General features: G+C 70.8%; 51 protein-coding genes and 1 pseudogene (2 of these 52 running past the window's edge). 29 read left to right on the forward strand and 23 right to left on the reverse strand.

The features are described 5' to 3' along the window. A protein-coding gene (locus tag BZB76_RS09385) for a sensor histidine kinase (protein WP_121433901.1) crosses the window boundary here: on the reverse strand, positions 1-862 show its 5' portion. The gene continues 5 nt to the left of window position 1, outside the view; the window shows 862 of its 867 coding nt (coding positions 1-862); the start codon lies at positions 860-862; its stop codon lies off the left edge, out of view. A gap of 259 nt (positions 863-1,121) precedes the next feature. On the opposite strand from BZB76_RS09385, the gene BZB76_RS09390 reads away from it, so the two are divergent. Together BZB76_RS09390 and BZB76_RS34670 are read left to right on the forward strand one after the other, a co-directional pair. Then, positions 1,122-2,687, forward strand: coding sequence for a Rieske 2Fe-2S domain-containing protein (locus BZB76_RS09390; protein ID WP_121433902.1), 1,566 nt, complete (start codon positions 1,122-1,124; stop codon positions 2,685-2,687). A gap of 132 nt (positions 2,688-2,819) precedes the next feature. After that, entirely contained in the window at positions 2,820-2,978 is a 159-nt protein-coding gene (locus BZB76_RS34670) for a hypothetical protein (protein WP_170180557.1), read from the forward strand. Positions 2,979-2,987: 9 nt separating this feature from the next. Here BZB76_RS34670 and BZB76_RS09395 read toward each other — a convergent pair whose 3' ends face one another. The 8 genes from BZB76_RS09395 to BZB76_RS09430 all read right to left on the reverse strand — a co-directional run bounded on the left by BZB76_RS09395 (position 2,988) and on the right by BZB76_RS09430 (position 13,308). Next, positions 2,988-3,908, reverse strand: coding sequence for a hypothetical protein (locus BZB76_RS09395; RefSeq protein WP_147449391.1), 921 nt, complete (start codon positions 3,906-3,908; stop codon positions 2,988-2,990). 23 nt (positions 3,909-3,931) lie between these two features. After that, positions 3,932-4,675: a sugar transferase gene (locus tag BZB76_RS09400; RefSeq protein ID WP_121433904.1), complete on the reverse strand. Its 744-nt coding sequence runs from the start codon at positions 4,673-4,675 to the stop codon at positions 3,932-3,934. Between the two features lie 2 nt (positions 4,676-4,677). Then, a complete protein-coding gene (locus BZB76_RS09405; protein WP_170180558.1) occupies positions 4,678-7,458 on the reverse strand; it encodes an O-antigen ligase family protein in 2,781 nt (926 codons plus the stop codon). Next, the gene (locus BZB76_RS09410; RefSeq protein WP_170180559.1) at positions 7,455-8,654 is read right to left on the reverse strand and encodes a glycosyltransferase family 4 protein; all 1,200 of its coding nucleotides are present in this window, start codon (positions 8,652-8,654) and stop codon (positions 7,455-7,457) included. The genes BZB76_RS09405 and BZB76_RS09410 overlap by 4 nt, the downstream gene beginning before the upstream one ends. Positions 8,655-8,673: 19 nt before the next feature. Continuing rightward, the gene (locus BZB76_RS09415) at positions 8,674-9,825 is read right to left on the reverse strand and encodes an SDR family NAD(P)-dependent oxidoreductase (RefSeq protein ID WP_170180560.1); all 1,152 of its coding nucleotides are present in this window, start codon (positions 9,823-9,825) and stop codon (positions 8,674-8,676) included. 2 nt (positions 9,826-9,827) lie between these two features. Beyond that, entirely contained in the window at positions 9,828-10,976 is a 1,149-nt protein-coding gene (locus BZB76_RS09420; RefSeq protein ID WP_121433908.1) for a DegT/DnrJ/EryC1/StrS family aminotransferase, read from the reverse strand. Positions 10,977-10,995: 19 nt separating this feature from the next. Further along, complete coding sequence (locus tag BZB76_RS09425; protein ID WP_147449392.1) at positions 10,996-12,504, reverse strand: YveK family protein; 1,509 nt, start codon at positions 12,502-12,504, stop codon at positions 10,996-10,998. A gap of 141 nt (positions 12,505-12,645) precedes the next feature. Next, positions 12,646-13,308: a response regulator gene (locus BZB76_RS09430; protein ID WP_121433910.1), complete on the reverse strand. Its 663-nt coding sequence runs from the start codon at positions 13,306-13,308 to the stop codon at positions 12,646-12,648. 244 nt (positions 13,309-13,552) lie between these two features. On the opposite strand from BZB76_RS09430, the gene galE reads away from it, so the two are divergent. Beyond that, positions 13,553-14,557 carry a UDP-glucose 4-epimerase GalE gene (galE, locus tag BZB76_RS09435; RefSeq protein WP_121433911.1) on the forward strand — a complete coding sequence of 335 codons (1,005 nt, stop codon included), beginning with the start codon at positions 13,553-13,555 and terminating at the stop codon, positions 14,555-14,557. Between the two features lie 91 nt (positions 14,558-14,648). On the opposite strand, the gene BZB76_RS09440 is transcribed toward galE, so the two are convergent. Continuing rightward, positions 14,649-15,521: a LysR family transcriptional regulator gene (locus BZB76_RS09440; RefSeq protein WP_121433912.1), complete on the reverse strand. Its 873-nt coding sequence runs from the start codon at positions 15,519-15,521 to the stop codon at positions 14,649-14,651. Between the two features lie 71 nt (positions 15,522-15,592). On the opposite strand from BZB76_RS09440, the gene BZB76_RS09445 reads away from it, so the two are divergent. The 8 genes from BZB76_RS09445 (at position 15,593) to BZB76_RS09480 (ending at position 22,898) form a co-directional block, all read left to right on the forward strand. Further along, entirely contained in the window at positions 15,593-16,339 is a 747-nt protein-coding gene (locus tag BZB76_RS09445) for an SDR family oxidoreductase (protein WP_121434590.1), read from the forward strand. A gap of 39 nt (positions 16,340-16,378) precedes the next feature. After that, the gene (locus tag BZB76_RS09450) at positions 16,379-19,054 is read left to right on the forward strand and encodes a helix-turn-helix transcriptional regulator (protein WP_121433913.1); all 2,676 of its coding nucleotides are present in this window, start codon (positions 16,379-16,381) and stop codon (positions 19,052-19,054) included. Between the two features lie 161 nt (positions 19,055-19,215). Then, the gene (locus BZB76_RS09455) at positions 19,216-19,968 is read left to right on the forward strand and encodes an SDR family NAD(P)-dependent oxidoreductase (protein WP_246006845.1); all 753 of its coding nucleotides are present in this window, start codon (positions 19,216-19,218) and stop codon (positions 19,966-19,968) included. A gap of 82 nt (positions 19,969-20,050) precedes the next feature. Further along, positions 20,051-20,410, forward strand: coding sequence for a VOC family protein (locus tag BZB76_RS09460; protein ID WP_121433914.1), 360 nt, complete (start codon positions 20,051-20,053; stop codon positions 20,408-20,410). Position 20,411: 1 nt separating this feature from the next. Beyond that, entirely contained in the window at positions 20,412-20,741 is a 330-nt protein-coding gene (locus tag BZB76_RS09465; protein ID WP_121433915.1) for an ArsR/SmtB family transcription factor, read from the forward strand. After that, the gene (locus BZB76_RS09470) at positions 20,738-21,685 is read left to right on the forward strand and encodes an ATP-binding cassette domain-containing protein (RefSeq protein WP_121433916.1); all 948 of its coding nucleotides are present in this window, start codon (positions 20,738-20,740) and stop codon (positions 21,683-21,685) included. The genes BZB76_RS09465 and BZB76_RS09470 overlap by 4 nt, the downstream gene beginning before the upstream one ends. Continuing rightward, positions 21,682-22,443 carry an ABC transporter permease gene (locus tag BZB76_RS09475; protein ID WP_246006846.1) on the forward strand — a complete coding sequence of 254 codons (762 nt, stop codon included), beginning with the start codon at positions 21,682-21,684 and terminating at the stop codon, positions 22,441-22,443. The genes BZB76_RS09470 and BZB76_RS09475 overlap by 4 nt, the downstream gene beginning before the upstream one ends. A gap of 20 nt (positions 22,444-22,463) precedes the next feature. Further along, on the forward strand, positions 22,464-22,898 hold the full coding sequence (locus BZB76_RS09480; RefSeq protein WP_121433917.1) for an SRPBCC family protein: 435 nt from the start codon (positions 22,464-22,466) through the stop codon (positions 22,896-22,898). 144 nt (positions 22,899-23,042) lie between these two features. Here the strand turns inward: BZB76_RS09480 and BZB76_RS09485 are convergent, their stop codons facing one another. Beyond that, positions 23,043-24,923, reverse strand: a complete 1,881-nt coding sequence (locus tag BZB76_RS09485; protein WP_121433918.1) for an ABC transporter ATP-binding protein — start codon at positions 24,921-24,923, stop codon at positions 23,043-23,045. A gap of 152 nt (positions 24,924-25,075) precedes the next feature. Between BZB76_RS09485 and BZB76_RS09490 the strand changes: the two genes are divergently transcribed. From BZB76_RS09490 to BZB76_RS36660, 3 genes and pseudogenes are all read left to right on the forward strand, one after another. Further along, entirely contained in the window at positions 25,076-26,239 is a 1,164-nt protein-coding gene (locus tag BZB76_RS09490) for an aminotransferase class V-fold PLP-dependent enzyme (protein ID WP_121433919.1), read from the forward strand. Between the two features lie 66 nt (positions 26,240-26,305). Then, the gene (locus BZB76_RS09495; RefSeq protein WP_170180561.1) at positions 26,306-26,824 is read left to right on the forward strand and encodes a TetR/AcrR family transcriptional regulator; all 519 of its coding nucleotides are present in this window, start codon (positions 26,306-26,308) and stop codon (positions 26,822-26,824) included. Further along, positions 26,821-28,029, forward strand: a pseudogene (locus tag BZB76_RS36660) (NAD(P)/FAD-dependent oxidoreductase); the annotation flags it as partial. The gene BZB76_RS09495 and the pseudogene BZB76_RS36660, both read left to right, overlap by 4 nt. 258 nt (positions 28,030-28,287) lie before the next feature. Here the strand turns inward: BZB76_RS36660 and BZB76_RS09505 are convergent. The 3 genes from BZB76_RS09505 to BZB76_RS09515 all read right to left on the reverse strand — a co-directional run bounded on the left by BZB76_RS09505 (position 28,288) and on the right by BZB76_RS09515 (position 30,404). Beyond that, positions 28,288-28,707 carry a CBS domain-containing protein gene (locus BZB76_RS09505; protein WP_121433921.1) on the reverse strand — a complete coding sequence of 140 codons (420 nt, stop codon included), beginning with the start codon at positions 28,705-28,707 and terminating at the stop codon, positions 28,288-28,290. Positions 28,708-28,806: 99 nt separating this feature from the next. Further along, complete coding sequence (locus BZB76_RS09510) at positions 28,807-29,823, reverse strand: LCP family protein (RefSeq protein WP_121433922.1); 1,017 nt, start codon at positions 29,821-29,823, stop codon at positions 28,807-28,809. A 2-nt stretch (positions 29,824-29,825) separates the two neighbouring features. Continuing rightward, positions 29,826-30,404, reverse strand: coding sequence for an RNA polymerase sigma factor (locus tag BZB76_RS09515; RefSeq protein WP_121433923.1), 579 nt, complete (start codon positions 30,402-30,404; stop codon positions 29,826-29,828). Positions 30,405-31,369: 965 nt separating this feature from the next. Here BZB76_RS09515 and BZB76_RS09520 point away from each other — a divergent pair. Continuing rightward, positions 31,370-32,536 (forward strand): D-alanyl-D-alanine carboxypeptidase family protein, encoded by a 1,167-nt coding sequence (locus BZB76_RS09520; RefSeq protein WP_246006920.1) that lies wholly within the window; start codon positions 31,370-31,372, stop codon positions 32,534-32,536. Positions 32,537-32,779: 243 nt separating this feature from the next. After that, complete coding sequence (locus tag BZB76_RS09530) at positions 32,780-33,340, forward strand: TetR/AcrR family transcriptional regulator (protein WP_121433925.1); 561 nt, start codon at positions 32,780-32,782, stop codon at positions 33,338-33,340. Between the two features lie 8 nt (positions 33,341-33,348). Here the strand turns inward: BZB76_RS09530 and BZB76_RS09535 are convergent, their stop codons facing one another. After that, on the reverse strand, positions 33,349-33,978 hold the full coding sequence (locus tag BZB76_RS09535; RefSeq protein ID WP_121433926.1) for a LysE family translocator: 630 nt from the start codon (positions 33,976-33,978) through the stop codon (positions 33,349-33,351). A gap of 201 nt (positions 33,979-34,179) precedes the next feature. Then, positions 34,180-35,055: an ROK family protein gene (locus tag BZB76_RS09540; RefSeq protein ID WP_121433927.1), complete on the reverse strand. Its 876-nt coding sequence runs from the start codon at positions 35,053-35,055 to the stop codon at positions 34,180-34,182. A gap of 435 nt (positions 35,056-35,490) precedes the next feature. On the opposite strand from BZB76_RS09540, the gene BZB76_RS09545 reads away from it, so the two are divergent. The 12 genes from BZB76_RS09545 to BZB76_RS35795 all read left to right on the forward strand — a co-directional run bounded on the left by BZB76_RS09545 (position 35,491) and on the right by BZB76_RS35795 (position 48,737). After that, on the forward strand, positions 35,491-36,231 hold the full coding sequence (locus BZB76_RS09545) for an SRPBCC family protein (protein ID WP_121433928.1): 741 nt from the start codon (positions 35,491-35,493) through the stop codon (positions 36,229-36,231). 11 nt (positions 36,232-36,242) lie between these two features. Next, complete coding sequence (locus BZB76_RS09550; protein WP_121433929.1) at positions 36,243-37,214, forward strand: SRPBCC family protein; 972 nt, start codon at positions 36,243-36,245, stop codon at positions 37,212-37,214. A gap of 850 nt (positions 37,215-38,064) precedes the next feature. Beyond that, positions 38,065-38,874 carry an SAM-dependent methyltransferase gene (locus tag BZB76_RS09555; protein WP_121433930.1) on the forward strand — a complete coding sequence of 270 codons (810 nt, stop codon included), beginning with the start codon at positions 38,065-38,067 and terminating at the stop codon, positions 38,872-38,874. A gap of 173 nt (positions 38,875-39,047) precedes the next feature. Beyond that, entirely contained in the window at positions 39,048-39,932 is an 885-nt protein-coding gene (locus tag BZB76_RS09560; protein WP_211342918.1) for a helix-turn-helix domain-containing protein, read from the forward strand. A gap of 284 nt (positions 39,933-40,216) precedes the next feature. Then, the gene (hpnC, locus tag BZB76_RS09565) at positions 40,217-41,149 is read left to right on the forward strand and encodes a squalene synthase HpnC (protein WP_121433931.1); all 933 of its coding nucleotides are present in this window, start codon (positions 40,217-40,219) and stop codon (positions 41,147-41,149) included. A gap of 9 nt (positions 41,150-41,158) precedes the next feature. Next, positions 41,159-42,031, forward strand: coding sequence for a presqualene diphosphate synthase HpnD (gene hpnD / locus BZB76_RS09570; RefSeq protein WP_121433932.1), 873 nt, complete (start codon positions 41,159-41,161; stop codon positions 42,029-42,031). Further along, positions 42,028-43,443, forward strand: a complete 1,416-nt coding sequence (gene hpnE, locus BZB76_RS09575) for a hydroxysqualene dehydroxylase HpnE (protein ID WP_246006847.1) — start codon at positions 42,028-42,030, stop codon at positions 43,441-43,443. The genes hpnD and hpnE overlap by 4 nt, the downstream gene beginning before the upstream one ends. Beyond that, positions 43,440-44,450 (forward strand): polyprenyl synthetase family protein, encoded by a 1,011-nt coding sequence (locus BZB76_RS09580; protein WP_121433934.1) that lies wholly within the window; start codon positions 43,440-43,442, stop codon positions 44,448-44,450. Before hpnE ends, BZB76_RS09580 begins: the two co-directional genes overlap by 4 nt. Before the next feature lie 15 nt (positions 44,451-44,465). Continuing rightward, positions 44,466-46,391, forward strand: coding sequence for a squalene--hopene cyclase (gene shc / locus BZB76_RS09585; protein WP_121433935.1), 1,926 nt, complete (start codon positions 44,466-44,468; stop codon positions 46,389-46,391). Next, the gene (gene hpnH, locus BZB76_RS09590; protein ID WP_121433936.1) at positions 46,388-47,392 is read left to right on the forward strand and encodes an adenosyl-hopene transferase HpnH; all 1,005 of its coding nucleotides are present in this window, start codon (positions 46,388-46,390) and stop codon (positions 47,390-47,392) included. The genes shc and hpnH overlap by 4 nt, the downstream gene beginning before the upstream one ends. A gap of 158 nt (positions 47,393-47,550) precedes the next feature. Continuing rightward, positions 47,551-48,036, forward strand: a complete 486-nt coding sequence (locus BZB76_RS35790; protein WP_246006848.1) for a cytochrome P450 — start codon at positions 47,551-47,553, stop codon at positions 48,034-48,036. A gap of 29 nt (positions 48,037-48,065) precedes the next feature. Continuing rightward, positions 48,066-48,737 carry a cytochrome P450 gene (locus BZB76_RS35795; RefSeq protein ID WP_246006849.1) on the forward strand — a complete coding sequence of 224 codons (672 nt, stop codon included), beginning with the start codon at positions 48,066-48,068 and terminating at the stop codon, positions 48,735-48,737. Here the strand turns inward: BZB76_RS35795 and BZB76_RS09600 are convergent. Further along, complete coding sequence (locus tag BZB76_RS09600; RefSeq protein WP_121433937.1) at positions 48,691-50,631, reverse strand: sensor histidine kinase; 1,941 nt, start codon at positions 50,629-50,631, stop codon at positions 48,691-48,693. The two genes, BZB76_RS35795 and BZB76_RS09600, sit on opposite strands and share 47 nt — an antisense overlap. A 494-nt stretch (positions 50,632-51,125) precedes the next feature. Continuing rightward, positions 51,126-52,490, reverse strand: coding sequence for an LVIVD repeat-containing protein (locus tag BZB76_RS09605; RefSeq protein WP_211342919.1), 1,365 nt, complete (start codon positions 52,488-52,490; stop codon positions 51,126-51,128). A 244-nt stretch (positions 52,491-52,734) separates the two neighbouring features. Here BZB76_RS09605 and BZB76_RS09610 point away from each other — a divergent pair, with 244 nt between their 5' ends. Further along, on the forward strand, positions 52,735-53,382 hold the full coding sequence (locus BZB76_RS09610; RefSeq protein WP_211342920.1) for a DUF305 domain-containing protein: 648 nt from the start codon (positions 52,735-52,737) through the stop codon (positions 53,380-53,382). A 6-nt stretch (positions 53,383-53,388) separates the two neighbouring features. Here BZB76_RS09610 and BZB76_RS09615 read toward each other — a convergent pair whose 3' ends face one another. The 5 genes in view from BZB76_RS09615 to BZB76_RS09635 are tightly spaced (at most 7 nt apart) and all read right to left on the reverse strand, a layout consistent with a single transcriptional unit that may run on beyond the window. Continuing rightward, on the reverse strand, positions 53,389-54,423 hold the full coding sequence (locus tag BZB76_RS09615; RefSeq protein WP_121433940.1) for a zinc-binding dehydrogenase: 1,035 nt from the start codon (positions 54,421-54,423) through the stop codon (positions 53,389-53,391). Between the two features lie 7 nt (positions 54,424-54,430). Next, positions 54,431-55,783: an MmgE/PrpD family protein gene (locus BZB76_RS09620; protein WP_121433941.1), complete on the reverse strand. Its 1,353-nt coding sequence runs from the start codon at positions 55,781-55,783 to the stop codon at positions 54,431-54,433. Next, the gene (locus BZB76_RS09625) at positions 55,780-56,034 is read right to left on the reverse strand and encodes a biotin/lipoyl-containing protein (RefSeq protein WP_117398860.1); all 255 of its coding nucleotides are present in this window, start codon (positions 56,032-56,034) and stop codon (positions 55,780-55,782) included. Before BZB76_RS09625 ends, BZB76_RS09620 begins: the two co-directional genes overlap by 4 nt. Then, entirely contained in the window at positions 56,031-57,020 is a 990-nt protein-coding gene (locus BZB76_RS09630; RefSeq protein ID WP_121433942.1) for an alpha-ketoacid dehydrogenase subunit beta, read from the reverse strand. Before BZB76_RS09630 ends, BZB76_RS09625 begins: the two co-directional genes overlap by 4 nt. Next, a protein-coding gene (locus BZB76_RS09635; protein ID WP_121433943.1) for a thiamine pyrophosphate-dependent dehydrogenase E1 component subunit alpha crosses the window boundary here: on the reverse strand, positions 57,017-57,356 show its 3' end. It continues 641 nt past the right edge of the window; the window shows 340 of its 981 coding nt (coding positions 642-981); its start codon lies off the right edge, out of view — the gene reads right to left on this strand; the stop codon is at positions 57,017-57,019. The genes BZB76_RS09630 and BZB76_RS09635 overlap by 4 nt, the downstream gene beginning before the upstream one ends.

Consider the following 57,356-nt stretch of genomic DNA (forward strand, 5'->3'; position numbering starts at 1 on the left):
GGTGTCGCCGCCAGTCGTCGGCGTGGGCGTCCTGCGACGGGCCGGACGGGTGCGCGGACCCTCCGCCGGTGTGCCCCCGGCCCGGGTGCCGTCTGTCGGGGGGCGGCGCCGCGGGCAGCAGGATCCGGACGCGGGCCCCGCCCATCTCGCAGGTGCGGATCTCCAGGCTGCCGCCGTATCCGGAGACGAGGTCGTGGACGATGCCGAGCCCCAGGGACGCGAGCCCGCGCCGGGCCGGCCCGTCCGGACGTGTCTCCGTGCCGCCGAAGCCGGGACCGTCGTCGTCGACCTGGACGGCGACCCAGCCCTGGTCGGACTCGACCCGGACGTCGACGTGCCCGTCCGCGACCCGGCACGCGTTGTCGAGGACGTTGCGGACCGCGCGCCACAGCGCGACCGGGTCGATGTGCGCCCACGCCTCGTCGCCGGCGAAGCAGACCTCGTGCGAGGTGGCGAGCCGCATGCCGGTGACGACCTCGGCGGTGAGGTCGTCCACCCGGATCCGGTCCGGGTTCGGCGGCGGCCGGTTCGCGTCCTCGCCCTCGGGGTCGTCCTCGTCGAGCCGCCGCAGCAGATGGTCGAGCCACCGGGTCTCGCCGAGAAGCTGTTCGATGCGGGCCCTGCTGGTGTCGCCGACGTCCTCGGCGACGGCGACGGCGGAGGCCAGCATGATGATCGTGCCGAGTTCGTGGCGGATGTCGTGTCTGAGCCGTCGCCGCCAGAGGGTGTGCGCCCCCGACTGTGCGACGCGGTTCGTCGGGAACTCGCCGTGGTGCGCGGGCTCGGGCGGACCGAGGTCCGCGAGCGTCCCCGCCCGTGCGGGTGCGTCCGCCGGAGTCGACCGGGACTCCGCTTCGTCCATGAGAATTCCCCGCTCCGCTATTTCGGCACCGTATAGACGTTCGCTCCGCTATACGTAGGTGTCCAGTCAATGGCCACAACCGTCCGCCCGCTGACCAGAAGTGGACATGCACATCGGGTGGTGAACCTTTTTGATTGACGGTGCGTCCCTGTCGGGATTGTCAGTTCTTGCTGCCGTCCATTCTTTCATGCTTACGGCGTAGCCACATTGCGCATTCCAGCGGGTGCGTTGCCCGGCCGTAGACGAGACAGTCGAGAGCATGGCGACGGTCACATTTCTGGGACATGCGGGGGTGGCGGTGGACGCTGGCGCGTTCCACCTGCTCGCCGACCCGTGGCTTGCTCCGACAGGGGCCTTTCTCGGAGCCTGGCACCAGTATCCGCGGAACGACCACCTCGACCTCGCCGCGTTGCTCGACGCGGACTGGGTCGCGGTCTCTCACGAACATCTCGATCACTTCGACCCATGGGTGCTGGAGCGACTTCCGGCTCGTACTAGAATCCTCATTCCGTGCTATCCGGGACCCGCCTTCCGGGAGCGCATGCTGGCCGCGGCGGGCGGCCGGCAGGTAATCGAGTTGACGGCGTGGGAGAAATTCCCGCTCGACAATCGGGGGTCGTGGATCACCGCGATTCCGGAACTGTCGCCGATGTGCCATGACGCCGCCTTTCTCATCGTCGCGGACGGTCATGGGATCCTGCACGCCAACGACGCCCGGCTCACCGCCGCGCAGGCCCGCCGCGCCAAGCATCTGGCGGGCGGCCGGCTGGACCTGATGGCCGTGCAGACGTCCGGCGCGTCCTGGCATCCGATCTGCTACGAGTACCCGCCCGAGGAGATGGCCAAGGTCGCCATGGACAAGCGGGTGTCGAAGCTGCGCGCCGTGCAGCGGCTCGTCCGGCAGACCGCGCCGGAGCTCGCGGTGCCGTTCGCCGGGCCGCCCTGTTTCCTGGACCCCGAGGTCGACCACCTCAACCAGATCCTCGACCAGGAGGACGGCGCGTTCTGCGACCCGGACGTCTCCACGCAATGGCTGCGCGAGCATCTGCCGAACCAGCGCTGGGACTACTTCAAGCCCGGCGACGTCCTCGACCTCGACACCGGTGCCATCATCCGCGACCCCGTCTCCGCCGACTTCTCCTTCGCCGACGCCTACCGGCCCGCGTACCTTGAGCGGTACGCCGCCGACCGCGCGTCCGCCATCGCCGAGGTGATGGCCCGTCATCCCGAGCCGGGTCCCGATCTGTTCGACCGGTTCGTCGCCCATTTCGACTATCTCGGCGGCCTCAGCGACTACTTCCTCCGCCAGATCGCCATGGTCGTCCAGTTCGAGGTCACCGGCCCGAACGGCGGGGTCTGGAACGTCGACTTCTCCCCGGACGGTGTCACGGTCAGCGAGGCGTCCTCCGACGTCCGCCCCCATTACCGCATCACCGCGGCGGGACGCTGGATCGACGGCATCCTCGCGGGCCGGATGGCGTGGGAGGACTTGCTGATCTCGTTCCGGGTGAGCCTCTACCGCGACCCCGACGTCTACAACGACTACCTCGTCGGCCTGCTCAAGCACGCCAACGCGCCCGCCCTGGAGGCCGTCGAGGCCTACGAGACCGGACGCGACGAGACCGAGCGCATCACGGTCGCCTGTGACGGCGTCCGCTACGACATCCCCCGCTACTGCCCGCACGCGGGCGAGGACCTGTCGGTCGGCGCCGTCGTCCGCGACGGCCGGATCCACTGCCTGGCCCACAACTTCGCCTTCGACCTCGCCAGCGGCGAGTGCGTCAACGCCCGCGCCGCGAACCTCACCAGCCGGAAACTGTCCTGACCCGAGGCCGGGCGTCCGGGCGCCCGGTCGTCCGAGAATCTCTGCTAAGTGGGACGAGTCCGGCGTGTCTGACATCAGTCCTCAGTCGTTACGTGTTAGGTTTTTCCCCTGTTTGTCTGGGGGGTTTGAAGAGTGCGCGGTCTGAACCGCAAGAAGATCGGCCTGTTGGCTGTCGCGTTCGTTCTCGTCATCGGTGTCATGGAGGTCCTGGCGCTCAAGATCGGGTCCATGGACCTGCCCTTGCCGTCGGAGCCGGGCCATCCGGCCGTGGCCGAAAGACCGGGTGGCTGACCCGGTCTCTCAACGTCCGGCGTAGCGGGACCGGATGATGCTCTGCAGGTCGGGATGGTCGCCGCCGGTGGCGTCCGCCAGGGTGGGACAGGCCCATTCGTCTTGGTGGCCCCACGAGTAGGTGACCTCCAGCCGCGGGGTGGGGACGAGCCGGTCCCAGCGGGCGAGGATCTCGCGGAACTGGCCCTCCGTGGGCAGCCAGTACTGCTTGTCGCCCGTGGAGCAGTCCTGCCCGAACGTCTGCAGGACGGGCGCGACCTTGCCGCGGGGGATGCCCGCGTCGTCGACCATTCGCACCATCCGGTCGACCGCGCGGATGTCGCAGTCGTCGAGCGGCGTCGGCGAACCCTTGCAGGGGTAGGGATCCAGCCCGACCAGGTCGACGCTGACGCGTTGCGGCGTGAGCGACCTCATCGGCCAGTCGGTCAGCGCGATGTAGGAGACCTGGCCGGGCGCGTGCCGCCGGATGTACTCGGCGCGGTTGCGGATCTCGTCCACGACCTCGGGGCATTCGCCGGTGTTCGGCTCGTCCGAGAGGTACCAGCCGTACACCTTCTCGTTCCGTCCGAACCGGTCGACGGCCCGTCTGAACGCCTCCATGTCGAGGTGGAAGGCACCGCAGTGGAAGTTGCCGACCCACAGCATCGCCTGCATGCCCTGCGGGACCCCGGCGATGAGCGACGCGTCCGCCTCGACGTCCACGACGTCGTAACCGAGCTCCTTCAGCCGCGTGTAGTCGGCGGGTTCGGAGTTCAGGGCGACGCGGCGGGTCCTGCCGGGGTCGGGCGCCGGCACGCCGGGAGACGCGGGCGGCACCCAGTCGCGGACGTGGTCGGACGGATCCGCCCGGGTGACGACCAGGAACCCCGTGACCAGCACGATCGCCGCGCCGACCGCGGAGAACCTGAAACGCATATCCCGTAAGTCCATGCGGTACCTTCCTTGGCGCGCCGTCAGGCGGCGGACCCCGGCTCCTTGGCGCGGTGCGCGGCGTCGGACGGTGACGTCAACTCTGACACGTTGCCGCTCCCGGACACCGGCAACTGTGGCACTTTGAACCCCAGAATGTAGCGGACCGTCCGCAACAGGACGCGAAGCGTCACCCGCATCGACGGATTGCTCAGGTACACCGCGTCGGCCGCCGACTGCGCCGGGGCGAGATGCTCCACGTAGAAGGCGAGGTCGACCTCCTGACCCGGCGGCAGGATCTCGGCGTACCGGAAGCTCACCTGGGACAGGCCCGTGATCCCCGGCCGATGGTCGAAGATCCAGCGCCAGCGCGTGTCGTAGTAGACGGCGAGGTCGTAGGTCTCCGGACGCGCGCCGACGAGCGTCATGTCGCCGCGGAGCACGTTCACGAGCTGCGGCAGCTCGTCCAGGTAGTAGCGGCGCAGGAACCGGCCGAGGGGGGTGACCCGCGGGTCGGAGGTCGCGGTGACCTTCATCCCGCCGACGCCCTGCCGCATCGTGCGGAACTTGTACATGGTGAACGGCCGGCCGCCCTGCCCGACACGGGTCTGTTTGAAGATCCCCCGACCCCGGCTCGTCAGCCGGACCAGCACGTAGATGAGCATCATCGGGACGGACAGCAGCAGTAGCCCGGTCAACGCGGCGATGATGTCCAGCGCGCGCCGGCCGCGCGAGGGCGGGATTCCGTCGGACGGGTCGATGGGTCGCGCGGTGAAGTCCTTGGACATGGTCACCCCTTGTTCCTGACGGCCTGGAACCAGGCCAGCAAAGCCGCGGTGGTGGTGAGGAAAGAGACCGAGGTGGCGACGGCGGCGCCCGCCGCGCCGTGCGCCGGGATCAGCAGCGTCCCGAGCACGACGACGACGAGCAGGCCGATGCCCTGCCCGGTGGACGCGGCGCCCGGTCGTCCGACCCCGTAGAGGTACGCCATGACGAGCCCGGTCACACCGAAGGTCACGACACCCGCGAGACGGATGTAGGTCGGTACGACGGCATCGTCGAACACGTCGCCGAACACCCACGGCAGCGCCGTTCCGGCGATGAGCGCGAGTGGCAGCGCGGCGAGCACGGAGACGCCGAGCGCCGGGAGGATGAGGGCGGCGGTCCGGCGGGCGGCGCTCCTCTTGTCCTCCCTGGCGAAGTCGGGATACAGGACGTAGTTCACGGCGAGCCCCGGAAGCTGCACGAGTTCCGCGAACTTGCTCGCGACCGTGTAGACGCCCAGCGTCTTCGGCCCGGCGAGCGCGCCCAGCAGCGCCATGTCGAAGCGGAGTTGCAGGAGGTCGATGAGCTGGCCGACATAGCCGCGGATCCCGTAACCGGCGATCGACCGGCCGAGGCGCGCGTCCGGACGTCCCCAGCCGCGGAAGAAGCCGCGCCGTGCCAGCCGCCGCGCGATCCACGCCGCGGCGGCGAGGTCGGCGAGGACGAGCCCGGCGACGAGCGCGCCCGTGCCGTGCCAGCCGACCAGGATCGCGATGTAGATCGGCAGGAACACGAACTCCTCGACGGCGATGGCGAGGCTCGCGCCGTTCGGGTCGTCCGTCCCCTGGAGAAGCCCCTTGCCGACGGACACGAACCCCTGCGTGAACGCGGGGACGGCCGCGGCGAGCGTCAGCCAGATGCCGAACGACTTGAAGAACACGATGAGGAGCAGCGGGCTCAACGCGAGCCAGCCGACGCCCGCGAGGACCGCTCCGATCACCGTCAGCCAGGCCAGGGTGGGCCGCACCCGGCTCTGGTCGCGGTCGGACTGGGCCAGGAAGTAGGGCGCGGCGGCCGGCAGCCCCGCGTTCGACAGATGGCAGAGCAGCCCCGGCAGGATGCGGACGAGGGTGAACGCCCCCACCAGCGTCGGCCCGCCGACCCGCGCGACGAGGATCGTCGCGACCCCCAGCGACGCCAGCGCGCCCACCCGCGCGGCCATGTTCCCCGCGACGAGCTGCACGAGCCGCCCGCGGAGACCGCTCCGCCCGGCGTCATGCCCGGGTTCCTTGCCGGTTTCGGGTTCCTTGGTCGCGATGCCGGTCTTGACACCGTTCACCCGGCGACGTCCCGGCACGGGCGCGACCTCCCTGGCACCGCCGTACCGGACGGCGATCCGGCGAGGAGCCGGCGGGGCGGGCGGCGCGGGAGGGTCGCCCGCTAAGCGGGCCGCGGGGGCGGGTCGGAGGGACGCGCCGGACGTGCGGCGGCCGAACAGGTCCAGGGCGGCGATCAGACCGAAGATCGCGAAGCCGTGCCGGTAGTGCAGCACCTCATAGAACAGGCCGCAGATGACGAACACCACCAGCAGCGCCCCGAACAGTTCGGGATGCGGGACGAGCCGCGCGTACTCGGGTTTCAGCGCGCCGCGCCGCGCGATCCGCACACACCTCACCACCAGGACCGACAGCAGCAGGACCAGCGCGAGCCCGCCGAGGAACCCCCGTTCGAGGACGGAGGCGATGTAGTCGTTGTGCGCCTCGCGGACGTACGTCTCCTGCTGGACGAGCATCTGGCGTTCGGTCTCCGCGGCGCCGATGCCCCACGGATGGGGCTGGGCCTGGATCATGTCCCAGGTGGTGGAGAAGACGGTGCTGCGGGACTCGGTGCTCTCCCCGGTCGTCCTGCCGATCGAGTCGCGCAGGAGCGGGGACGCCTCGCTGGCGCGGTCCAGGAACGGTTGGACGTCGACCTGGGTCACCAGGGTGATCCCGGCGCCGCCGACGAACACGGCGGCGGCGCCGACCACGATCGCGTGGTGGGCCTTGCCCTCGCGGAACAGCCGGAACAGGTAGCCGAGCAGCAGCGCGCAGCTGAGCGCGAGCATCCCGCCGTTCGAGCCGGTCAGCAGCTCGGCGGTGATGAGGATGCCGCACACGGTCCAGCGCCGCCATCTCGTCTCCGGCCAGCGGGCGGCGCGGGCGATGAAGAAGATGCAGATGAACCAGTTGGCCGCGTAGTTGGCGTCCCCGAAAGTGAACATCAGCCGCGAACCGTCGATCTGCTTGCCGGACATCGCGTCGTTCCCGATCGCGAACCCGGTCATCATCACGAGCGCGTAGAAGGTGCCGATCCCGACGAAGGCGCGCAGCGTGACACGGAGCAGCGCCGGATCACGGCAGAGGTTGGCGACGCAGACCGCCCACAGCAGGACGAACACGTCCTTGACGAGGGTGAGCGCCCCGGCGTTGTCGTTGGCGAGCGCCGCGACGCCGCCCGCGAGGACGGTGAGCAGGGTGGGCAGCAGGTAGGGCCAGCGGACGGGAACCCGCCGCGTGCCCGCCCACAGGAACACGGCGAACGCGAACACGACCAGGACCGCGTCGGGGATCGCCGTGTTACCGGGGCCGGGCGGCAGCCCGCCGGGCAGCAGCATGGGCAGCGACGCGATGCCCAGAACGAGGGTGACGACCTCGGGCCGCCACCGTCCTCGCCTGGTTTCTGCGGGCTCGGGGGGCTCAACCCACGGCGCCGGAGCCCCCGACGATTCCTCCTTCGGCGCCGCTTTGGTCGCGGTCGAGGTCATGACCGCTGGTAGGGCCGCCTGGAAGTGCCCCGGTAGGTCTCGTCCAGGACCGTACCGAGGTGGGTGGGGGTGAACCATTCGCCGACCCGGCCACGGGCGCGTTCGGCCATCCGGTCCGCGGCGACCGGATCGTCCAGCATCGCCGTGATGGCGTCCGCGAGCCGTTCCGGGTTCTCCGGCGGGACGAGCAGCCCGGTCTCGCCCGCGAGGACGAGGTCCTGGTTGGACGGCACGGCCGTCGCGACCAGCGGGATTCCGGCGCTGATCGCCTCGACCAGCACGCAGGGCAGCCCCTCCCAGCGGCTCGCCATCGCCATCAGGTCGAACGCGGGCATGACGGACGCGACGTCGTCGCTGTGCCCGAGCCAGCGCATCCGATCCTCGATGCCGAGCCGCGCGGTGAGCTTCGCCAGCCTGTCCGCCATCGGACCGCCGCCGACCCACAGGCCGAACACGTCGTCCGGCAGCCGCGCGATGGCCTTGGCGAAGATCTCCGGACCCTTCTGGAAGGTGAGCCGGCCGATCGAACCGACGACCTTCACCCCGAGGGGCAGGTCGAGCCGGCGGCGGGCCCGCGCCCTGGCGCCGGGCGCGGCGACGTACGACTCGACGTCCACGGCGGGCCACGACAGGCGTACCCGTTCCGGTGTGGCGAGCCCGAGCCGCAGCGCGGTCGTCACCGTGTCCGTGCCGACCCCGAGGAACGCGTCGGTGTGCTTGGCGGCGATGCGTTCGAGCCGGATGTAGGCGGTGCGCCGCGGCCACGACTGGAACTCGTGGAACGGGAAGCCGTGCCAGGTGTGCACGATGCGGGGGACGCCGGCGCGCGCCGCCGCGAGGCGTCCGATGACGCCCGCCTTGGAGGAGTGCGTGTGGACGACGTCGAACCGCCCGTCCGCCAGCACCTTGGTGAGGGTGGACAGGGCGGCGAGGTCGTCGCGGGGGGAGATCTGCGGGACCAGGGATCCCACCTGGACGACCTCCATCCCGGCGCGGTACGCGTCGGGGGTGAGGTCGCCGGCGGCGGCGTTCGCGACGGCGTCGTCGCCGTGGAGGACGCGGCCGCGGGCGGCGGACGGTTCACTGTCCATGCCGACGCCGCCGGTGACGATCGCCCGTTCGTATCCGTCGTCGGGCAGGCACAGGGCGCCGTTCAGCGCCACCCTCCCGCCGCCGCCGTTGAACCGGGTGATCACTTGCGCTACTCGTAGCTTCCTACCTGTTTTCACGGGTTACCTCACTGGCCGAGAGTGGACGCCGGGCCGGGCGATACTCCGGTAGCAGGCGGCGCAGCAGCAGGCGCACTTCGTCCGCGTCGCGGGCCTGCGCGGCCGCGGCGAGCGCGTCGAGCAACCGCGGCAGCCCGCCGGGGGGCGGTGCGGGCCTGGTCCCCCAGATCTTGGGGTGTGCGGTGCGAATACGTTGTTCCGAGTCGGCGAACGCCTTCTCGGTCAGCTTCTCGCCGGGGCCGAGTCCGCTGAACCTGATCGTGACGGCGGGGGAGTGGACCTGCGCCGCGTACCGCTGCACGAGGTCGAGGACCGGAACGGGCCGGCCCATGTCGAGGACGAACGTCTCCGCCTCCTCCGCGAGCGCGGCGGCCTCGATCAGCAGGCCCACCGCCTCCGTCACCGTCATCACGTGCCGCGCGGCCTCCGGATGCGTGACCGTGATGACCTCACCGGCGGCGATCCGGTGCGCGAGCGGGCGGCCGAGCGGCGCGCTCGACGCGCCGATGACCTGACCGACGCGGACGGCCGCGAAGCACGTCGGCCCGCCCGTCGCCGTCTGCAGCAGCATCTCGCCGAGCCGCATCGTCGCGCCGAGCACCGACGTCGGCTCCGCCGCCCGGTCGGACGAGACGAACACCAGCCGCCGCACCTCGTGCCGGACGGCGCTGTCGACGACGTGCCGGGTGCCGACCACGTTGTCGGCGACGCCGCGGCATGGATCGTTCTCGATGGCGGACAGCCGGTGCCTGCCCGCCGCGTGGAAGAGCAGTTCGGGCCTCTTGTCGTCGATGACGGCGTCGAGGCGGTCGGCGTCCCGCACATCCGCGACGGCGATGGCGATCCGGCCGTCGCCCGGTTCCCCGGTGAGCGTGCGGGCCAGCCGTTCCAGCCGGCGCCCGTCGTTGTCGACCAGGCACAGCGCCGCCGGATCCAGGCGTCGGATCCGGCGGCACAGCGCCGCGCCGACCGTCCCGCAGGCACCGGTGACGAGCACCCGCCGGCCGCGGACCAGGCGCCGCCCCCGCAGATCGGTGAGGACGATCTCCTCCCGGTCCAGCAGTAGGGCGAGCGGGCTGGCCGCGGCCACGGCGGGCGCGGTGCCTCGGCGGGGACGGTGCGACGGGAACCAGCGCACGGTCAGCTCCGGGTCCGCATCGCCTCGGCGAGGGCGGCGACCACACGGTCCTGGGCGTCGGCCGTCAGGCCCGGGTAGAGCGGCAGCGACAGCAGCTCCTCCCCGACCCGGTCGGTCACGGGGACCCGCGCGCACTCGTCCGCGCCGACGATCTCCCGGTAGGCGGTCAGCTGGTTGGCCGGGATGAAGTGGACGGACGTCCCGATGCCCGCCGCCTGCAGTTCGTCGCCGACCGCGTCACGGTCCTTCACGCGCACCTGGTAGAGATGCCAGGCGTGCCGGACGCCGTCGAGGGACTTCCGCTGCGGAAGGACGACCCCGGCCACCCCCGCCAGCGCCTCGTCGTAGCGGGCGACGAGCTGCTCCCGCGCCTCCTGCCAGCCGGGCAGCGAATGGATCTGGGCGCGTCCGATCGTGGCCTGGACGTCGGTCATGTTCGCCTTCAGACCGACGGCCTTCACGTCGTACCGCCAGCTCCCGCCGGGAAGGTAACGCTTCCAGGAGTCCTTGCTCATCCCGTGCAGCCGCATCGCGCGGACCCGGTCGGCGAACTCCTCGTCGCCGGTCGCGACCGCGCCGCCCTCGCCGATCGGCATGTTCTTCGTCGCGTAGAAGGAGAAGCACGCCGCGTACGAGGACGATCCGACGGGGGCTCCGTCGCGTGCCGCGCCCGGTCCGTGCGCGGCGTCCTCCACCACGCGTGACCGGTCGAGCCCGGCCGCCTCGGTGAGTGCGGGCACGTCCACCGGATATCCGCCCTGATTCTGCAGGACCATGGCGGCGGGTTTCACCCGCGCCGCCGCGGCGGCGACCGTCTCCTGGCTCGGCACCAGCGTCTCCTCGTCGATGTCGACGAAGACGGGACGGTGCCCGGCGTGCAGGATCGCGTTGATCGCGCCGCAGAACGTCAGGCTGGGCGTCAGCACCGGCGATCCCGCCGGCAGGTCCATCGCGCGCAGGCTCAGTTCCAGCGCGCTCGTGCACGAGGCGACCGCGACGACATGCGCGGCGCCGAGGTAGTCGGCGAACTCCTGCTCGAACGCCGCGGTCTCCGGGCCCGTGGTGAGCCAGCGGGAGTCGAGCACCTTGACGACCGCGTCGGGCACCCCGCCCGTGAGCGGCGGGACGCAGAACGGGACGTTTGACGTCATCCGGCTTATCTCCTTGTTGTCACGTGCCTGTGCGGCCGCGGGCGAGCGAGCGGATCCGTGCGAACCCGCGGTTCTGGGGGGAGGTCTCCTTGCGCGACGCGGCGACGACACCGAGCAGCGGCCAGCCGGAGGCGGCGACGAGGTCGCGGACGGCGTCCAGCCCGGCCGCCGTCGTCACCGGACCGACGGCGACCACCACGCCGACCACGTCGTCCGCGTTCGGGTCCATGTCCTCGAAGGCGTGCACATGGCACAGCGGGCGGGCCGCGACCGGCCGGCGCGCCTCCACCGGGGCCACCTCGACCGGGGTCTTCGGCATGACCGCGGTTCCGGCGGCGCGGACCAGCGAGGTGCTCTTCGCGCCCTCGGTCCCGGTGGTGTTGGACCCGGTGGTGTTCGACCCGGTGTTGTTCGACCCGGGGCCGCTGGGGGACGGGTCGTCGCCGTCCGCGTCCTTCCCGCCGGACCCGGCGGGGCGCTCCTCGGACGTCTCGGTGTCGTCGACCCGGGCGTGCACCGGCCTGGCCGCGACGGTGCTCGCGTCGTCGCCGTAGGGCACGCCGTCCCCGTACACCGCCGCCGCCACCGTCGACACCAGCTCGTGGGGCAGCGGGCCGGGCGCGCCGACCAGCGTGACCCGGTCGACGTCCTGCTTCTTCGCCGCCAGCCGCACCCGGCGGCCGAGGTCGGCGAGCTGTCCGGGGCCGCGGTCGGTGTGGCCGAGCAGCGGCACGCCCAGGCGCCGCGCGACCCGCCGCTGGCCGGGGATCGTGGGCCGGGCCGCCTCGACCACGACCGCGATCAGAATCCCGCCGACCAGCCCGACCAGCCCGGCGATCACCGACATCATCACCGTCGGGTCCGAGGTGGGGGCGAGGACCGCGGGCTGCACCACCGACGACCTGCTGGTCGCCAGGAGCTGGTTCCGCAGGTCCGAACGGTCCGACCGCAGGTCCGCCAGCTCCGCCTGCACCAGGTCGCGTTCGTTCACGGTGTCGGTGTCGGGATCGCGCTCCGCCGTGCCGCGGGTCAGCGGCCCGAGCCTGCGCTGCAGCACCCGCACGCGCTCGTCGATCTCGGCCAGCCGCTGCCTGATGGCGCCCTGGCTGGACTCGTTGATCTCCTGGACGACCGCGGTTCCGATGGCGTCGGTGAGCGCCTGCGCCACGTCCGGCTCGGAGTCCTTCACCGAAAGCTCGACGATCGTGGACGTCCCGAGCCCGGACACCTCGACGGCCTTGGCCACCTTCGTCGGCGACCGGTCGATGCCCTGCTGCCGCAGCACGTCGCGCAGCAGCGTGTCGCTGGTCGCGAACGCCTTCACCTTGCTGACCACGATGCTGACGCCCGCGTCGCCGACCTCCGCGTCGGTCACCCCGCCACCGGCCTGCAACCGGGACTTGGCGACCGAGGGCGGCACCTGGGCGCTCATCAGCAGCGCCACCAGCGTCAGCGGTACAACGGTCATGACCAGCAGGAGCGCCCAGTAACTGCGAACAACCCGCGCGGCGACTTCGTCGATCTCCACGATCATTCCTCCGGGCTCGGCCACCGCGAGCGTAAGAACCCGACTCCCCGGAGCAATCGCGCAAAAGACGATCCCCGACTACGCCGTTTGCATCAGTCGGCGCTCTTATCAGGCGTTTCGCTTGTCGGTCGGTGTGCCTGATCAATGGTCCGATGGACGCATACCGGAACGCATCGCGAGTGTGATCGCCTCAAGTGCCGAGTGCATGTCGAGTTTGGCCAGCAGGTTTTGCGTATGCGTGCGGATCGTGTTCGTCGACAGGCCCAGCCGGTCGGCGATCTCTGCGCGGCCGAGGCCGTCCACCATGCACTGCAGGACCTCCCGCTCACGCGGGGTCAGGGCCGCCAGCGTGCCCGCGCCGCCATGCGGTTCGGGGTCGTCCCGGACCAGGCGGTGCAGCACCTCGCCCAGCACGTCCACCGGGATCCAGCCGCCCCGCCGCGCCGCCGACCGGATCACCTGCGCGACCCGGTCGGCGCCCTCGGTCTTCTCCAGCCAGCCCACCGCGCCGCGCCGGACGGCCCGCACCATCGTGTCCAGGTCGCTCATCGCGGTGAGCACGACGACCCGCAGGTCCGGTTGCGCGTCGCGGACCTGGTCGAGGACGTCCAGGCCGCTCTCGGGGCCCAACGCCATGTCGAGCAGCAGCACGCGCGGACGTTCGGTGGCGGCGAGCGCGACGGCGCGCCGCACGTCGGCGGCGATCGGCAGGATCACCAGGTCGGGCTCGCGTTCCAGTCGGGCGGCCAGGGCTTCGGCGAACAGCGCATGATCGTCCACGATGAGGACGCGGATCGGTTCCATGGATCGACGATGACCGCTGCGGGCGCCGGACGGATCATGCAAACGCTGTACTCGTTCCGATCCGCCCGACCTTCCGGTGTCCGCCCCGGGAGAAAGCCGCGTGCGCGTACGCGACGTCGCGGTGGAAGGTTCCTTTTCGTCCGGAGCCGGTCAGGTGCACGGTGGGTCATTGACCGGGCACGGTCGCCTGCTGATCCTGGCACGTGTCATTCCAGGGTCAATTCGGGTTGTCAAAGGATGCGCCATGAAAGTCCTGATCACCGGTGGAGCCGGGTTCATCGGAAGCACGATCGCCTCGGTGTTCGCCGAGCGCGGGGTCACGCCGGTCGTGCTCGACAGTCTGGTCACGGGCAGGCAGGAGTTCACCGACGGAAAGATCTTCTATCAGGGCGACATCGGGGACGGAGATCTCGTCGACAAGATCTTCGAAGACCATCCCGACATCATCGCGACCGTCCACTGCGCCGCCCTGATCGTCGTGCCCGACTCGATGGCCGATCCGCTCCGTTACTACCGCGTCAATCTCACCAAGACCCTCGAACTGGCCGGGCATCTCATCCGAAACGAATGCACCCGGATGATCTTCGCGTCCACGGCGGGAATGTACCGTCCCGAGGCGGATCTGTCGGTCACCGAAACCTCCGCCCTGGAACCGCAGAATCCGTACACCCGCTCGAAGATGATGGCCGAGCTGCTGCTCCAGGACTTCTGCACGGCCTACGGGCTCCGGGTCATATCCCTGCGCTATCTCAACCCGATCGGCGCCGACCCGCAGCTGCGCACCGGTCTGCAGAACAGCAAGCCCACCCACGCCCTCGGCAAGATGATCGAATGCCATGGCCTCGGCGTGCCGTTCACGATCACCGGGGTGGACTGGGAGACCCGCGACGGCACCGCCATCCGCGACTACATCCACGTCTGGGACATCGCCCGCGCGTTCTACGAGGCCACCGCCCGATTCGACTCGATCATCCCGCCGCGCGGGGAGGGCTCGGGCTACGAGGTCATCAATCTGGGGACCGGTGACGGCACCACCGTCCGCGAACTCGTCGAGGCGTTCCGCGAGGTGGTCGGCGAGGGTTTCCGCGCGGAGGAGGCCCCGGCCCGTCCCGGTGACGTCGTCGGCGCGTTCGTCAATCCGGCCAAGGCCAGCGCCCTGCTCGGCTGGAAACCCGAATACACCATCGAGGACGCCATCCGCCATTCCCTCCAGTGGGCGGAACGGCGCCGCGAGACCGATCCGTCCTGACGAACCTCCCTGCCGAGCCGACGCGCCCAAAGAATGGCCCCTACCGCTGACAGGGACCATTCTTTGGGTCGTTGACCTGCCCGTGAACCGATCATTTCGCTGAGACGGCCAGGGCCGTCCGGACGAAACGGGCGATATGCGGTGACCGGCTGCCCGCCGGCCACAGGGCCAGGGTCCGGTACGGCGCCGCGTCGGACACCGGCCGGTACGCCATGTCCGGCCGGACGTTCCGCGCGGCCAGCGAGGCGGGCACCAGCGCCACGGCCTGACCGAGGGCCACCACTTCCAGGAGTTGGGCGGTGTCCCGAACGGTCGGGCCATCGACGGGCCGGTCCGGGTGCCCGAGCCAGTAGTCGCCGTCGACGGGTTCCGGGGCGCTCCACCTGGGCGCGGGTTCGTCGATCAGGTCGGCGACGCTGAGGACGTCACGGCCGGCGAGTTCGTGATTCGCGGGGAGCGCGGCGACACGCGGTTCGGTGGCCAGCGGTTCGGTGTCGAGGCCGTCGCCGTCGAAGCAGGCGGCGATCGCCACGTCCGCGCGCCCGTCGCGGACCATGGCGGCCTGCTCCCCGAACCCGCTGACGACGACCTGGAGTTCCGGCGCGTCCGGCTCCGCACGGAACCGTTCGTAGACCGCGTGCAGCAGTTCCGTCGCCACCCCCGGTTTCGCGGTGACGAGGAGCGCGCTGCGCGGGGAACCCGCCCGCCGCGTCCGGCGAACGGCGACCTCGACGGAGGAGAGGACGACCGCCGCCTCCTTGGCGAGGACCTCACCGGCGGGGGTCAGGGCCAGGCGACGGCCCGTCCGGTCGAACAGGGCGACACCGAGACGGCGTTCCAGCCGGCGCATCGCCCTGGACAGCGGCGGCTGGGCGATCCCGAGCCGCTTCGCCGCGCGGGTGATGTTCAACTCCTCGGCGACGGCGCGGAAGTAGCGCAACTCGCGGATCTCCGGCTCCGGCATACCGCCAGGGTATGAGGCGGCACCCGATCGGTCTTTCCCTCGCCGGGACGGATGCGGCTGAGATGGACGGCATGAACGCGAACGAAGTCGCCCTCGTCACCGGCGGCAACAAGGGGATCGGCCTGGAGATCGTCCGCGGCCTCGCCCGGCGGGGACTCACCGTGTATCTCGGCGCGCGCGACCCGGGACGCGGTCGCGCGGCCACCGGCGCAATGCCGGACGGCCTGGACGTCCACGTCGTCCGGCTCGACGTGACCGACCCGACGTCCGTCGCAGACGCCGTCGCAACGATCGAAAAGGAGACGGGACGCCTGGACGTCCTGGTCAACAACGCCGGAATCACCCTCGACTGGGGCGTCCCGGTCGACTCCGCCGCCTCTTCCCGGATGCGTGAGGTGTACGAGGTCAATGTCTTCGGCGTCGTCACAGTGACGTCGGCGTGCCTGCCACTGCTCCGCCGATCCGACAACGCGCGGATCGTCAACGTGTCGAGCGGACTCGGATCGCTGACGTTCCTGAGCGACCCCTCACACCCGCTGTCGGCACGCTCGTCCCTCGGGTACGGCACGTCCAAAGCCGCCCTTAACGCGCTCACCCTCGTCTACGCCAACGCCCTGCGCGCCGACGGCATCAAGGTCAACGCCGCCGCGCCGGGAATGGTGCGCACCGACCAGAACGCCGACGCCCCCTTTCCCCGAGGCGACCGCACCCCCGTGGACGGCGCCGCCGTCCCGATCCAGCTCGCCACCCTCCCCCCGGACGGCCCCACCGGCGTTTTCCGCGGCCCCGACTCCCTGGACGAGACCGTCCCCTGGTGACCGGGACGCGAACGGCACGGCACTTGTACTGTGTGCGGCGTGTTCATCGGGCGACACCACGAGCGGGGACGCGTCGCCGGGCTGCTCGCGGACGCTCGTGCCGGACGAAGCGGAACCCTGGTGATCCGCGGCGAGGCGGGAATCGGGAAGACCACTCTGATCGACCAGGTCGCGGCGGACGCCGTGGACATGCGGGTCGTCCGGGGCGCGGGCGTCGAGGCCGAGACGGAACTGCCGTTCAGCGGGCTGCATCTGATGCTGCACCCGCACGGCGACCGGCTCGACGCGCTGCCCGCCCAACAGGCCGCGGCGCTGCGGTCGGCGTTCGGGCTGGCCCCCGGCCCGGTTCCCGACCGGTTCCTGATCGGCGCCGCGACCCTCACGCTGCTGTCGGAGTTGGCGACCGACCGTGCGGTGCTGTGCCTGGTCGATGACGAGCACTGGCTCGACCCGGCGTCGCTGGACGCCCTGCTGTTCGCCGCCCGGCGGCTCAACGCCGACCCGCTCGCCGTGATCTTCGCGGTGCGGGACACCGCCCGACCCTTTCCCGACCGGGGGCTGGAGACCGTCCGGTTGGACGGCTTGGAACGTGCCGAGGCGGCGGACCTCGTCGCGGCCCACGCGCCGGGCCTGACGGTACCGGTGCGGGACCGGCTCCTGGACGAGGCGGGCGGCAACCCGCTCGCGCTCGTCGAACTGGCGAACGCGCTCGGCTCCCGGCCCCCGCTGCACGCCGGGCCGCTGCCCGTGGGCGGGCGGGTGCAGGAGACGTTCCGGCTCCAGCTCGCCGAACTTCCCGACGCGACCCGGCTACTGCTCCTGGTGGTCGCGGCCGACGGGACCGCCGACCTCGGCGTCGTCCTCCGTGCGGCCGGAACGCTGGGCCTCGACGCGGCCGACCTCGGCCCGGCGGAGGAGGCCCGGCTCGTCGTCCTGGACGGCGAGGAGGTCCGTTTCCGGCATCCGCTGATCCGCGCCGTCACCTACCAGAACGCCGCCCACCACCAGCGGATCGCCGTCCACGGCGCGCTGGCCGGGGCACTCGACGGCGACGCGCACGCCGACCGCCGGGCCTGGCACCGGGCCGCGGCCGCGACCGGACCGGACGAGGACATCGCCGCCGAACTCGAACGGGCCGCACGGCGGGCCGACCGGCGCGGCGGAACGGCCGCCGTCGCCGCCGCGTACGAACGAGCGGCACGGCTCAGCACCGAACCGGAGGGCAGGGCCCGCCGGATCGTCCACGCGGCCCGCGCCGCCTACGACGCCGGACGCCCCGACGACGCCACCCGCCTCGCCGAAGAGGCCGCACACCTCACCGGCGATGACGCCGTCATCGCCGAGGCCATGTTCGTCCAAGCCCAGGTCGCCTACGAACGCACCTCGCCGGCCGCCGACGCCGCCCTGGCGCTGAAGGGCGCGCGACTGATCGCGGCCGACGACCCCGAGAAGGCCGTGTCCATGCTGACGGAGGCGGTCTGGTCGGCCCGCGACGCGGGCGCCCACGACCTGGTCCGCGACAGCGTGGAACTCCTCGAAACGGTCCGGCTGCCGGACGGCTCGACGCAGGCCCCGGTGACCGGCGCACTCATCGCCTACGGACGGTCGCCCTGGGCCGTCCCGCCGATGCGAGCGCTGGTCGAGGCCGCCCAAGGCAACCGTGTCGAGGACTTCGTCGAACGCATCATCGCCGGTTTCATCGGCCTCCTGATCGCCGACGACAGCGCCGCGACCGCCCTGCTGGAGAACACCGCCGCGCGGGCCCGAGCCCAAGGCGCCCTCGGCTGGCTTCCGTACATCATGGAGCCCCTCGCCATCGGACGGCTCCTCCTCGGCGACCTGCGCGGCGCCGACGCGGCCGCCGCCGAGGGCCTGTCACTGGCGTCCGACATCGGCATGGACATGCAGGTCATGGCACTGACATGCATCACGGTCCGATCGGAGTCGGACGCCGAACGCAGCCGCTCACTCGCCCCCGACGTCCTGCGGCACGCCGACCTGCACCCGACGAACGCGGCCCTGGCGACCTGGGGCCTCGCCCTCCACGACCTCGCCGACGGCCGCGCCGACGCCGCCCTCGACCATCTGGACGCGGTGTGCTCCGGCCCGGCCCGCCACGACCTGCTGCTCCGCGCCGTCCCCGACCACGCCGAGGCCGCGGTACGCGCCGGCCGCCGCGACCTGGCCCGCACCCACCTGCCCGCCTTCGAGACATGGGCGGCCGCCACATCGTTCACCGCGCACGTCTCGCGCTGCCGCGCCCTCCTGTCGGACGGCGACACCGCCGAGGAGCACTACCGCACCGCGCTGACCCTGCACGGCGACCGCGCCTACGACGCCGCACGTACCCGCCTCCTCTACGGCGAATGGCTCCGCCGCAGACGCCGCCGCACCGACGCCCGCGCCGAACTGACCGCGGCCCGAGACACCTTCGCCCGCCTCGGCGCCGACCGCTGGACCACCCGCGCCCGCGCCGAACTGGAGGCCCTGGGCGACCGTCCGACGGCCCGCCCCGGCGACGCCGACCCCCTGAACCGCCTGACCCCACAGGAACTCCAGGTCGTCCGCCTGGCCGCCACCGGCCTCAGCAACCGGGAAATAGCCGCCCAGCTCTACCTGAGCCCCCGCACGGTGGGCCACCACCTCTACAGGGCCTATCCCAAGATCGGCGTGACCCGCCGCACAGAACTAACCCGCCTCGTATCGGTCACCTGACTTACCTGCGGCGGCCCGCCTGCACGGACGCGTCCGCCAACGGCCCTCTCCAGGACCTCCATTTCGGGTCTGACCTGCATCGTCAGGGGTACGTTCGGCGACCGATGCGGCTTGCGGGGCGCCGCGCCTAACGTCGTGGCCACCTCGAACGAACGGAGAGCATGATGCTTCTGGAGAACAAGACCGCGATCATCTACGGTGGCGGCGGCACGATCGGCGGCGCCATGGCGCGCGGGTTCGCCGCCGAGGGCGCGCGGGTGTTCCTCGCCGGGCGGACGCCCGACACGCTCGACGCCGTCGCCGCGCAGATCCGGGACGCCGGGGGACTGGCCGAGACCGCCCGCGTGGACGCCCTGGACGAGGACGCCGTCAACAGCTGGGTCGACTCCGTCGCGGGGACGGCGGGCAGCGTCGACGTCTCGGTCAACGTCATCTCGCACGACGCCCTGTTCCGTCCGCTGATCGAGATGCCGGTCGACGATTTCGCCCGGTCCCTGGAGAAGATCGCGCGGACGTTCCTGCTGACGACGAAGGCCGCCGCCCGCCACATGGTCAAGCAGGGCTCGGGCGTGATCCTGCACTTCGGCGGCTCCGACAGCACCAACCACATGCCCGGCCTCGGGAACGTGCAGGTCGCCTTCGACATGGTCGAGGCGATGCGCCGCCAGTGGGCGTGCGAGCTGGGCCCGCACTCGGTTCGGGTCCTGTCGATGCGTTCCGGCGGCGTCCCCGAGTCCTTCCCCGACACTCCGGAGACCGCCCAGGTCAGGCAGCAGCTCACGGACGCGACCCTGCTCAAGCGCGCGGCGACCCTCACCGACGTCGGCCGTGTCGCCGCGTTCCTGGCCTCCGACCACGCCGCCAGCATCACCTCGACCCAGGTCAACATCACGGCGGGCGCCCTCGTCGACTGACCGGAGGCGCGCTGGTCATGGCGATACGTAGGAAGTTTCCTACGTTTGACATGTAGGAAGTCTCCTACGTATCGTACGGCGCATGAACATCACGCATGTGCGGCTGCTGACCGTTCCGGTGTCCGACCAGGACGCCGCCAAGACCTTCTACGCGGACCGGCTCGGCTTCGAGGTGGTCACGGACCAGTCCATGGGCCCGGTCCGCTGGCTCCAGGTCGCCCCGAAGGGCGCGCAGACCAGCGTCGTCCTCGCGGACCACATGCCCGGCGTGACGCCGGGGAGCGTGCAGGGGTTGATCCTGGAGACGTCCGACCTGGACGGCGACTGCGAGCGCCTCCGCGAGGCGGGCGTCGAGGTCGACGGGCCGCAGGACCTCCCCTGGGGGCGGCAGGCCACGCTCACCGACCCCGACGGCAACGGCCTGGTCCTCGCCGAGCGCTGACATGGCCGGTGGCGCGAACGGTGTGGACGTCTTCGCGGCGCTGGCCAGCCCCGTCCGACGGGAGCTGACCGCACTGCTGCTGGACGGGCCGCGCCCGGTGAACGACCTGGCGTCCCATTTCGCGATGAGCCGCCCGAGCGTCTCCGAGCACCTGAAGGTGCTGCGGGACGCCGGGCTGGTCAGCGAGCGGCGCAGCGGCCGGCAGCGTGTCTACCGGCTGGAGGCGGGCCCGCTCCGCGAACTGTCCGAGTGGCTGCACCCGTACGAGCGGTTCTGGCGGGAGAAGCTGGCCGACCTGCGGGAACTGCTGGACGAGGAGGAGGACTCGTGACGCCCGTCCTGGAGGCCGCCGGGCTGGTCAAACGCTTCGGTGCCGTGGAGGCGCTGGCCGGGCTCGACCTGGTCGCCGAACCCGGCCGGGTGGTCGCGCTGCTCGGGCCGAACGGCGCGGGCAAGACGACGTTCGTGCGGTCGGTGGCGACGCTCGTCCGTCCCGACGCTGGAACGCTCCGGGTGGACGGGGTCGACGTCGTCCGCGAACCCGGCCGGGTGCGGCGCCTCATCGGCCTGGCCGGTCAGTACGCGGCCGTCGAGGCGGCGATGACCGGCCGCGAGAACCTGGAGATGGTCGCGCGCCTGTTCGGGCGGGGTCGCCGCGACGCCCGCGCGGACGCGCAACGGCTCATCGACCGGCTCTCTCTGGGCGAGGTGGCCGACCGGCTCGTCCGGACCTATTCCGGTGGGATGCGCCGCCGCTTCGACCTCGGCGCCGGCCTGGTGGGCGCGCCGCGCCTGCTGCTGCTCGACGAGCCCACCACCGGTCTCGATCCGCGTAGCCGCATCGAACTGTGGGACGCCATCGGCGACCTGGTCGCCGCCGGAACCGATGTGCTGCTGACCACCCAGTACCTGGAGGAGGCCGACCGCCTCGCCGACCAGGTCGTGATCATCGACCGTGGCCGGGTGATCGCCGAGGGCACGCCGCGTGAGTTGAAGTCCCGGGCGGGAGGCGACCTGGTGGAGGTGCACGTCCGGGACCACGACACGGTCGACCGGGCGATGCGGGCGCTGGAGGGGATCGGCACCGTCCACGCCGACCCGTCCGCGCTCCTGGTGACGATGACCGCCGGGGACCGGCCCGACCGGCTGCTGGAGGCCGTCCGCGCCCTCGCCGACCAGCGCGTCGAGATCGAGGACATCGCGCTGCGCCGCCCGACGCTCGACGAGGTGTTCCTGGGGTTCACCGGTGCGACACCCGAAAGGGCCGCGCCGTGAACGCCGCGAGCATGGGCGCGGCGACCTGGACGATCGCCCTGCGCGGCATCAGGAGGACGCTGCGCACCCCGCAGATCATCGTGATGGGGCTCCTGCAGAGCGTCGCCTTTCTGTTGATCTTCAGATACGTGTTCGGCGGTGCCATCGACACCCGCGGGACCGGCTACGTCGACTACATGATCCCCGGGCTGTTGACGGTGAGCGGCCTGTTCGCCGGGATGAGCGCGGCGGTCGCGGTCGCCGACGACGTCGCCTCCGGCTATCTCGACCGGCTGAGGTCGCTGCCCATGCCACGCACCGCCGTGGTCGCCGGGCAGGTGCTGGCCGACACCGTTCGCGTCGCGCTGATCCTCGCGGTGAGCGCCGCGCTGGCCTTCGCCGTCGGTTTCCGCGTCCATAACGGCTGGGGTCACGCGCTGGCCGCGTTCGGGCTGTGCGTCCTGTTCGGCTTCGCCTTCGTGTGGACGTTCGTCGCGCTGGGCCTGCTCACCGGCGACCCGCAGGCCGCGCAGGGCGTCGGTTTCCTCGCGCTGCCGCTGAGCTTCGTGTCCAGCGCCTACGTTCCGGTGGAGACGATGCCGGGACCGCTGCGCGCCTTCGCCGAGAACCAGCCGGTCACGGTCATGATGGACGCGGTCCGCGGCCTCACCCAGGACGCCGGGCCGTACACGGGCGATCTGACGCGGGCGCTGGCGTGGACGGCCGGGATCATCGCGGTCTCCGCGATCGTCGCGGTCGGCCGCGTCCGCCGGACATGAGAACGGATTCGGGGGATGACATGAGCGGCGAGCCCGCGGCCATCGAAGTGGACGAGTTCCTGCCTCACCCGCCCGCCAAGGTGTGGCGCGCGCTCACCGACCCGGACCGGCTGGCGCGCTGGCTGATGCCGAACGACTTCAAGCCCGTGGTCGGGCACCGTTTCACCTTCGTCACCCGTCCGATCCCGAACATCGACTTCGACGGGACGATCGCCTGCCGGGTCCTCGACCTGGACGAGCCGCGGCTGCTGCGCATCAGCTGGGGCGGCGGAACCCTCGACACGACGGTGACCTGGCGGCTCGTTCCCGAGGGTCGCGGTACCCGCCTGTTCGTCCGGCACGCGGGCTTCGACCTGGACGACCCCGTCCACGCCTTCGCGTTCCGCGGCATGGGCAGCGGCTGGCGCTCCCACGTGATGCGCGCCCTCCGCCGCGTCCTCGACGAAGCCGACTGACCCCGGCCGACCGCTCAAACGGAGGGTTCGAGAGGCGGCCGGTCGGTGAACCAGCTGCGGTGCGGATCGCTGCGGGTGTCCCGTTCGGCGATGCTGCTCTTCTCGGTGAAGAGGATGCGGCCGGCCGCTGAGTCGGTCGGTCGGTCAGAGGGCGGGTTCCAGGGGTGGTTGGTCGGTGAACTGGGTGCGGTACAGGTCGGCGTAGCGGCCTTCGGCCGCCAGTAGGTCGGTGTGGGTGCCTCGTTCGATGATGGTGCCGTCCTCCACGACGAGGATGAGGTCGGCGGCGCGGACGGTGCTGAGTCGGTGGGCGATGACGACGGCGGTGCGGCCGTCCAGGGCCTCGGTGAGGGCCTCCTGGACGGCGGCCTCGGACGTCGAGTCGAGGTGGGCGGTGGCCTCGTCCAGGATCACGACGCGGGGGCGGGCCAGCAGGAGGCGGGCGATGGTGAGGCGCTGGCGTTCGCCGCCGGACAGCCGGTAGCCGCGTTCGCCGACGACGGTGTCGAGCCCGTCGGGGAGGCCCTCGATGAGGGTGTCGAGGCGGGCGCGGCGCAGGACGTCCCACAGTTCGTCGTCGGTGGCCTCGGGACGGGCGAGCAGGAGGTTCTCGCGGATCGAGTCGTGGAACAGGTGACCGTCCTGCGTGACCATGCCGAGCGTGTCGCGGATGGTCTGGAACGACAGGTCGCGGACGTCCATGCCGCCGAGCCGGACGGCTCCGGAGTCGACGTCGTACAGGCGGGGGAGGAGTTGCGCGATCGTCGACTTCCCGGCGCCGGACGAGCCGACGAGCGCGACCATCTGGCCGGGTTCGGCGCGGAACGAGATGCCGTGCAGCACCTCGACGCCGCCGCGGGTGTCGAGGGTGGCGACCTCTTCGAGCGAGGCCAGGGAGACCTTGTCGGCGGACGGGTAGGCGAACCGGACGTCGTCGAACTCGACGGACACCGGGCCGTCCGGCACGGGACGGGTCTCGGGCCTCTCCTCGACGAGCGGTCGCATGTCGAGGACCTCGAAGACGCGCTCGAAGCTGACGAGGGCGCTCATCACCTCGACGCGGGCGCTGGCCAGGGCGGTCAGCGGCGCGTACAGGCGGGTCAGCAGGAGGGCGAGGGCGACGACCGCGCCGGCGTCGAGTTCGCCGCGCAGGGACAGGAACCCGCCGAGCCCGTAGACGAGCGCGAGCGCCAGCGCCGACACCATGGTCAGCGCCGTGATGAAGATGTGCTGCACCATCGCGGTCCGGACGCCGATGTCGCGGACGCGGCGCGCCCGCGCGGCGAACTCGGCCGACTCGCGGGCCGGGCGGCCGAACAGCTTCACCAGCGTCGCGCCCGGCGCGGAGAAGCGCTCGGTCATCTGGGTGCTCATCGCGGCGTCGTGCCCGGCGGCCTCGCGTTCGAGGCGCGCGAGGCGGCTCCCCATACGGCGGGCCGGGAGCACGAACACCGGCAGCAGGACCAGGGCGAGCAGCGTGATCTGCCAGGAGATCCGCACCATCACGCCGAAGGTGAGCAGCACGGTCACGAGGTTGCTGACGACGCCGGAGAGGGTGTCGCTGAACGCGCGCTGCGCACCGATCACGTCGTTGTTGAGGCGGCTGACGAGGGCGCCGGTGCGGGTCCGCGTGAAGAACGCGACCGGCATCCGCTGGACGTGGTCGAACACGGTCGTGCGCAGGTCGAGGATCAGTTCCTCGCCGATGCGGGCCGACAGCCACCGGTTGAGGAGCCCGAGCCCGCCCTCGGCGAGCGCGAGGACGGCGATCAGCACGGCGAGCCACACGACCGTGGACGTGGCCGCCCGGTCGACGATGGCGTCGACGACCTGGCCGGCCAGCACGGGCGTCGCGACGGTGAGGACCGCCAGGGCGACGCTCAGCCCGAGGAACGCCGACAGCGCCCGCAGATGCGGCCGGGCGAAGCGGCCGATGCGGCGCAGGGTGGCCTTGGAGAAGGGCCTGCTGTCGCGCGCGTTCATCGCGTGGTGCAGCGACATCCACGCGGTGACTTCCATGTCCATGACGCACTCCGTCACTCGTCGGCTTGGGACGAGCATGGGACCTCAACGTTGGTTGAGGTCAAGCGTGGTCCCGTCCAGGGACAACGGTGTCGGACGGGTCTGACAGTTTCGAGGGAACACTTCAGAAGGAGATCTTGCGAGGAAGGCGGCACGTGAACATCGACGAGCTCCGGTCCGACACGCCAGGCTGCGCGAACGTGGCCCACCTCAACAACGCCGGGGCCGCGCTGCCGCCGCGTCCCGTCATCGACGCGGTGACGGAACACCTCACGCTGGAGTCGACGATCGGCGGATACGAGGCGGCGGAACGGAACGCGGCCGCCGTCGAACACTTCTATGACGCCGTGGCAAGGCTGATCGGCGCCCGCGCGGACGAGATCGCGTACGTGGAGAACGCCACCCGCGCCTGGGACATGGCCTTCTACGCCGTCCCGTTCGCCGAAGGCGACCGCATCCTCACCACGACGAGCGAATACTCCAGCAACGCGATCGCCTATCGGCAGGTCGCCGTGGCCAAGGGCGTGAGCGTGGAGGTCGTCCCGGACGAGCCCGACGGGACGCTCTCCCTGGACGCGCTGGAGGCCGAACTGGTCAAGGGCAACGTGCGGCTGGTGTCGCTCAACCACATCCCCACCCACAACGGGCTCGTCAACCCGGTCGCGGAGGTCGGGCGGCTGTGCCGGGAGCATGGCGTCCTGTATCTGCTGGACGCGTGCCAGTCGGTCGGCCAGATGCCTGTGGACGTCACGGACATCGGCTGCGACCTACTGTCGGCGACCGGCCGCAAGTTCCTGCGCGGCCCGCGCGGCACGGGTTTCCTCTACGTGCGGCGCGGGATCGTCCGGACGTTGGAGCCGCCCTTCCTCGACCTCCACGCCGCCACCTGGAAGGCCCCGGACGGCTACGAGGTCCACGACGACGCCATCCGTTTCGAGACATGGGAACGGTACGTCGCCGGGCAGATCGCCCTGGGCGTCGCCGCCGACTATGCGTCGGACCTGGGACTGCGGGCGATCGAGGAACGAGTGACAGGCCTCGCGCGGCGCCTCCGCGACGACCTGGCCGCCCTTCCCGGTACGACCGTCCTGGACAGGGGGACGCGACCGTCCGGCATCGTCACGTTCACCGTGGACGGGCACGACCCGTCCGCCATCAAGCAAGCCGCGCGAGCACATGACGTCAACGTCAATGTCACCTATCCGCTGGACCACGGCTATGACACCCGCGCGACACCGGCGGCCGTGCGCGCCTCCGTGCACTACTACAACAACGATGAAGATCTCGACCGCCTGCTTTCCGTCCTCAGACAGACTTGAGACAACCAAGTCTCACTTGAGAGTTCGCCGTCTCCTATGAGATTGTGACATCTCATGGAAGCGAGCATGGAAGCACTCGCCGCGGCGCTCGCCGCCCACCCGGCGGCGAGCATGACGGAACTCGCCGCCGCGGCGGGCATGAGCCGGGCCACCCTGCACCGCCGGTTTCCGAGCCGCGACGCGTTGATCGCGAAGGTCGCGGAGGAGGCCGTCGCGGCGGCGACGGACGCCGTCCGAGTGGCGGCGCTCGACGAGGGCACCGCGCTGGAGGCATGTGAACGGCTCGTCACCGCCCTGGTGCCCCTCGGCAGCCGGTTCGCCGTCCTGCTCCGCGAGGGCGTGTGGGTGGACGAGCTGCCCACCGTCGCCCCGGGCCTGGCGGCCATGGAGCAGGCGGTGGAGACGCTGATACGCCGGGGCCGGACGTCGGGTGAGCTGCGATCGGATCTGCCGGCGCGCTACCAGACGCGACTGTTGCTCAACGCCGTCTTCACGGCATGGGAGGCGGTTCGGGACGGTGACCTCGGCAGCAGGGAGGCCCCCGCCGCGACCACCGCCGCGCTGCTGCGCGGAATCGCGTCATGACCCGGGTGTACTGGCGAACACCCGAGGCGGACGGCCCACCCACGACCGAACACGCACCGGACGAGCCGCCGCCCGCCCGCGTCGACGTGACGATCATCGGAGCGGGTTTCGCGGGACTGTCGATCGCCTGCGACCTTCTCCAGGCCGCCCCCGGCATCGACCTGGTCGTCCTCGACGCCCATCAGGCCGGACACGGAGCGAGCGGACGCAACGCCGGTGGGGTGCTGCCATTCGTCCCTCTGTGGCTGCTGCCCGGTGGCGCGGGCCGGTTCGACCATGCCGCCATGCACCGGCTGCTCTACACGCGGATCGCACGCAGCCCGGCCGGATCCGCTGAATCGGCGGGGCCGGACCACCAGGGAGAGCCCGCGGCCCCGACCCGGATGGCACTGCTCGGACGCTCGCGGCTCCTCATGGCCGGGCTGGACTGGATGGGCGACTCACTGGCCACGGCGGGCTTCCCGGTCAGCCGCTGGTCCGGGAGCGAGACGGCGGAGCACGGCGTTCGCGCCCGAGGCGCGATCGTCGTCGACATGTGGACGATCCAACCGGCCCGGACCGTGGCCGCCCTCGTTCGGGAACTGACCAGGTCGGGTGGACGGCTCCACGAGCACACCCCGGTCGCCGCGGTGACCCCGAGGCCGGATCGGGTGGAACTGCTCCTGGCCATGAAGAACGGCCACGGCGGAAATGTCGCCGTCCCGAAGCGGAGTGCTCGAAGCGGCTCCGACACCTGGGGCACCGGGAAAATGATCGCGAACCGGGTGGTGGTCGCGACCGGCGGCTACACGGCGTCGATCGATCTGCCCGATCCGCCCCCGGCGAAGGTGAAGCACACGTACATGCGCGCGACCGCGACCCCGGCGCTGGAACGATCCAAGCACTTCTTCGTCGCCCCGGGCGGCGGAACCCCGTACTGGCGCTTCCACAACGGAAACCTGCTGTTCGGCGGAGTCGACGAACGTGGCCTCCAGCCCGGCGCGGCCGCGGACGCGCTGCCCACCGCCCACGCGAAGGTGGACCGCCTGCTACGACGCTGGGCACCGGCGTCCGCCGACCTGCGGCCCCGGTGCCGTTGGGGCGGCCCCCTCCATGTCACACCGACCGAGACTCCGCATCTCAGACCGTCAACGGCGAGCGAGCGGATCGTGTACGCGCTCGGCTACTCCGGCAGCGGCGTGGCGCTGACTCTCGCGAGTGGACCGCTCGTCCGCGACCTGGTCCTGGGCGACGCCACCGCCGACCCGGAGGCGGTGGAACTCCGCCGACCCGGAGGCGGTGGAACTCCGCCGCGCGCTCCAGGAGACCCGCCTTCCGAAGCGCGCACTCCCACGAGCCGTGCCACCTGTGGTCGGGCACCTGCTGCGCGGCGGAGCCCACTCCCTTCAGTGAACGACCAGACCTTTCGTCCGCACGACGGGAACGCGCGGAAAGGCGGTGCTCCCAGGCGTCCCAGCGGCGCGTCAGGTGTTGGGACGGGCCGCGCTGATGTCGGCGAGCGCCGATTCCGCGTCCCGCTCCAGGGCCAGGTCGCCGATGGACACGATGCCGACCGGACGACCGTCCTCGACGACGGGAAGCCGACGCACGGACCGTTCCCGCATGAGCCGGACGGCCTCGTCCAGGGAGTCGTCCGGCCCGACCGTCGCGGTGGCGGTGCTGGCGAGACCGCCGACCGGCGCCCGCGTCGGGTCGCCTCCGGCGGCGAGACCCCGGATGACCAGGTCACGGTCGGTGACAAGCCCGATCAGGTCGTCCCCATCGGCGACCAGCACGGCCCCGATGCCCTCGTCGCGCATCGCGCGCGCCACGGTCACGATGTCGAGTTCCGGGGACACCGACGTCGGGGAACCCGTCATGATCTCGCGCACCTTGGTAGCCATCGCTCCCTCCCTGCAGCCTGCGCGGGCAGATCTCCGCCCATGGACAAACCGGGCCCTACCCGACGAAATCGGGCTCACGCATCTCGCGCGGGCGGACGGTCACCCGCGGAACGGCGCGAACGTCCGCTCGGCCGCCGCCGGGTCCAGAGCCAGCCGGTTCGAGTCCTCCGGCGCCGCACGGACCGGCAGCATGGCGAACTCGACGTCCTCCACGCCCGTGTCCGTGAACGTGCCGGCGAGCTCCCGCAGACTCCGCAGGTCCCAGCGCGGCGTGGCCTCGACCGAGCCGGCCGCCACGGCGAGGAACCGGCCGAACCGCGCGGGGTTCCGGCGCTGCTGTTCCTTGGCCCGCCGCGTCAGCGCCTCCATGAACTGAAGCTGGCGTCGGACGCGGGCGATGTCCGAGCCGTCCCCGAGACTGCGGCGGGTCCGAACGTACGCGAGGGCCTGCGTCCCGTTCAGCCGCTGCTTCCCCCGGGGCAGCTTCAGCTTCGCCGCCGGGTCGCTCACCGCGTGGGGGAGGGTGACGTCGACGCCGCCGAGCGCGTCCACCATGCCCTTGAACCCGTTGAAGTCGACCACGACCGTCTGGTCGAACCGGGCCTTGGTCAGTGACTCCAGTGCCGTCCGCGTGCAGGCCGCGCCGCCCTGCGAGAACGAGGTATTGATCGGCGCCCGTCCCTTCCCGCGGACACCCCGGCAGGGGATGTCGTCGACCAGGAGGTCACGCGGGACGCTGACCGCCCGGATGTTCTTCCGGTCGGCCGGCACATGCACCATCACGATCGTGTCGGACCGCGCCCCGTTCGCGCGGGGCCGCGTGTCCGAGCCGATGACCAGCAGGTTGAACGTCTTCCCCGGGTTCCGCGCGGTGATGTCCCTCCCCGCGGGTCGCGCGTCCCCTCCGGTCAGCGCCGCCGGAACGAGGATCGCCACGGCCGTCACCGCCGCCGCGGCCACCGCCGCCACCGCGCCGAACAGCGTCCACCGGCCGGGGCCGCGCCGCCACCCCGCCGCCGTCGCGTCCATCAGCCGTTCACGCTGCCGCAGGAGCGACGGCGCCGGCTCGTGCTCCAGCTCCCGGCCGAGGTCGCGGATCAGTTCGAGATCGTCCATGGTCACGCCTCCTCCGTGGGATTGGTGTCGCCGAGGACCGCGCGCACCTTGCGCCGGGCCCGGTTCAGCCGGGAACGGACGGTGCCGACCGGAATGTCGAGCGCCCGCGCCACCTCCTCGTACGCCAGGTCGCCCCACGCCACCAACAGCAGGACGTCCAGATCCCGGCGCGGCAGGCCCGCGAGCGCCTCCGCCAGCACCGGCCGCGACGCCGACGCGGTCACCCCGGCGGCGACCCGGTCGGCGGGCCCCTCGACGGGACCGTCCACCGGGGTCCTGCGCAGCGCCCGGTACCGCGCCGCCTCCGCCCGGTGATGCCGCGCGACCAGCTTCGTCGCGATACCGAACAGCCACGGCCGCGCGTCACGTTGCGCCAGGTCGTAACGGCGCCGCCCGCTGAAGGCGGCCAGAAACGTCTCGCCGACGACGTCCTCCGCCGCCTCGGGACCGAGCCTGCGCGAGACGTACCGGAACAGCATCGCGGCGTAACGGTCGAACAGCGCGGCGAACGCCTCCGGGTCGGTCAGCGAACTCTCGATGAGATCCGCGTCGCATTGTTGGTCCGTCGTGGGTGTCGTCATCGCACCCACCAAGTCATCGCAGAACACCGCCAGGGCATGCGCACCGGGCCTTCCGTAGGGGAACGTCTGTCAGCGATGTATCTCCGCAACGCCCCGTCCGGGTTCACGCTGGACCACGACACCACCCGCCGTCTGGAAGATTCACGCGAACCTTCTCGATAAACTGCGCATCCTTCAAGATGCACGGGGGTTGTCGGGGAGGGCCGCTCCGTCTGCCTGGAAGCACCAGCAAAGGAGGGTCGGCCGTGGACGACGACGCCCAGAAAGAGCCGGTGACGTCCGGCCCGCAGGACGATCGCGACGCCGACCGCACCGCCACCGCCGAGTTCCGCGTCCCGAAGAAGGTGTCGCTGACCAGGCCGGACATCCCCATCCGCCGCCCCACCCGCGACGACACCGCTCCATCGGACGACGCTGCGGCCCCGGCGACTTCCGAACCGCAGGATGAACCGTCCCCCGCGGGCCCCACACGGGTCGAGCCCCTACCGACACTTCCCCCGCAACCACAGCAGAACACCGCACCTGCACAGAACGCCGCGCCTCCGCAGGATGTCGCGCCTCCGCAGGATGTCGCGCCTCCGCAGGATGTCGCGCCTCCGCAGGATGTCGCGCCTCCGCAGGATGTCGCGCTTCCGCATAACATTGCGCCACCGCCTAACGCTGCGCCTCCGCAAGATGCCGCGCCTACGCATAACGCTGCGCCTGCACAGAACGCCGCACCTGCACAGAACGCCGTGCCACCGCAGAACGCCGTGCCTCCGCATGAAGCTGCGCGTCTGCAGAATGCTGCGCTTCCGCAGAACGCTGCGCCACCGCCTAACGCTGCGGCTCCGCAGGATGCGGCGCCGCCGCAGTATCCGGCGGCACGGTCGTCCGGGCAGTGGAGCGTCCCCTGGGAAGGACCCACGCCCCCGGCGGAACCAGAACCGCGAACGAAATCCAAGCGAGGACGCCGCGTTCTGATCGTGGTTCTGGCGGCAGTGGTGCTGATAACAGGACTCGTCGTCGGTCAACTGGCACGTCCCGTCCCCGAACCGACGGTGAAACTGTCTCTGGCGTCCAGCCACGCGTTTCCCGGACAGGCCCCCACGTTGCCGTGGCCTTCGGCGGGCCAGTCAGTCGTTCAGGTGGACGGCCTCGGCACCATGGGCTCGTCGGGCGGGGCGGTCCCGATCCCGACGGCGAGCGTCGCCAAGGTGATGACGGCGTACGTGTACCTGCTCGGCCATCCCCTGAAGCCGGGGGAGGCGGGGCCGGTTCTCACGGTGTCGCCCGAGGCGGCGGCGCAGCTCCCGATGCGCAAGGAGCGCGGCGAGTCGCTCCTCGGCGTCACCGCGAACCAGCGGCTGACCCAACGCAAGGCTCTCGAAGCCCTCCTGATCATCTCGGCGAACGACGTGGCGCACGAGCTGGCGCGCTGGGACGCCGGGAACACGCAGGCGTTCGTGGCGAAGATGAACGCCACGGCGAAGTCGCTGGGAATGACCGGCACCCGCTACACCGACCCCAGCGGATACGACTCACAGACGGTCAGTACCGCGGCGGACCAGGTCAAACTGCTGCAGGCCGCGATGAAAATCGCGGCCTTCGCCGAGATCGTGAACACCCGCACGTACGTCCCGGACGACGGCGGCCCGTCCCGCGAGGGCGGCAACTTCATCCTCGGCCGCAACGGCGTCGTCGGCGGCAAGACCGGCTACACGGACGCGGCGGGCGGAAACTTCGTGTTCGCCGCCCGCAAGACCGTCCGTGGCGTCAACACCCTGATCGTGGGCGCCGTCATGGGGCAGGACTCGCCAACGGCGGCGGGCGCCGTCAACACGGCGGAAAGCCTCGTCGTCGCCGCCGGAGCGGCACTGGTCGCGAAGGACCTGGCCCCGAAGGGCGCCCGAGTGGCGCGAGTCGACGACGGCCTCGGCACCACAACGCCTCTGCGCGCCGCGTCCCCCGTCACCGTGATCGGCTGGCCGGGCCTTACCGTGCGCGTCGGCGTCACAGGCGACCCACCCCACCAGGCCGCAGACGGCGCCCGCATAGCGACCGTCAAGGCCGGTGCCGCCCACGTCCCCCTGGAACTGGCCAGGCCGCTGAACGAACCGTCCCTCTTCAACCGCCTGGCCCGCATGCCCTGAACCACCCGCGGCTATCCGGTGAAGTCACTGGCGTGGTCCCGAGCCCACTGCGCGTAGGAGCGTGCAGAACGACCAAGGACCTCCGCGAGTGTGAGATAGGAACCGTCCAGTTCCGCGCCCGGTCCGTGGTGCTCGTCGATGGCTCCTTCGACTCTGGTCGCGCCGGTCACCACGGTAAGAGAAAGCGAACTCTCAAAATGAGACATCAACATCTCATTATGGTACTGCCGATAGGGTTCGGCGATGGACTTGTCACCGCAGAGGCAGCGCACGTACCGCGCCATCCTCGACGCGGCGGCCCGCGAGTGGGCCCGTGATCCGGCGGTGGACCTCGGCCGCATCGCCACGGCGGCCGGTGTCGGCCGGGCGACCATCCACCGCTACTTTCCGGACCGCAAATGCCTCCAGACGGCGCTCATCAGCGACTCCTGGGCCGCGCTACATGCGGCGATCGTGGAGGCCGCCCCCGGCGACGGCCCGGTGCCCGAGGCGATCGACCGGATAGTCAGCGCCATGGTCCACGCCGGTGACCGCGTGTTGTTCCTGTTCTCGACGACCGGGGGCAGTGCCTCCGACGCGGACGCTCCCCTCGCGGACGAGGTCGACCGGATCCTCATCTCAGAGATCGAGCGCGGACAACGGGACGGTGCGCTCGACACAACCGTCCCGGCGCAGTGGCTCGAACGCATGGTGTGGAGCATCGTCTACACGGGCCTCCACGCCGTCGGCGACGGGCTCGCCGCACGACACGGCGTCGACGACCTCATCCGCTGGACCCTCCGCGGCGCGATCAGCGCACGATGAGCCGCGATTCAGGAGCGGCGGCTGCTGGGACCGGCGAAGACGGCGGCGGCCCCGAGACCGAGGTAGATGAGCCCGGTCGCGTAGCGCTGCCGCCGCTGGAAGACGGGCCGACTGCGCAACCACGAGCCGATCGAGCCCGCCGCGACCGCGTACACGATGTCGCTCGCCAGCCCGAACAACGCGGTGATGAGGCCCATCACGACGAACTGCAACGGCACCGCGCCCGCGTCCTGGTCGACGAACTGCGGTAGGAACGCCAGGAAGAACAGGATGACCTTCGGGTTGAGGACGTTGACGAGCACGCCGTCCAGGTACACGCGCCGCAGCGGCCGTGGTTCGAGCTCCAGCTCGCTTGCCTCATGCCGTCCGCGCAACGTCCGGTAGGCGAGAAAGACCAGGTAGGCGGCGCCCGCGTAGCGCAGGAAACTGAACGCCGTAGCGGACGCGGCGATGACCGCCGACAACCCCGCCGCTGCCGCCGCGATGTGCACGACCGTCCCGGTCTCGACCCCAAGCGCCGACGCGATCCCGGCCCGCCGCCCTTCACTCACGCTCCGCGCGGTGATGTACAGATGGTTCGGCCCCGGAATAGCGACCAGCGTCAACACGGCCAGCAGAAACAACAGCGGATTAGTCACCCAAGCACACTAACGACCAGGATGGTCCACCCCACAGAGCCAATCCCCTTCACGCAGCCTAGACCAATCACCCAGCACGACCACGGCATCCACCGACTACTTGCTCAACCTGCTGAGCCGCCAGCCATCGCCTGGCATAGTCCGCCGACTCTCGCACAAACTCGAACCGCGAAGCCGCCACCGGTGGCGAAGAATCCTCCTCTAGGCGAGGAGGCGGCGGGCCAGGATTGTGGCGCCTTTTACTGCTGGGTCGTCCAGGTTCGAGAGTAGGAGGCGGGGGGACGGGCGGAATTTGAGGCGGACTACCAGGCGGGTTTCCAGGGGAGTGAGGAGGGCCGGTCCTGCTTTGGCGAGGCCGCCGCCCAGGACGATGAGGTCCGGGTCCAGGAGGAGGGTCGTGGCGGCCAGGCCGTCCGCGAGGGCGTCCAGGGCCTCTGACCAGATGTGTTGCGCCTTTTCCTCGTTGTTCTCGGCGCGGGCGATGACTTCTTCTGCTGGGACGTTCTCGTCGTAGCGGCGGGAGATGGCGGCGGCGGAGGCGTAGGTTTCCAGGCAGCCTCGGTTGCCGCAGGCGCAGTCCTCGCCATTCGGGCGGACGACGACATGGCCTATTTCGCCGCTCCAACCGGCCACACCCGGATACGGGGTGTTGTTGATGACGAGCGCGGCGGCTATGCCGGTGCCTATGGCCATGAAGACGAAGTCGTGCGCGTCGCGGCCCGCGCCGAGGACGGCCTCGGCGAGGCCGCCCGTGCGGACGTCGTGGCCGATGGCGACGGGGATGCCCAGGCGTTCTTCCGCCATGGCCCGCATGGGGACGTTCCGCCAGCCCAGGTTCGCGGAGTGGAGAGCGGTGCCGGTCGGTTCGTCCACGATGCCGGGGACGACGATTCCGGCGGCGCGGGCGGGGGTGCCGAGGGTGGTCGCGTGGACGGCGAGGTCCGCGGCGAAGTCGAGGATTCCGCCCACCGGGTCGGTCCGGTCGGTGGGGCGGAATTCCGTCACGAGGGTATTGGAGTCGTCGGTCAGCGCGGCCTTCATTGTGGTGCCGCCGACGTCCAGGCCGATCACGGTCATGTGGCGGCGCCTGCCGTCCTGGAGGGGTGTCTCAATGCCGTTCCCGTGGTCGGAAATCGTTCACGTGGCATCGCATCCCCCGTCCGCCCCAAAGCTTTTGTGCGCGTTCAAAGAAAGTGCGCTACGTGATCGCTCAACAACATAAACGCCCGGTGTGGTCATGAAGATATGCAACTGGTCCGTACCAGTTCAAGTACCCCATTAACCGCGTGCCCGCGGTGGTGCACGTGGGGTCGGCGGGTGTCCGGGGTGGTCTGGTGTCCACGCTGGGCTGGTCTGACTCGTGTGGCGAGGTTGTTGAGGTGGGGCTCTGGGCCGTCGCCATAGGGGCTGGCCCGATGTGGCCATCCCCACGTCTGGCCTGCGTCCTGTTTTGCCCCTGCTTGACCGGGTAACTGGGCGCCGTACCGAGCCGGACGACGAGGTGAAAGGGACATGATCTTTCGGTTGGGGCTGCGCAAGACCATCGCCGCATGGACGATCCGGCGGATCGTCCGGCGGCTGGAACGCGCCGTCCGGCGTCTAGTGGCCAGGGTCGAGGAGCGGGGCGGACCGCTCATGAAGGGCGCGCTGGCCGGAGTCAGGGCGCTGTACGGGGGCAAGTCCCCCCTCCGCGCGCTGCTGCGCTTCGGATGGACGGCCCTCAAGGAGGTCCTCGCCCGGATCTTCGGACGGAACGGCAAGCCGACCAACATCGTGGAGCAGATCGACGTTGGCGCCCCCTGTCGGCTCGTCTACGACCAGTGGACGCGGTTCGAGGACTTCCCGTCCTTCATGAAGAAGGTCGAGAGCGTCGAGCAGGTGTCGGACGAGAAGTTGAACTGGAAGGCGAAGGTCTTCTGGTCCAGCCGGACGTGGGAGTCGACGATCGTCGAGCAGGTCCCCGACGAGCACATCGTGTGGCGGTCCAAGGGCTCGAAGGGGCACGTGGACGGGACGGTCAGTTTCCACGAACTGTCGCCGGACCTGACCCGCGTGCTGCTCGTCCTCGAATACCACCCGCGGGGGCTTTTCGAGCGGGTCGGGAACCTGTGGCGGGCGCAGGGGCGTCGTGTCCGGCTTGAGCTGAAGCATTTCCGCCGTCATGTGATGACGCGGGCGTTGACCCGCCCGGACGAGGTCGAGGGTTGGCGCGGCGAGATTCACGACGGCGAGATCGTCAAAACATCGGAGTGAGGAAGCGGAACATGAAACGTGGAAGTCGGTTGCCCGTCAACACCATCACGAAGCGGCTTCCGGGCGGCCGTAAGAAGCGGCTGCCCGGCATCGGCGGCGTCGCGAAGAATCTGCCCCCCGGTCGGGCCGTCGGCACCACCGGCGGTGTCCTGCTGGGCGTCGGTGCGGCCGTCGCCGCAGGTCGCGCGCTCAACGAGCGTCGCAACGGGCACGGTCCCGCCGACGCCGACGCGAAAGAGGAGAAGGCGAGCGCGAAGGGCGCCAAGAAGAACTCCGGCAAGAAGGACGCCGACAAGGAGCAGTCCGCCGAAGAATCGGGGCCGGGGCTGCTGGAGCGTCTGAAGGACGCCGTGCCCGGCACCGGCCAGAACGGTCAGGACGCGGAGAAGGGCCGTGGCCAGGGTGGCGGGAAGAAGGTGAAGGTCACCAATATCGTCGAGCACATCGACATCGGTGCGCCGCGCCGCCTCGTCTACGACCAGTGGACGCAGTTCCAGGACTACCCGTCCTTCATGAAGAAGGTCGAGAGCGTCGAGCAGCCGACGGACGAGAAGCTGAACTGGAAGGCGAAGGTCTTCTGGTCCAGCCGGACGTGGGAGTCGACGATCATCGAGCAGGTCCCCGACGAGCACATCGTGTGGCGGTCCAAGGGCTCGAAGGGGCACGTGGACGGGACGGTCAGCTTCCATGAGCTGTCGCCGAACCTGACGCGCGTGCTGCTCGTCCTCGAATACCACCCGCAGGGGCTCTTCGAGCGGACCGGGAACCTGTGGCGGGCCCAGGGCCGTCGCGTCCGGCTGGAGCTGAAGCACTTCCGCCGTCACGTGATGACGCAGTCGCTGCCCCGCAAGGACGAGATCGAGGGCTGGCGCGGCGAGATCCACGACAGCGAGATCGTCCGGACGCACGAGGAGGCGCTGGACGAGGACAAGCGCGACCGCAAGCAGAAGAAGAAGCAGGAAGAGTACGAAGAGGCCCGCTGAGGCCGATCAACCGCCGGGACGGCCACGGTCGCGAAGCCGCGTACCGTGGCCGTCCCGCGTTGCCACCAGACCCACCTACCTGCGGGTTCCCGCCACATGTGTTGGTCGTCGGGGAGCCGGAGGAGCGGCATCACGAGATCCACTTCTCGTCCGCGGGACGTACGCTCACTGACTCCGCCTGACGCCGTCGTTCCGACGGCCTGCGCGTGCATTCTCAGTCGCCATTGCACGGCACGCCTCCCGTGGCATTTTTCGCTGCGGTCGTGGCATTGACAGCCGCCCTTATGTCCTTGTTCCGCCCGTCTCGTCGGTCCGGGCCACCGGAATCGGCCGAGATGCATCGCCGGAACATTGAGCGAGGACACCCCTACGCCATTTAGTATTCGTGGCTTCCGCCGGGTGCGGAGTCCCGGGCGCGCGGTCGTGTGCGGGCCGGGCGGTCTGGATTATTGGGGATTGTGAGGTAAGTGGCGTATCTAGTTCGGTGTCCGGTGTTGTGGAAGGTTCGATGGTGACACGCGTGCCGTGAGGTGTGAATCTTGTGCGGATCGGCCAGGAGATCATGGCCGGGCCGTTACCCGATCATGACGGTGCGGCGAGTTCGGCGAAGCGGCGGGGAGGCCCGTCCGCGCGGGACTCACCTCTCGTGACCACCGACCGCCCAACCTCGGAGTTCTGCCCACTCTGCGTGGTCGCTAATGTCCTCAACCCCAATCCGGACAGGCCCTAATTTCATGACTATGGCGCGCGAGGAAGACCGGGTCTAGGTTTGCTGGCACGTGCCTCAGTGCGCGTGCCAGTCACCAGGGGGAGTGAAAAGAGTCGTTCCGCCGAAAGGAGAGTCAGGCCGATGACGGATGGCGTGCCCGGTCCGGTCCAGGGGCCTGAGGCGAAGATCAACACGGATATTCCGCAGTCCGCCCGGATCTGGAACTACTGGCTCGGCGGTACCGACAACTACGAGGTCGACCGGCTCGCCGGTGACCAGTACGTCTCGCTGTATCCGGGGATCGTGCCGCTCGCCCGCGCAGGGCGTTACTTCATGGACCGCGCGATCCGCTTCCTGATCCACGACCGTGGCGTCCGCCAGTTCATGGACTGCGGGACGGGACTGCCCACGGTCGACAACACCCACGAGATGGCTCAGCGCGCCGCCCCGGAGGCGAAGGTCGTCTATGTCGACAACGACCCGCTCGTCCTGGCGCACGCGCGTGCCCTGATGACGGGCACCCCCGAGGGCCGCACCGCCTACATCGACTGCAACCTGTACGACCCCAAGACGATCCTGGACAAGGCGTCCGACATCCTCGACCTCTCCGAGCCCGTCGCGTTGCTGCTGGTCAACGTGATGGGGCATGTCACCGATCCGGAGGAGGCGCTGGGGGTCGCGCGGAACCTGCTGGCCGGGCTGCCGTCCGGCAGCTACCTCGTCCTGGACGACTGTACCGACGACAACGAAGCGTTCAACGCGGCCCAGCGCGCCTACGACGACACCGGAGCCATTTCGTACCGGCTGCGCAGCCGCGAATTCCTCTCCCGGTACTTCGAGGGGCTCAAGGTCGAGGAACCGGGGCTCGTGACGGTCAACGAATGGCGTCCTGACGTGGGCGTCGAGCCGGAGATACTCCCGACACTGTGCGGGGTGGGGCGCAAACCCTGACGTGTGGCGGGGCGCGGGAGACCGACGGCACACCGCGCCACGGTACGCACTCCTTTGAGTGTCACCATATGAAAGAACCTTCCACGGAACGTCGCTCACCGTTCCGTTCCCGGTGCGTTACGTGAAGGTATAGTTGATTTCTTGTTCTGCCGTCCCCGGATGGGAGTCCCCCCTTGGCCTCCGTCACCATCACCGGCATCAGACAGTCGACCGCCGCACATGGGGATCCGCTCGTCCCCAGGCTGTTGCTGGGCAGGGCGCTTCGTGCGCTGCGGGAGGAGGCCGGCATCTCCCGGCGGGACGCGGCGAAGATGCTCGGCAACACCAACTCCAAGGTCGGGCGGCTGGAACTCGGCCGCTCCGGGGTCTCGGTCCGCGACGTGGCGGCGCTCCTCACCCTCTACGGCGTGGACGACGACGAACGCACGACCCTGCTGGCGCTCGCGGAACAGACGACGTCGCGACCGTGGTGGTACGCCGACGGTGACATCGTCCCGGCATGGGTCCGGGACTACTTCACCGCCGAACAGGCCGCCAAGCTCGTCCGCACGTTCGAACCGCAGTACGTTCCCGGCCTGCTCCAGGAAGAGAACTATGCCCGCGCGCTGATCCGCTCCCGCTTCCCCGAAGAGGAGGCGGAGCGGCGCGTCGAGCTGCGGATGCGGCGGCAGCGCGTGCTGCGCCGCCGCCCGCGTCCGCTGAACCTGTGGGTGGTGCTGGACGAGCGGGCGCTGTGGCGTCCCATCGGCGGTCCGGCGACGATGCGCGCGCAGATCAAGCACATCATCGAGGTGTGCAAGCGGCCGAACGTCACCGTCCAGATCGCGCCGGGCGGTATCTGCGGACGGGTCGAGGGCGGTGGGCCGCTCACCCTGGTCCGGTTCCCGCAGCAGGGCCTTCAGGACATGGTCTATCTGGAACGCGCCGACACCGCGGTGTATCCGGTCCGCCGCGCCGAGGTCGAACGGCACTGGCACGTGTTCAACACGCTGGTCACCGAGGCGGCGCCGCCCGATCGCACCGCCCGGATTCTGGCCGGGATCCTCGCCCACTACTGACCGTTTCCGCCGGTCAGAGGGCTTTTCCGGTCGGGGCGTCCGAAGTCGATGAGCCGTCGTTCGGGCAAGAGCGGCGGCGAACATTGATCGCGGGTGGTGACGATCACATATTCCCGTCTGACCACATCCGGTCTATATTCGATAACGACGGATAATCGCCGGGGTCGGCGCGGTTGACAGGGGACGTACGCCGCATGACCCTCGTGGCCCGTGTTCGCCGGGCGGTCACCTGGCTACCGGGCATGTTCTAACGCCTCGTACGCCGCCGTCCTCAAAAGGAAGCCATGTCCGTCAGCGACCGTTTGTGGAACGAAAAAGAGGAACGCCGGTCCCGCGACGAACGGCAGACGGGAGAGAACTTTCCCGTCGCCTCCCGGTTGTTGCCCGCACGGCACCGCGCGCACCTGCTGAACGTGTACGGCTACGCCCGGATCGTGGACGACATCGGCGACGAGGCGCCGCGCGATGAGCGGACGGCGCTGCTCGACCTCGTCGAACGCGACCTCGACCGGATCTACGCGGGCGAGGAGCCCGGGCTTCCCGCGATGCGCAACCTCGCCACGACGGTGACCGACCTCGACATTCCGGCGGAACCGTTCCGTCGCCTCCTGCGGGCCAACCGCCAGGACCAGGAGGTCTCACGGTACGAGACGTTCGACGATCTGCTCGCGTACTGCACCCTCTCCGCCGATCCGGTCGGGCACATCGTCCTGCACGTGTTCGGGGCCGCCACCCCGGACCGGCTCCCCCTCTCGGACAAGGTCTGCACGGCCCTCCAGATCATCGAGCACTGCCAGGACGTCGGCGAGGACCACCGCAACGGCAGGATCTACCTGCCGCAGGACGACCTGCGCCGGTTCGGCTGCGTCGAGAGCGACCTCGACCGCTCCGTTACCCCGACACGGCTGCGCGGGGTCGTGGCCCTCCAGGCGGCGCGGGCGAGGGAGATGCTGGCGGAGGGCGCGGGCCTCGCCCCCCGGCTCCACGGATTCGCGCGGGTCGCCGTCGCCGGGTACGTCGCCGGTGGCCTCGCGGCACTGGCGGCACTGGACCGCGACGCCTACGACGTGCTGGGGAGGACGTCACGGCCGAAAAAGACGCGACTGTTCGTGGAGTGGTCGCGGACAATGGGTGTTTCTCAGACTCGGTGGGCGCGCACAGACCAGGCCCCCGCTCGGACACTCCGGACGAAGGGCACTGCACTGAGAAGGAGATGAGCAGTCCACATGGACGAAGCCAGCGCATATCGGCACTGCGAAAGCGTTGTCCGTTCGCAGGCGCGTAACTTCTCGTACGGAATCCGGCTGCTTCCCACGCCCAAACGGCGCGCGCTGAGCGCAGTCTACGCGTTCGCCCGGCGGATCGACGACATCGGCGACGACCATGACGCCCCGGCCGCGACCCGGCTCGCGAGACTCGCGGACGAGCGCGCCCGGCTCACCGACCTTCTCGACGACCCGGGCGCCCACCCGTCCGACCCCGTGCTGGTGGCGCTGGCGGACGCGGCGCGCCACCGTCCGATCCCGCTGGACGCGTTCGGCGAGCTCATCGACGGCTGCGAGGCCGACGTCCGCGGCGAAACCTACGACACGTTCGACGACCTGCTCTGGTACTGCCGGTGCGTCGCCGGTGCCGTCGGACGGCTGTCGCTCGGCGTGTTCGGCACGTCCGACCCGGACACGGCCGTCCCACGCGCGGACGCGCTCGGCGTCGCGCTGCAGCTCACGAACATCCTGCGGGACGTCCGCGAGGACGCCCTCAGCGGCCGCGTCTACCTGCCCGCCAAGGACCTCGCCAGGTACGGGTGCACGTTGCGTCTGGACGAGTCCGGCCGGTTCACCGACCCGCCGGACAACCTCGTCCAGCTCGTCCGGTTCCAAGCCGACCGCGCCGCCGAATGGTACGAGACCGGCCTGAAGTTGCTGCCGATGCTCGACCGGCGCAGCGCCGCCTGCGCCGGAGCGATGGCGGGCATCTACCGGCAACTGTTGAAACGCATCACGGCGGATCCGCTCGCCGCGCTGGGCACCAGGACATCGCTGCCGACATGGGAGAAGGCCGCCGTGTCCGCCATGGCCATGTCGGGAATCCACCGGTGACGGCCGCCGGGGGAACCGCCGGGCCGGACGGAAGTCCCGGGCACGTCGCGATCGTCGGGGGCGGCCTCGCCGGGATCACGGCGGCGCTGGCCCTCCAGGAGGCCGGGCTGCGCGCGACGATCTACGAGGCGCGTCCCCGGCTCGGCGGCGCCACCCACTCCTTCGACCGCGCCTCCGATGGTCGGGCACTCACCGTCGACAACGGGCAGCACGTCTTCCTGGGATGCTGCACCGCCTACCGGGGGCTGCTGCGCAGGCTCGGCGCGACGGACCGCGTACGCGTCCAGGACCGCTTCGACGTCCGTGTCCTCACCCCGGACGGCCGTGGCGGGCGACTCCGCCGAGCCAAGGCCCCGGGGCCGCTGCACATGCTGCCCGCGCTCGCCCGCTACGCGCCGCTCAGCCCGTCCGAACGGCTGCGCGCCGTCGCCGCGTCGCTGGCCCTCGACCGGCTCGACCCGAACGACCCGGCGCTCGACCGGGTCGCGTTGGGCGACTGGCTCGCCGACCACGGCCAGTCGCCCCGGGCCCGGCACGCGCTGTGGGAGCTGTTCGTCACCGCCGCGCTGAACATCCGGGTGGACGAGGCCGCGCTCGGCCCCGCCGCGATGGTGTGCCAGACGGCGCTGCTCGGCCGGTCGGACGCGGCCGACATCGGCGTCCCGACCGTTCCGCTCGGCGAGCTGCACGGCACGATCGCGGCGGCGAGGATCGAGGAGGGCGGGGGCCGGGTCCGGCTCGGCGCGAAGGTCACGGCGATCGAGGACGGGTCGAAGCTCGTGGTGAACGGCTCCCCGGTCGGAGCGGACGCCGTCGTCGTCGCGGTGCCGCACCGGGTGGCGTCGTCCCTCGTCCCGGCCGAGGCGTGCCCCGAACGGGCGGAATGGGCGGGACTCGGCTCCAGCCCGATCGTGAACGTCCACGTCGTGTACGACAGGCCCGTCCTGGACGAGCCGTTCGTCGCGGCCGTCGACTCACCCGTGCAGTGGGTCTTCGACCGGACGGCGATCAGCGGCCTCGCCGCCGGTCACGCCCCCGGCGCCCAGTACTTGGCGGTGTCGGTGTCGGCGGCGGACCGCTGGATCGACACGCCGACCGCGGACCTGCGCGCGGTCTACCTTCCCGAGCTGGAGCGGCTGCTTCCCGCCGCCCGCCGCGCCCGTGTCACCGACTTCTTCGTGACGCGGGAACGGCACGCCACTTTCCGTCAGAGCCCCGGCACCGGCGCGCTGCGTCCCGCGTCCGCGACCCGGCTGCCGTGGCTGTTCCTCGCCGGTGCGTGGACCGCCACGGGCTGGCCCGACACGATGGAGGGAGCAGTGCGCAGTGGTCTGAGCGCCGCCCGGCTGGTCCGGCGGCACCTGGACGAGACGAACCGATCCCGGCGCGGCGCGGGGGTGACGCCGCGATGACCGCCGTCCCGGCCTCGATCACCGATGGGCGGGAGCTGGTGGACGCGGCGATGCGCGCGTCCGCCGAACGGCTCGACCCGTGGACCCGCCGCGTCGTCGCCTACCACCTCGGCTGGACCGACGAGCACGGCCGTCCGGCCACCCCCGGCGGGAAGGCGCTGCGTCCCGCGCTGGCGCTGCTGTCGGCCCGTGCCGCCGCCACCCCGCAGGAGACGGCGCTGCCCGGCGCGGTCGCCGTCGAGTTCGTGCACGCGTTCTCGCTGCTGCACGACGACATCATGGACGGCGACCGGACCCGCCGGCACCGTCCCGCCGCGTGGACGGTGTTCGGCCCGTCCGCCGCCATCCTCGGCGGTGACGCGCTGCTGGCCCTGTCGGAGGAGCTGCTGCTGGACGAGCAGACCCGGGGCGCGCACTGGGCGGCGCGGGCGCTGACCGCCGCGACGCAGCGGCTCATCTCCGGGCAGGCGTTCGACCTCGGATTCGAGCAGCGCGGCGACGTCACCCTCGACGAGTGCCTGACGATGGCGGCCGACAAGACCGGCGCGCTGCTCGCCTGCGCCTGCTCGATCGGCGCGATGCTCGGCGAGGGCCCCACCCGGCTGGTCACCGCGCTCGCCGAGTTCGGGGCGGAGATGGGCCTGGCGTTCCAGCTCGTGGACGACCTGCTCGGCATCTGGGGCAGCCCCGGCACGACCGGCAAACCGGTGTTGTCGGACCTTCGGGCCCGCAAGAAGTCGCTGCCCGTCGTGTACGCGCTGACCGCCGGAACCGCCGAGTCGGCCCGTCTCGCCGAACTGTACGCGGCGCCGGAGCCGCCGTCCGAGGACGACCTGCGGGAGATGGCGCGGCTCGTCGAGGCCGCCGGAGGACGGGACTGGGCCGCGGCGGAGGCCGACCGCCGTGTCGCCTCCGCGGACAAGCATCTCGCCGACTCCGGCATGGACGACGCCGTCCGCGCCGAGTTCCGCGACATCGCGCGCTTCGTCACGTCCCGCGACCACTGAGATCGGAGGTAACCGATGACCACGACCGAGGCGTCCGAACTCGCCGGTGCCGCCGCTGCCGCCGCCGGCGCGGCCCGCGACCATCTGCTCGGCCTGCAGTCGCCCGAGGGCTGGTGGCGCGGCGAGTTGCAGACGAACGTGACGATGGACGCCGAGGACCTTCTCCTCCGCCGGTTCCTCGGAATCCGCTCGGACGACGACACGCGAGAGGCGGCGCGCTGGATCCGGTCGCAGCAGCGGCCCGACGGAACGTGGGCGAACTTCCATGGCGGGCCGCCCGATCTGAGCACGACCGTCGAGGCGTACATCGCGCTGCGCCTCGCCGGCGATCCCGTCGACGCCGACCACATGCGCCGGGCCGCGTCGTACGCGCGGGAGGCGGGCGGCATCGAGGGCACGCGCGTGTTCACGCGGGTGTGGCTGGCGCTGTTCGGGCAGTGGTCGTGGGACGACCTGCCCGTCATGCCCCCCGAGATGATCTACCTGCCGGCGCGGTTCCCGCTGAACGTGTACGACTGGGCCTGCTGGGCGCGGCAGACGATCGTGCCGCTGACGGTGCTGGGGGCGCTGCGGCCCGTCCGGGCGTTGCCGTTCGACCTGCCGGAGCTGCGTAGCGGCGTCCGCCCGGTGAAGGACGAGCGGGGCTGGGGCCGGTTCTTCGAAGGGCTCGACCGGGTCCTGCACGTGTACCAGAAGCGTCCGGTGCGGGCGCTGCGGGCGGCGGCGATCCGCCGCGCCACCGACTGGATCATCGCGCGGCAGGAGGCCGACGGCTGTTGGGGCGGGATCCAGCCGCCGTGGGTGTACTCGCTGATGGCGCTGCACGAACTCGGCTACGGCCTCGACCATCCGATCATCCGGCGCGGGCTCGACGGGCTGGAACGGTTCACGATCCGGGACGAGCAGGGACGGCGCCTGGAGGCGTGCCAGTCCCCGGTCTGGGACACGGCACTGGCCGTGAACGCGCTCGGCGACGCGGGCGTCCCGGCGGACGATCCCGCGCTGCTGCGCGCCGCCGCCTGGCTCGCCGGGGAGGAGGTCCGCGGACCGGGGGACTGGTCGGTGCGGCGGCCCGGCCTCCCGCCGGGCGGCTGGGCGTTCGAGTTCGACAACGACGTCTACCCCGACACCGACGACACCGCCGAGGTGATCCTCGCGCTGCGGAAGGTCGACTTCCCGGACGCGAAGGAGCCGGTCGAGCGGGCCGTCCGCTGGCTGGAGGGCATGGCGTCCCGTGACGGCGGCTACGGCGCCTTCGACGCCGACAACACCCGGGAGCTGTGCACCAAGCTGCCCTTCTGCGACTTCGGCGCCGTCATCGACCCGCCGTCGGCGGACGTCACCGCGCATGTGGTCGAGGCGCTCTGCGGGGAGGGGCTCGCCGAGTCGACCGTCGTCAAACGCGCCGTCGTGTGGCTGTTGAAGGCCCAGGAGGGCGACGGCTCGTGGTTCGGACGCTGGGGAGCGAACCACGTGTACGGGACGGGCAGCGTCGTCCCGGCGCTGGTCGCCGCGGGCGTCCGCCGGGACGGGCCGCCGATCCGCCGCGCGGTGGCGTGGCTGGAACGGCACCAGAACGACGACGGCGGCTGGGGCGAGGACCTGCGCTCCTACGACGATCCGGCCTGGATCGGGCGGGGCGAGTCCACGGCGTCGCAGACGGCATGGGCGCTGCTGGCCCTGCTCGCCGCCGGTGAGCGCTCCCCGGCCGTGGACGCCGGGATCCGATGGCTCGTCGACCACCAGCGTCCGGACGGCACCTGGGACGAGGACCAGTTCACCGGCACCGGATTCCCCGGCGACTTCTACATCAACTACCACCTCTACCGGCTGGTCTTCCCGATCAGCGCCCTCGGGCGCTACCTCTCGTCCGTCTCGACGACCGTCGCGGCGGACGAGACCACCGAGTTCGCAAGGCCCAAGGAGGTCAGAACATCATGAGCATGCCGATACGCCAGAGCGTTCGCATCGGAAGCTACATCCTCCGCAACAAGCTGCGCGGCAAGGAGAAGTTCCCCCTCATCGTCGAACTCGAACCGCTCTTCGCGTGCAACCTCGCCTGCGCGGGCTGCGGCAAGATCCAGCATCCGCACGACGTGCTGAAAAGACGGATGCCCGTCGAGCAGGCCGTCGCCGCCATCAAGGAATGCGGCGCCCCGATGGTGTCGATCGCGGGCGGTGAACCGCTCATGCACCCGCAGATCGACGAACTCGTCAACGAGCTGATCAAGCTGAAGAAGTTCGTCTTCCTGTGCACTAACGCGCTGCTCATCCCCAGGAAGCTCGACAAGTTCAAGCCGTCGCCGTATTTCGCGTGGGCGGTGCACATCGACGGGTTGAAGGAACGGCACGACGCGTCCGTCTGTAAGGAGGGCGTCTTCGACGACGCGGTCGCCGCCATCAAGGAATGCCGGCGGCGCGGATTCCGCGTCACCACCAACACGACGTTCTTCAACACCGACACGCCGCAGACGGTCATCGACGTCCTCAACTACCTCAACGACGACCTCAAGGTCGACGAGATGATGATCTCGCCCGCGTACGCGTACGAGAAGGCGCCCGACCAGGAGCACTTCCTCGGCGTCCAGGAGACCCGGGAACTGTTCCGGAAGGCGTTCGGCGACGGGAACCGGAAACGCTGGCGGTTCAACCACTCGCCGCTCTTCCTGGACTTCCTCGAAGGCAAGGTCGACTTCCCCTGCACGGCCTGGGCGATCCCGTCGTACTCCCTGTTCGGCTGGCAGCGTCCCTGCTACCTGATGTCGGACGGCTACGCCCAGAGCTACCAGGAGTTGCTGGACGAGACCGACTGGGACTCCTACGGCAGGGGACGTGACCCGCGCTGCGCCAACTGCATGGCGCACTGCGGCTACGAACCCACGGCCGTGTTCAGCACCATCGGCTCCCTGAAGGAGTCGCTGCGGGCGATCCGGGAAAAGTGACCCCGGTCACGTCGACGATTGACGTTCGGCAACGGCTGGCCGTAAGCGGCCACCATCGAAGCGGGTTCGTGTGTTGGGCTGGAAAGGGGGCCGCGCGCGGACCGGGCTCAGCCGCGGCGGCACGCCGGAGAGCGCGGTGAGAACGGCGAGGAGGTCCGATGGGCATCCGGTACAGCCTGTACGACTACGCCATACACGACGACCCCTACCCGGTGTACGGGCGGTTACGGGAGCATGCCCCCGTCTACCGCAACGACGCCGAGGACTTCTGGGCCCTGTCCCGGCACGAGGACGTGGCCACCGCGTACCGCGACTTCCGACGGTTCTCCAACGCCAACGGGGTCCTGATCGACCCGTCGGCATGGGGTCCGCAGGCCCGCGCGCTCCAGTCGTTCGTCGCGATGGACCCGCCGGAGCACACCCGTGTCCGTGGCCTGGTGTTCCGGGCGTTCACGCCACGGCTCATCGCCGCGCTGGAACCGCGGATCCGTGAGATCGCCCGCGGGCATCTCGACCGGGCCCTGGAGAACACCTCCTTCGACTTCGTCGAGGACTTCGCCGCGCTGCTCCCGATGGACGTCATCTCCGAACTCGTCGGCGTCCCCGAGGCCGACCGCGCCGAGGTCCGGCGGCAGCGCATCTGATCCTCCAGCACGAGGAGGGCGTCCACGACATGACGGCCGCCGGACGCGAGGCGATCGGCGCGCAGATCGCCTACTTCCGTGACCTGGTCGTCGAACGCCGCCGCGAACGGCGCGACGATCTGGTGTCGGCGCTGCTGACGGCCGCCGAGGACGACGACCATCTGACCGAGGCCGAGATCGTCGGGGTGCTGGCCCTGATCGCCGGCGCCGGGAACGAGACGACCACCCATCTGCTCTCCGGCGCGTGGTACTGCGCCTGGCGGCATCTGGACCGTCCGTCCGACGCGTACGACCGGATCGGCCCATGGATCGAGGAGACCCTGCGGCTGGAGTCGCCCGCGCAGGGCACCGCGCGCACGGTGACGGAGGAGTTCACGCTGCACGGCGTGACCGTTCCGGCGAACGCCCGGATGCAGTTGCTGATCGGGTCCGCCAACCGCGACCCGCGCGTGTTCGCGGATCCGGACCGCTTCGACCTCGACCGCGACGACACGTCCAAGATCAGCTTCGGGTCGGGGCGGCACTACTGCGTCGGCGCGAACCTGGCGCGGCTGGAGGCGCGGGTCGCGTTGGAGGAGCTGACCGCACGGGTCGCCGACTACGACATCGACGAGTCCGGGGCCCGCCGCGCGCGGACGCCGACTGTGCGGGGCTTCACAGCGCTGCCGACGACGGTGACGCTTCGGCCGTCCCGCGGCTGACCTCGGGGGCGAGGGCCGGCTCGATCGGTATCCCCGGCTCCTCGGCGGTGAGCGGGATCTCGGCGGTGAGCACGTACGAGTCGCCCACCGCCTCACCCTTGAGGAACCCGCCGACGGCCCGCACCCGGTAGGCGAGGTTGTCGAGTCCCGTGCCGGGAGGCAGCGCACTCGGCCGGACGCCGTCGTTGCGCAGCCGCAGCCGCACCCGGGAGCCGACGACGCCCACGTCGAGGGTGCAGCGGGTTCCGTCGCTGTGCCGCAGGACGTTGGTGACGCCCTCCCGCAGGACGGTCGCGAGCACGGTGCTCTGCTCGGTGGTGAGCCGCGGCGTGTCGACGGTCCCGTCCACGGCGTAACCCGCGGTCACGAGGATGGACCGGGCGGACGCGACCTCGTCCTCCAGGGAGACCTCGCGGTACCCGGTCGCGACGATCTCGATGTCGGCGAGCGCCTGGCGGGCCGCCGCGAGCCCATCGTCCAGCTCTCGGTGGGCCCGCGCCGCGTCCCGGTCGAGCATCCGCAGCGCCAGCTCGCTTTTCAGGACGATGACCGACAGGGTGAACCCGAGAAGGTCGTGCAGGTCACGGGCGAACCGGAGGCGTTCGCGGGCGACCTCCACGGTCGCCAGGCGCAGGCGGGCGTCGCGCAGTTCGCGGGCGAGCCGTCCCATCCGGGCGAACCCGTAGATGACCAGGGCGCGTTCCCCGACCCAGACCATCCCGTACGTCTGGTCGACGAACGTGGTGCCCTGGATGGTGACGTCCAGGAGCAGGAAGGTCAGCAGATCCTGGGCGATCAGCGGGACTGTCACGGCCCAGCGCAACCAGCCACGCAGCAGGACGAGCGTCAGCGCGGGCAGGTAGAGGCTTAGGTACCAGATCTCCCGTTCGAACACGAGTTCGGGGGCCAGTGCGACGACGAACGCGGCGCCGAGCGCGAGTCGCCACAGGCGCGGCCGTCCGTCGTCGTCCCCGTTCCGGACGCACCACAGGAACAGCCCCAGGAATACGGCGAGCGCACCCAGGTACAGGGCGATCTCGCCGCCGGACGCGTCCGCCTGGGCGATCGATCTGATCGGGCTGCTGAGCACCAGCAACACCGCCGCGGCCACGCCCAGGCCGGTCACGACGGTCGCCGTCAGGTCGCATGTGGCGGGTGTCGGCGCCGGGGCGCCGTCGCGGTGCGAGTGGGCGACCGACCGGGTCTCGTTCAGCGCCGACCTGGCCAGCGCCAGCCGGTCGGTCAGGAGTTCCCGGGCGGCCGGTGCCCCGGGTGACGTCGAGGCCGCCTCGCCGTCGTGGACGATCGCCTCCAGGCTGCGTCCGACCCGATCGTTGAGCTGCTGGGTGAACGCCAACCGCTCCCTGGCGACCTCGGCGTCGGCCAGCGCCGTCCTGGTCCTCTCCAGGTCCCCGACGAGATCAGCGAACCGCGCGACGCCGTAGAGCGCGACGCCGACGAACGCCGCGTGCCCGATGGCCAGGTAGGCGGCCTCCCAGACGGTCGGACGGACGCCGAGCCCGGAGACGAACTGCACGACGACGATGACCGCGAACCCGGCCCACGCCGCCGCGACCGGGCGGATCAGCAACAGCACGGCGGCGGCGAGGAACCCCGTGTTCCCGTACCAGGTGCTCGCGAACAGGTGCAGCCCGACACCGGTGAACACGGCCTGCGCGGCGAGCGTCCACTGCCACGCCCTCGGGCGCCTTCCGTCGGACGTCCGGACGCAGTTGTAGAGGTGCAGCAGGAGCAGGCTCGCCAGCAGCCCGCACCCGAGCGCCTTGAGATGCGCCGGGTCGCCGGACCGGGAGATGCCGATGAAGCCGCCATAGGAGAACCCGACACTCACGACGACCGCGACAAGACGCGCGAGCCTGAACGCCGACAACATACGCCGCAACCTAGCCGAATCCCTGCAGATCAGCATATAGATAACGTGCTTTCGGGGGCGGTCACGCCAACGAGCCGATGATTCACGCGCCGTGTCCAGGGGCCCGCGACGGGCTGTCCGGCGGGAGAGTGCCGTTCGTCACAACCCGAGCGGGTCGACGCCCGACCCGCCGCCCCCGCCCCGACACGGGGACGGTCGTCCGCCGCCGGCGGCCGTTTCGTTCTCGAACCGGTCCACGCGCCGGCGATTCCGTGAACGAGTACTTTATGTCAAGTACATTCACACTGAAAAGTCGTATGTCTGTCAGATCTCCCGATTCAGTCCGCGTGACCACGATCTCCGACACGTGCACCGGCGCCTATGACGGCCCGGCGATCTGCTCCGTGAGGGACCATGGCGTTCCTTGGCGCGGCGATTTCGCCGGGCCACAGTCAAGGGACGGCCCCCGGCTCGCGGGCTTGTCGCCGCGCGAGGCCGAGGGCCGTCGGGGTGGATCAGTCGAAGTAGTTCGGTTGGGACTGGGCGTTGAGCAGGTCGAGCCTGACGCGCTTGGCCTTGTCGGTCAGCGGGTCACGCAGGTCCAGGACGTCCATACCCCGCTGGATGCCGTTGGAGTAGATGTAGCCGTTGTAGTAGTACGTCGACCACGTACCGGCCAAGGTGTCCAGGTTGTCGCCCCAGGGACCGCGGTCGAACCAGGCGATCTCCTTGGGCTTGCGGGAGTTGGTGAAGTCCATGACCGAGATGCCGCCCTGGTACCAGGACTGCACCATGATGTCCTTGCCCTTCACCGGGATCAGCGAGCCGTTGTGGGCCACGCAGTTCTCGTTCTCGGTGTTGTGGCGCGGGATCTTGTAGTAGCTGCGGAACCTCAGCTTGCGACGGTCGCCCTTGCCGACGATGTCGTAGATGGCGTTGGCGCCCTTCTCCGGGCCGATCTCCGCGTTGCAGGTGGCCGCGGCGCCGCCGCCCAGCTCGTCGGTGAAGACGATCTTGTTGGCGTCGTTGTTGAACGTCGCCGAGTGCCAGAACGCGAAGTTCTCGTCGTCGCGCACGCTGGTGATGGTGCGCGGCTTCAGCGGGTCGGAGATGTCGAACAGCACGCCGTCGCCCATGCAGGCCCCGGCCATCAGGTCCTCGTCGGGGTAGGCGGTCAGATCGTGGCAGCCCGAGGTGGCGCGGGTCTGGCCCGGCCACGGCGTGTCCGGCGGGTCACCGGGGTTGCCGCCGTCCGGGAACAGGACCGGCTCGGCCGCGACATGCGCCTTGGCCGGGTTCCGCAGCGGGACCTTCACGATCGATATGAGGTCATGCGGGGTCTTGCAGTCGGGGTAGGTGTCGTTCGGAGAGTACGAGGACACGTAGATGTACGCGTTGTGCTTGCTGGGCACGAGCGTGTTCGTGTGGGAGCCGCACTTGGTCTCGACGGCCTTGACGTAGCGCGGGTTGCGCACGTCGCTGATGTCGAAGATCTTGATGCCCTCCCACGCCGACTTCTCGGTCGCGGGCATCGGTGTGGACTGGCACGAGTCGTCGCTGCGGGAACTGTCGGTCGACAGGAACAGCAGGTCCCCGGCGATCGACACGTCGTTCTGCGACCCCGGGCAGTGCACGACCGCGACGACCTCGGGCTGCTGCGCGCGTGTGAGGTCGTAGACCGTGAAGCCCTCGTAGTTGCCGCCGAAGGCGTAGTCGCCCTTGAAGGCCCAGTCCGAGCCGTAGGCGGTCGGGGCGGCGAGCGGCCCCTGTTTGGGGACGTTCGCCAGCAGGTGAATGTTCGGCGACTTGGTGATCACTTCACCGCCGGGCGCACGGTCGGCCGCGGCCGCCGGAACGTACAGCGACGTGATCACCAGCATGGCGCCGGAGAGGATGCTCAGAAGGGTTCTCTGTCTGGTTCTTCGCTGGGGAGCTGACGTCACCCCGGGACTCCTTGTCTGCACGGATCCGTGAACAGGTTCCTGATCTTCCGGAGTATGAAGTGTTTCGAGGTCGTTGCATAGACCTGGGCACTTATGTAGGGGTCTTTCGGCCAAAGGGTACTTTTGTTCAGGCTTGTTCTACGGATACGGTCCGGCTACCGGGTGGATGCGGGAGGGTTCGATGAGGCACCGGATCGCGGGGGCGGCCACGGTGGTCGCGGTGGCCGTCGCGGCCGTCGGGACGCTGGCGGCATGTGGGGGCGACGAGCCCGAGGCGGCGCCGTCGAGGACGGTGCTGGTTCCGGGCCGTCCGGGAGAGCCCAACAAGACCCGGGTCGCGGGGCCGAGCAAGGCGCCCCTGGCCACCCCGGCCGAGGTGCGGTTCGTGCAGATGATGATCCCGCATCACGCGCAGGCGTTGGAAATGTCCGAACTGGCTCCGGAACGGGCGTCCGACCAGCGTGTTCGTTCTCTGGCCTCCCGTATCGACGCCGCCCAGAAAGTCGAGATCGCGGCGATGCGGTCATGGCTTGAGCACAACTCCGAGGCCGTTCTGAAGGCGCACGGCAAGAACCACGGCGGGCACCACGACGGCATGCCGGGAATGGCCACGGCGGAGCAGCTCAAGCAGTTGCGGGACGCGCGCGGCGCCGCGTTCGACCGGCTCTACCTGAACCTGATGATCACCCATCATCAGGGCGCGCTCACCATGGTGAAGGACGTCCTCGACCGGGGCACCAACGTCACCGTCCAGGAGCTGGCCCGCGACGTCCAGTCCACGCAGTTGGCCGAAATCGGCCGCATGCGCGGGCTGTTGGCGAAGGGCTGAGCGCGCTCAGGGACGGACGAGGACCTTCAGGGCCTCCCGGTCGTTCATCGCGCGGAACCCGGCGGCCACGTCGTCGAGATCGACGGACAGGTCGAACATCTCGCCCGGCGTGATCGTGCCGTCCAGGACCTCGCCGAGCAGCTCCGGAATGTAGCGCCGCGCGGGCGCGACGCCGCCGGTGACGGTGAGGTTGCGCATGAAGACGTCGAAGTCCAGGCGCGCCTCGGTGTACTGCGGGACGCCGACCCGGCTGATCGTGCCGCCGTCGCGGACGACGCCCAGCGCCGTCTCGAACGCGGCCGTGGTGCCGACGCACTCCAGCACGTGGGGCGCGCCGTCGCCGCCGGTCAGCTCGCGCACGACCGCCACCGCCTCCTCGCCGCGCTCCGGCACCACGTCGGTCGCGCCGAACCGGCGGCCGAGGTCGGTGCGGTCGCGGTGCCGGCCGAGCAGCACGATCCGTTCGGCGCCGAGCCGCGCGGCCGACAGCACCGCGCTCAGCCCGACGGCGCCGTCCCCGATGACGGCGACCGTGGAGCCCTTTGCGACGGCCGCGGTCACGGCGGCGTGGTGGCCGGTGGGCAGCACGTCCGACAGGGCCATCACCGAGGGGATCAGCGGGTCGTCGACTCCGACCGGCAGCTTGACGAGGGTGCCGTCCGCCTGGGGGACGCGGGCCGCCTCGCCCTGCCCGCCGTCCAGACCGTTCACCGCCCAGCGCCCGCCGTTGCGGCAGGAGCCGTGCAGGCCGTCCCGGCAGAAGTCGCAGGTGTTGTCGGTCCACAGGAACGGGACGAGGACGACGTCGCCGCGCCGCACCGACCGCACGTCGGCGCCGGTGTCCTCGACGACGCCCATGAACTCGTGCCCGATGCGCAGGCCCTCGGCGACGGGCTCCATGCCCCGGTACCGGTGCAGGTCGCTGCCGCAGATGCACGCGCGGGTCACCCGGACGAGCGCGTCGCCCGGCTCCACCAGGACCGGATCGGGGACGTCCTCGACCCGGACGTCGCCCCGGCCGTAGATGAGCGTGGCTCGCATCTGGTGATCACTCCTTCGGATGGACGATCGTGGCGTCGATCAGCTCGCGTACCGGACGGCGGTCGAGGTCGAGCGCGACCGCGATGAACCCGTCCAGCCCGGCGGGGGACAGCGGTGTCTCGGCGACCAGGGCGCGCAACCGGTCGGCGGTCTCGTTCCGGTCCCAGTTGAACGTGGTCGCGTCGGGGGCGAACGCGGCGGTGCGGACGCCGTCGCGGGTGTGCACGGCGACGCGGCAGCCGCCCTGCGGGACGTCGGTGGCGGCGGTCACCGTGATGCGGCGGGTCAGGTCCATGTGAGCGGGGTCGTCGAAGGCGTACAGGTCGTCCAGGCCGATGCCGCCGTGGCGGAGCGCCGTCGCCAGGCAGTAGGGGAGGCTCATCAGGGTGCCGCCGACGTCGCGGAAGGGGCCGTGCGCGTCGATGCCCGGGTAGGCGGCGTCGTTCGGTGCCAGCGTGACGGTGACGGAGGTGACGTCGTCCTCCTTGAAGCCGTGGCGGCGCGCGAGCCCTGTCAGCACCGTGACCGGGACCTGGTTGATCGCGCAGACCGGGTACGGCTTGTAGGTGACGCGGCGGATCCGCCAGTCGTCGCCGAGCCGCAGCGTCTCCGGGGCGGGTGCCGAGGGGACGCCGGAGAAGGCGCGCAGGTGCCCGGCTGCGCCGTCGAGGGAGTCCGGTGCGCCGGTGACGCCGCGGGCGGCAAGGAGCGCCGCCACCATGCCGTTGCGGCTCGCCGCGCCGACCTGGTAGCGCCATTCCTGGGTGCCCGCGAGCCATGTCTGGTTCGTTCCGCCGCCGAACGCGGCGGCGAGGCCGAGCGCGGACACGGTTCGCGCGGTGTCGAGGCCGAGCAGGCGCGCGGACCCGGCCGCCGCGGCCAACGGTCCGTAGACGCCGGTCGCGCGGAAGCCGCGGGCGGTGGACGGTCCCGCGTGCCCCTCCGCGATCACGGACGCGGCCTCATAGCCGGCGATCATCGCGGTGAGCAGGTCCCGGCCGTGCGCGTCGGCGCGGTCGGCGAGGGCGAGCAGCGCGGGCAGCGTCGTCGAGCCGAGATGGGTGGACACCGAGATCTGCGTGTCGTCCTGCGTCCGCGCGTGGATGAGAGCGCCGGTCGCCAGCGCGCACGACTCGACCGTCACGGCCGTCCCGTCGATCGGGAGCCGCGCGCCGCGCGCCGGGTCGCAGGCGCCGTGTTCCTTGGCGAAGGCGTAGCCGGTCTCGGCGAGCCGGTGCCCGGCGAGGCCGACGCCGAGGTCGTGCAGCAGCGTGACCTTCGCCTTCTCGACGACATCCGGCGGGACGGCGGCGAGGGAGAGCCCGGCGGTGAACTCCGCGACGTGTTCGGCGAGCGTCACGGCGAGGCCCCTTCCCCGTCGGGGGCGATCCTGGCGATGACCTGGCCGACGACGACGTCGGCGTCCTGGGCGACGAGCAGTTCGACGACCGTTCCGGCCGCCGGGCTGACGATCTCGGCGGTCGCCTTGTCGGTCTCCATCTCGGCGATGGGCTCGTCCTCGGCGATCCGGTCGCCGACGTTCTTCAGCCACTGGACGATGGTCGCCTCGTCCATGGTCGCGCCCCACTTCGGCACCACGACGTCAGTCAAACCCTCGTCCTCTCCATCGTGTCCGACGCGGCCAGAACCACGTCGTCGGCCCTCGGGTAGTAGGCGAGTTCCAGGTCGGGAGCGAACGGCACCGGGGCGAACGGCGGGCACACCTGTTTCGCCGGGGCGCGCAGGGACGCGAAGCCGTCGGTGGCGGCGAGCCGGACGACCTCCGAGCCGACACTGCACGGGCCCTGCGCGTCCTGGACGACGACGAGCCGTCCCGTCTTGCCCAGCGACCGCAGGATCAGCGCCTCGTCGAGCGGGCTCAGCGTCCGCAGGTCGAGCACCTCGGCGTCGACGCCGCGTCCGGCGAGCGCGTCGGCGGCCTCCAGCGCGCATGGCACGGTGTCACCCCAGCACACGAGCGTCACGTCCGCGCCGGGACGGCGGATCAGCCCGGCCCCGATCGGCACGATGTGGTCCGGGTCGTCGGGGACCTCGCCGCGCCGCGTCCACAGGCTCAGGCTCTCGATGACGATCACCGGGTCGTCGTCCCTGATGGCCGCCTTCAGCAGGCCCTTCGCGTCGGCGGGGGTGCCGCCCCAGACGACCTTCAGCCCGGGGACGGACGCGAGCCAGCCCTCCAGGCTCTGCGAGTGCTGCGGGCCCGATCCGCGGTGGCCGCCGCACAGGGTCCGGATCGTCAGCGGTACCGCGAACGCTCCGTCCGACATGTACGACATCTTGGCGGCCTGGTTGACGAGCTGGTCCATGGCCAGCGTGATGAAGTCGAAGTACATGATCTCCGCGATCGGGCGGAGCCCCGCCATCGCCGCCCCGACCGCCATGCCGGTGAACGTCGCCTCGCTGATCGGGGTGTCGCGGACCCGCCATTCGCCGAACCGGTCCCGCAGCCCGCGCGTCGCCGCGAACGGCCCGCCCGGCGCCCCGACGTCCTCACCGAACAGGTGGACGGACTCGTCCCGCTCCAGTTCCTCGTGCAGCGCGGAGTTGACCGCCTGCCAGTACTTCACCGAACTCATGCGAAAACCTCCCCTCCCACCGGACGGCGGTAGACGTGCGCGGAGATCGACGCGGGCGACGCGACGGGGTCGGCCTCGGCCGCGGTGACCGCGTCGGCGATCTCCTGCCGGGCCCGCTCGTCGATGGCGGTGAACTCGGCGGCCTCCGCCGGGTCTCCGGACACCGACGCCGCCAGGCGTTTCAGCGGGTCCGCCGCCTTCCACTCGGCGACCTCCGCGGGGTCGCGGTACCGCTGCGGGTCCCCCTCGAAGTGGCCGTGCCAGCGGTAGGTCACGCATTCCAGCAGCGTCGGGCCGCCACCCTCCCGGGCCCGCGCGACCGCCTCCTCGGCGGCA

Origin of the sequence: Actinomadura pelletieri DSM 43383 (genome assembly GCF_003634705.1) — a bacterium.
Classification (GTDB): Bacteria; Actinomycetota; Actinomycetes; order Streptosporangiales; family Streptosporangiaceae; genus Spirillospora; species Spirillospora pelletieri.

Bases quoted from the DNA above. Each gene is read 5' to 3' on its own strand.
- BZB76_RS09390 (WP_121433902.1), top strand. From the start codon at position 1,122: ATGGCGACGGTCACATTTCTGGGACATGCGGGGGTGGCGGTGGACGCT.
- BZB76_RS09545 (WP_121433928.1), top strand. From the start codon at position 35,491: ATGATCTTTCGGTTGGGGCTGCGCAAGACCATCGCCGCATGGACGATC.
- BZB76_RS09610 (WP_211342920.1), top strand. From the start codon at position 52,735: ATGAGGCACCGGATCGCGGGGGCGGCCACGGTGGTCGCGGTGGCCGTC.
- BZB76_RS09555 (WP_121433930.1), top strand. From the start codon at position 38,065: ATGACGGATGGCGTGCCCGGTCCGGTCCAGGGGCCTGAGGCGAAGATC.
- BZB76_RS09430 (WP_121433910.1), bottom strand. From the start codon at position 13,308: ATGGAACCGATCCGCGTCCTCATCGTGGACGATCATGCGCTGTTCGCC.
- BZB76_RS09420 (WP_121433908.1), bottom strand. From the start codon at position 10,976: ATGACGTCAAACGTCCCGTTCTGCGTCCCGCCGCTCACGGGCGGGGTG.
- BZB76_RS09445 (WP_121434590.1), top strand. From the start codon at position 15,593: ATGAACGCGAACGAAGTCGCCCTCGTCACCGGCGGCAACAAGGGGATC.
- BZB76_RS09615 (WP_121433940.1), bottom strand. From the start codon at position 54,423: ATGCGAGCCACGCTCATCTACGGCCGGGGCGACGTCCGGGTCGAGGAC.
- BZB76_RS09580 (WP_121433934.1), top strand. From the start codon at position 43,440: ATGACCGCCGTCCCGGCCTCGATCACCGATGGGCGGGAGCTGGTGGAC.
- BZB76_RS09455 (WP_246006845.1), top strand. From the start codon at position 19,216: ATGATGCTTCTGGAGAACAAGACCGCGATCATCTACGGTGGCGGCGGC.
- BZB76_RS09510 (WP_121433922.1), bottom strand. From the start codon at position 29,823: ATGGACGATCTCGAACTGATCCGCGACCTCGGCCGGGAGCTGGAGCAC.
- BZB76_RS09600 (WP_121433937.1), bottom strand. From the start codon at position 50,631: ATGTTGTCGGCGTTCAGGCTCGCGCGTCTTGTCGCGGTCGTCGTGAGT.
- BZB76_RS09400 (WP_121433904.1), bottom strand. From the start codon at position 4,675: ATGTCCAAGGACTTCACCGCGCGACCCATCGACCCGTCCGACGGAATC.
- BZB76_RS09530 (WP_121433925.1), top strand. From the start codon at position 32,780: ATGGACTTGTCACCGCAGAGGCAGCGCACGTACCGCGCCATCCTCGAC.
- BZB76_RS09550 (WP_121433929.1), top strand. From the start codon at position 36,243: ATGAAACGTGGAAGTCGGTTGCCCGTCAACACCATCACGAAGCGGCTT.
- hpnD (WP_121433932.1), top strand. From the start codon at position 41,159: ATGGACGAAGCCAGCGCATATCGGCACTGCGAAAGCGTTGTCCGTTCG.
- BZB76_RS09515 (WP_121433923.1), bottom strand. From the start codon at position 30,404: ATGACGACACCCACGACGGACCAACAATGCGACGCGGATCTCATCGAG.
- BZB76_RS09440 (WP_121433912.1), bottom strand. From the start codon at position 15,521: ATGCCGGAGCCGGAGATCCGCGAGTTGCGCTACTTCCGCGCCGTCGCC.
- BZB76_RS35790 (WP_246006848.1), top strand. From the start codon at position 47,551: ATGGGCATCCGGTACAGCCTGTACGACTACGCCATACACGACGACCCC.
- BZB76_RS09495 (WP_170180561.1), top strand. From the start codon at position 26,306: ATGGAAGCACTCGCCGCGGCGCTCGCCGCCCACCCGGCGGCGAGCATG.
- BZB76_RS35795 (WP_246006849.1), top strand. From the start codon at position 48,066: ATGACGGCCGCCGGACGCGAGGCGATCGGCGCGCAGATCGCCTACTTC.
- BZB76_RS09405 (WP_170180558.1), bottom strand. From the start codon at position 7,458: ATGACCTCGACCGCGACCAAAGCGGCGCCGAAGGAGGAATCGTCGGGG.
- BZB76_RS09630 (WP_121433942.1), bottom strand. From the start codon at position 57,020: ATGAGTTCGGTGAAGTACTGGCAGGCGGTCAACTCCGCGCTGCACGAG.
- BZB76_RS09505 (WP_121433921.1), bottom strand. From the start codon at position 28,707: ATGGCTACCAAGGTGCGCGAGATCATGACGGGTTCCCCGACGTCGGTG.
- shc (WP_121433935.1), top strand. From the start codon at position 44,466: ATGACCACGACCGAGGCGTCCGAACTCGCCGGTGCCGCCGCTGCCGCC.
- galE (WP_121433911.1), top strand. From the start codon at position 13,553: ATGAAAGTCCTGATCACCGGTGGAGCCGGGTTCATCGGAAGCACGATC.
- BZB76_RS09395 (WP_147449391.1), bottom strand. From the start codon at position 3,908: ATGGACTTACGGGATATGCGTTTCAGGTTCTCCGCGGTCGGCGCGGCG.
- BZB76_RS09480 (WP_121433917.1), top strand. From the start codon at position 22,464: ATGAGCGGCGAGCCCGCGGCCATCGAAGTGGACGAGTTCCTGCCTCAC.
- BZB76_RS09485 (WP_121433918.1), bottom strand. From the start codon at position 24,923: ATGGACATGGAAGTCACCGCGTGGATGTCGCTGCACCACGCGATGAAC.
- hpnH (WP_121433936.1), top strand. From the start codon at position 46,388: ATGAGCATGCCGATACGCCAGAGCGTTCGCATCGGAAGCTACATCCTC.
- BZB76_RS09605 (WP_211342919.1), bottom strand. From the start codon at position 52,490: ATGCTGGTGATCACGTCGCTGTACGTTCCGGCGGCCGCGGCCGACCGT.
- BZB76_RS09460 (WP_121433914.1), top strand. From the start codon at position 20,051: ATGAACATCACGCATGTGCGGCTGCTGACCGTTCCGGTGTCCGACCAG.
- hpnC (WP_121433931.1), top strand. From the start codon at position 40,217: ATGTCCGTCAGCGACCGTTTGTGGAACGAAAAAGAGGAACGCCGGTCC.
- BZB76_RS09540 (WP_121433927.1), bottom strand. From the start codon at position 35,055: ATGACCGTGATCGGCCTGGACGTCGGCGGCACCACAATGAAGGCCGCG.
- BZB76_RS09465 (WP_121433915.1), top strand. From the start codon at position 20,412: ATGGCCGGTGGCGCGAACGGTGTGGACGTCTTCGCGGCGCTGGCCAGC.